At 70.0% G+C, this 53,853-nt stretch carries 63 protein-coding genes and 1 riboswitch (1 of these 64 cut by a window edge); of the genes, 26 read left to right on the top strand and 37 right to left on the bottom strand.

Annotated features, from left to right (window positions below; genetic code table 11):
• Nucleotides 1-58: 58 nt before the first annotated feature.
• On the bottom strand, nt 59-748 hold the full coding sequence (locus tag BR31_RS0108210; RefSeq protein ID WP_027500534.1) for a ZIP family metal transporter: 690 nt from the start codon (nt 746-748) through the stop codon (nt 59-61).
• Between the two features lie 46 nt (nt 749-794).
• Here BR31_RS0108210 and BR31_RS0108205 point away from each other — a divergent pair, with 46 nt between their 5' ends.
• The gene (locus tag BR31_RS0108205; RefSeq protein ID WP_027500533.1) at nt 795-1,676 is read left to right on the top strand and encodes a 5-oxoprolinase subunit C family protein; all 882 of its coding nucleotides are present in this window, start codon (nt 795-797) and stop codon (nt 1,674-1,676) included.
• On the opposite strand, the gene BR31_RS0108200 is transcribed toward BR31_RS0108205, so the two are convergent.
• From BR31_RS0108200 to carD, 6 genes are all read right to left on the bottom strand, one after another.
• Nucleotides 1,664-2,854, bottom strand: a complete 1,191-nt coding sequence (locus BR31_RS0108200; RefSeq protein WP_027500532.1) for an amidase — start codon at nt 2,852-2,854, stop codon at nt 1,664-1,666. The genes BR31_RS0108205 and BR31_RS0108200 overlap by 13 nt on opposite strands.
• Before the next feature lie 69 nt (nt 2,855-2,923).
• Nucleotides 2,924-3,913 (bottom strand): 23S rRNA (guanosine(2251)-2'-O)-methyltransferase RlmB, encoded by a 990-nt coding sequence (rlmB, locus tag BR31_RS0108195; RefSeq protein ID WP_027500531.1) that lies wholly within the window; start codon nt 3,911-3,913, stop codon nt 2,924-2,926.
• Nucleotides 3,913-5,322 (bottom strand): cysteine--tRNA ligase, encoded by a 1,410-nt coding sequence (cysS, locus tag BR31_RS0108190; RefSeq protein WP_027500530.1) that lies wholly within the window; start codon nt 5,320-5,322, stop codon nt 3,913-3,915. The genes rlmB and cysS overlap by 1 nt, the downstream gene beginning before the upstream one ends.
• 11 nt (nt 5,323-5,333) lie before the next feature.
• The gene (gene ispF / locus BR31_RS0108185) at nt 5,334-5,810 is read right to left on the bottom strand and encodes a 2-C-methyl-D-erythritol 2,4-cyclodiphosphate synthase (protein WP_027500529.1); all 477 of its coding nucleotides are present in this window, start codon (nt 5,808-5,810) and stop codon (nt 5,334-5,336) included.
• Nucleotides 5,811-5,824: 14 nt separating this feature from the next.
• Entirely contained in the window at nt 5,825-6,535 is a 711-nt protein-coding gene (gene ispD, locus BR31_RS0108180; RefSeq protein WP_051637070.1) for a 2-C-methyl-D-erythritol 4-phosphate cytidylyltransferase, read from the bottom strand.
• A gap of 3 nt (nt 6,536-6,538) precedes the next feature.
• Nucleotides 6,539-7,027: an RNA polymerase-binding transcription factor CarD gene (carD, locus tag BR31_RS0108175; protein ID WP_007528440.1), complete on the bottom strand. Its 489-nt coding sequence runs from the start codon at nt 7,025-7,027 to the stop codon at nt 6,539-6,541.
• Between the two features lie 274 nt (nt 7,028-7,301).
• Here carD and BR31_RS0108170 point away from each other — a divergent pair, with 274 nt between their 5' ends.
• Together BR31_RS0108170 and radA are read left to right on the top strand one after the other, a co-directional pair.
• Nucleotides 7,302-7,913, top strand: coding sequence for a copper chaperone PCu(A)C domain-containing protein (locus BR31_RS0108170; protein WP_027500527.1), 612 nt, complete (start codon nt 7,302-7,304; stop codon nt 7,911-7,913).
• A 141-nt stretch (nt 7,914-8,054) separates the two neighbouring features.
• Nucleotides 8,055-9,437 carry a DNA repair protein RadA gene (gene radA / locus BR31_RS0108165; RefSeq protein WP_027500526.1) on the top strand — a complete coding sequence of 461 codons (1,383 nt, stop codon included), beginning with the start codon at nt 8,055-8,057 and terminating at the stop codon, nt 9,435-9,437.
• A gap of 6 nt (nt 9,438-9,443) precedes the next feature.
• Here the strand turns inward: radA and BR31_RS0108160 are convergent, their stop codons facing one another.
• Complete coding sequence (locus BR31_RS0108160) at nt 9,444-10,004, bottom strand: PaaI family thioesterase (protein ID WP_027500525.1); 561 nt, start codon at nt 10,002-10,004, stop codon at nt 9,444-9,446.
• Between the two features lie 187 nt (nt 10,005-10,191).
• Here BR31_RS0108160 and disA point away from each other — a divergent pair, with 187 nt between their 5' ends.
• Nucleotides 10,192-11,277, top strand: a complete 1,086-nt coding sequence (gene disA, locus BR31_RS0108155; protein WP_027500524.1) for a DNA integrity scanning diadenylate cyclase DisA — start codon at nt 10,192-10,194, stop codon at nt 11,275-11,277.
• Between the two features lie 65 nt (nt 11,278-11,342).
• Here the strand turns inward: disA and BR31_RS0108150 are convergent, their stop codons facing one another.
• A complete protein-coding gene (locus BR31_RS0108150; protein ID WP_027500523.1) occupies nt 11,343-12,083 on the bottom strand; it encodes a hypothetical protein in 741 nt (246 codons plus the stop codon).
• Nucleotides 12,084-12,140: 57 nt separating this feature from the next.
• A complete protein-coding gene (locus tag BR31_RS0108145) occupies nt 12,141-12,767 on the bottom strand; it encodes a carbonic anhydrase (protein WP_027500522.1) in 627 nt (208 codons plus the stop codon).
• An 80-nt stretch (nt 12,768-12,847) separates the two neighbouring features.
• On the opposite strand from BR31_RS0108145, the gene BR31_RS0108140 reads away from it, so the two are divergent.
• Nucleotides 12,848-13,729: an HhH-GPD family protein gene (locus BR31_RS0108140; protein WP_027500521.1), complete on the top strand. Its 882-nt coding sequence runs from the start codon at nt 12,848-12,850 to the stop codon at nt 13,727-13,729.
• A gap of 24 nt (nt 13,730-13,753) precedes the next feature.
• Here the strand turns inward: BR31_RS0108140 and BR31_RS27910 are convergent, their stop codons facing one another.
• Genes BR31_RS27910 through BR31_RS0108125 form a run of 3 tightly spaced genes read right to left on the bottom strand, consistent with a single transcriptional unit; the run spans nt 13,754 to nt 16,454 of the window.
• Nucleotides 13,754-14,119: an Imm51 family immunity protein gene (locus BR31_RS27910; protein ID WP_037175895.1), complete on the bottom strand. Its 366-nt coding sequence runs from the start codon at nt 14,117-14,119 to the stop codon at nt 13,754-13,756.
• Nucleotides 14,120-14,166: 47 nt separating this feature from the next.
• Nucleotides 14,167-14,931, bottom strand: coding sequence for an alpha/beta fold hydrolase (locus BR31_RS0108130; RefSeq protein WP_027500520.1), 765 nt, complete (start codon nt 14,929-14,931; stop codon nt 14,167-14,169).
• A gap of 50 nt (nt 14,932-14,981) precedes the next feature.
• Nucleotides 14,982-16,454: an MFS transporter gene (locus BR31_RS0108125; RefSeq protein WP_027500519.1), complete on the bottom strand. Its 1,473-nt coding sequence runs from the start codon at nt 16,452-16,454 to the stop codon at nt 14,982-14,984.
• Nucleotides 16,455-16,555: 101 nt separating this feature from the next.
• Between BR31_RS0108125 and BR31_RS0108120 the strand changes: the two genes are divergently transcribed.
• Genes BR31_RS0108120 through BR31_RS27905 form a run of 3 tightly spaced genes read left to right on the top strand, consistent with a single transcriptional unit; the run spans nt 16,556 to nt 18,422 of the window.
• A complete protein-coding gene (locus BR31_RS0108120) occupies nt 16,556-16,948 on the top strand; it encodes a MarR family winged helix-turn-helix transcriptional regulator (RefSeq protein WP_027500518.1) in 393 nt (130 codons plus the stop codon).
• 25 nt (nt 16,949-16,973) lie between these two features.
• Nucleotides 16,974-17,291, top strand: a complete 318-nt coding sequence (gene mhuD / locus BR31_RS0108115) for a mycobilin-forming heme oxygenase MhuD (protein ID WP_027500517.1) — start codon at nt 16,974-16,976, stop codon at nt 17,289-17,291.
• Nucleotides 17,292-17,339: 48 nt separating this feature from the next.
• Nucleotides 17,340-18,422 (top strand): alpha/beta hydrolase, encoded by a 1,083-nt coding sequence (locus BR31_RS27905; RefSeq protein WP_051637069.1) that lies wholly within the window; start codon nt 17,340-17,342, stop codon nt 18,420-18,422.
• On the opposite strand, the gene BR31_RS0108105 is transcribed toward BR31_RS27905, so the two are convergent.
• Nucleotides 18,384-19,490, bottom strand: a complete 1,107-nt coding sequence (locus tag BR31_RS0108105) for a glycosyltransferase (protein ID WP_027500516.1) — start codon at nt 19,488-19,490, stop codon at nt 18,384-18,386. The two genes, BR31_RS27905 and BR31_RS0108105, sit on opposite strands and share 39 nt — an antisense overlap.
• Before the next feature lie 109 nt (nt 19,491-19,599).
• Nucleotides 19,600-19,736: riboswitch (cobalamin riboswitch) on the top strand.
• A 26-nt stretch (nt 19,737-19,762) separates the two neighbouring features.
• Here BR31_RS0108105 and BR31_RS0108100 point away from each other — a divergent pair.
• The 3 genes from BR31_RS0108100 to BR31_RS0108090 all read left to right on the top strand — a co-directional run bounded on the left by BR31_RS0108100 (nt 19,763) and on the right by BR31_RS0108090 (nt 21,378).
• Entirely contained in the window at nt 19,763-19,957 is a 195-nt protein-coding gene (locus BR31_RS0108100) for a CbtB domain-containing protein (protein WP_027500515.1), read from the top strand.
• A complete protein-coding gene (locus BR31_RS0108095) occupies nt 19,948-20,766 on the top strand; it encodes a CbtA family protein (RefSeq protein WP_027500514.1) in 819 nt (272 codons plus the stop codon). Before BR31_RS0108100 ends, BR31_RS0108095 begins: the two co-directional genes overlap by 10 nt.
• Nucleotides 20,767-20,925: 159 nt before the next feature.
• On the top strand, nt 20,926-21,378 hold the full coding sequence (locus BR31_RS0108090) for a hypothetical protein (RefSeq protein ID WP_027500513.1): 453 nt from the start codon (nt 20,926-20,928) through the stop codon (nt 21,376-21,378).
• On the opposite strand, the gene BR31_RS0108085 is transcribed toward BR31_RS0108090, so the two are convergent.
• From BR31_RS0108085 to BR31_RS0108075, 3 genes are all read right to left on the bottom strand, one after another.
• Nucleotides 21,375-22,058: a DsbA family oxidoreductase gene (locus tag BR31_RS0108085; protein WP_081830376.1), complete on the bottom strand. Its 684-nt coding sequence runs from the start codon at nt 22,056-22,058 to the stop codon at nt 21,375-21,377. The two genes, BR31_RS0108090 and BR31_RS0108085, sit on opposite strands and share 4 nt — an antisense overlap.
• A 96-nt stretch (nt 22,059-22,154) precedes the next feature.
• Nucleotides 22,155-22,592 (bottom strand): OsmC family peroxiredoxin, encoded by a 438-nt coding sequence (locus BR31_RS0108080; protein ID WP_027500511.1) that lies wholly within the window; start codon nt 22,590-22,592, stop codon nt 22,155-22,157.
• A gap of 95 nt (nt 22,593-22,687) precedes the next feature.
• On the bottom strand, nt 22,688-24,280 hold the full coding sequence (locus BR31_RS0108075; RefSeq protein ID WP_027500510.1) for an MFS transporter: 1,593 nt from the start codon (nt 24,278-24,280) through the stop codon (nt 22,688-22,690).
• Between the two features lie 207 nt (nt 24,281-24,487).
• On the opposite strand from BR31_RS0108075, the gene BR31_RS0108070 reads away from it, so the two are divergent.
• The 7 genes from BR31_RS0108070 to BR31_RS0108040 all read left to right on the top strand — a co-directional run bounded on the left by BR31_RS0108070 (nt 24,488) and on the right by BR31_RS0108040 (nt 28,116).
• Nucleotides 24,488-24,682 carry a CbtB domain-containing protein gene (locus BR31_RS0108070; protein ID WP_027500509.1) on the top strand — a complete coding sequence of 65 codons (195 nt, stop codon included), beginning with the start codon at nt 24,488-24,490 and terminating at the stop codon, nt 24,680-24,682.
• Nucleotides 24,683-24,772: 90 nt separating this feature from the next.
• The gene (locus BR31_RS32390) at nt 24,773-25,198 is read left to right on the top strand and encodes an SH3-like domain-containing protein (RefSeq protein WP_027500508.1); all 426 of its coding nucleotides are present in this window, start codon (nt 24,773-24,775) and stop codon (nt 25,196-25,198) included.
• Nucleotides 25,195-25,491 carry an SH3-like domain-containing protein gene (locus tag BR31_RS32385; RefSeq protein WP_027500507.1) on the top strand — a complete coding sequence of 99 codons (297 nt, stop codon included), beginning with the start codon at nt 25,195-25,197 and terminating at the stop codon, nt 25,489-25,491. Before BR31_RS32390 ends, BR31_RS32385 begins: the two co-directional genes overlap by 4 nt.
• Nucleotides 25,488-26,171 (top strand): thiocyanate hydrolase subunit gamma, encoded by a 684-nt coding sequence (gene scnC, locus BR31_RS0108055; protein WP_027500506.1) that lies wholly within the window; start codon nt 25,488-25,490, stop codon nt 26,169-26,171. Before BR31_RS32385 ends, scnC begins: the two co-directional genes overlap by 4 nt.
• A complete protein-coding gene (locus BR31_RS0108050) occupies nt 26,171-26,497 on the top strand; it encodes a hypothetical protein (RefSeq protein WP_027500505.1) in 327 nt (108 codons plus the stop codon). The genes scnC and BR31_RS0108050 overlap by 1 nt, the downstream gene beginning before the upstream one ends.
• A gap of 67 nt (nt 26,498-26,564) precedes the next feature.
• Entirely contained in the window at nt 26,565-27,188 is a 624-nt protein-coding gene (locus BR31_RS27900) for an RNA polymerase sigma factor (RefSeq protein WP_156042402.1), read from the top strand.
• Nucleotides 27,189-27,378: 190 nt separating this feature from the next.
• Nucleotides 27,379-28,116, top strand: a complete 738-nt coding sequence (locus BR31_RS0108040) for a hypothetical protein (RefSeq protein ID WP_156042401.1) — start codon at nt 27,379-27,381, stop codon at nt 28,114-28,116.
• Nucleotides 28,117-28,205: 89 nt separating this feature from the next.
• Here the strand turns inward: BR31_RS0108040 and BR31_RS0108035 are convergent, their stop codons facing one another.
• Entirely contained in the window at nt 28,206-28,640 is a 435-nt protein-coding gene (locus BR31_RS0108035) for a PaaI family thioesterase (RefSeq protein WP_027500503.1), read from the bottom strand.
• A gap of 59 nt (nt 28,641-28,699) precedes the next feature.
• On the opposite strand from BR31_RS0108035, the gene BR31_RS0108030 reads away from it, so the two are divergent.
• From BR31_RS0108030 to BR31_RS30520, 4 genes are all read left to right on the top strand, one after another.
• Nucleotides 28,700-29,314, top strand: coding sequence for a TetR/AcrR family transcriptional regulator (locus BR31_RS0108030; RefSeq protein ID WP_027500502.1), 615 nt, complete (start codon nt 28,700-28,702; stop codon nt 29,312-29,314).
• The gene (locus tag BR31_RS0108025; RefSeq protein WP_027500501.1) at nt 29,301-30,020 is read left to right on the top strand and encodes an HD domain-containing protein; all 720 of its coding nucleotides are present in this window, start codon (nt 29,301-29,303) and stop codon (nt 30,018-30,020) included. The genes BR31_RS0108030 and BR31_RS0108025 overlap by 14 nt, the downstream gene beginning before the upstream one ends.
• A 27-nt stretch (nt 30,021-30,047) precedes the next feature.
• Nucleotides 30,048-30,677, top strand: coding sequence for a nucleoside/nucleotide kinase family protein (locus BR31_RS27895; RefSeq protein WP_156042400.1), 630 nt, complete (start codon nt 30,048-30,050; stop codon nt 30,675-30,677).
• Nucleotides 30,678-30,784: 107 nt separating this feature from the next.
• The gene (locus tag BR31_RS30520) at nt 30,785-31,609 is read left to right on the top strand and encodes a CPBP family intramembrane glutamic endopeptidase (protein WP_027500500.1); all 825 of its coding nucleotides are present in this window, start codon (nt 30,785-30,787) and stop codon (nt 31,607-31,609) included.
• Nucleotides 31,610-31,626: 17 nt separating this feature from the next.
• Here BR31_RS30520 and BR31_RS27885 read toward each other — a convergent pair whose 3' ends face one another.
• The gene (locus tag BR31_RS27885; RefSeq protein WP_037175891.1) at nt 31,627-33,060 is read right to left on the bottom strand and encodes an FAD-dependent oxidoreductase; all 1,434 of its coding nucleotides are present in this window, start codon (nt 33,058-33,060) and stop codon (nt 31,627-31,629) included.
• Nucleotides 33,061-33,170: 110 nt separating this feature from the next.
• On the opposite strand from BR31_RS27885, the gene BR31_RS0108005 reads away from it, so the two are divergent.
• Nucleotides 33,171-33,782 carry a TetR/AcrR family transcriptional regulator gene (locus BR31_RS0108005; protein WP_051637067.1) on the top strand — a complete coding sequence of 204 codons (612 nt, stop codon included), beginning with the start codon at nt 33,171-33,173 and terminating at the stop codon, nt 33,780-33,782.
• A gap of 31 nt (nt 33,783-33,813) precedes the next feature.
• A complete protein-coding gene (locus BR31_RS27880; protein WP_051637066.1) occupies nt 33,814-35,070 on the top strand; it encodes an esterase-like activity of phytase family protein in 1,257 nt (418 codons plus the stop codon).
• Nucleotides 35,071-35,125: 55 nt separating this feature from the next.
• On the opposite strand, the gene BR31_RS27875 is transcribed toward BR31_RS27880, so the two are convergent.
• Entirely contained in the window at nt 35,126-36,136 is a 1,011-nt protein-coding gene (locus BR31_RS27875; RefSeq protein ID WP_051637065.1) for a helix-turn-helix transcriptional regulator, read from the bottom strand.
• A 136-nt stretch (nt 36,137-36,272) separates the two neighbouring features.
• On the opposite strand from BR31_RS27875, the gene BR31_RS0107990 reads away from it, so the two are divergent.
• Nucleotides 36,273-36,668 (top strand): RidA family protein, encoded by a 396-nt coding sequence (locus tag BR31_RS0107990; RefSeq protein ID WP_027500498.1) that lies wholly within the window; start codon nt 36,273-36,275, stop codon nt 36,666-36,668.
• Nucleotides 36,669-36,763: 95 nt separating this feature from the next.
• On the opposite strand, the gene BR31_RS0107985 is transcribed toward BR31_RS0107990, so the two are convergent.
• From BR31_RS0107985 to BR31_RS27870, 11 genes are all read right to left on the bottom strand, one after another.
• The gene (locus tag BR31_RS0107985) at nt 36,764-39,316 is read right to left on the bottom strand and encodes an ATP-dependent Clp protease ATP-binding subunit (RefSeq protein WP_027500497.1); all 2,553 of its coding nucleotides are present in this window, start codon (nt 39,314-39,316) and stop codon (nt 36,764-36,766) included.
• Between the two features lie 305 nt (nt 39,317-39,621).
• Nucleotides 39,622-40,557, bottom strand: a complete 936-nt coding sequence (locus BR31_RS0107980; protein WP_027500496.1) for an esterase/lipase family protein — start codon at nt 40,555-40,557, stop codon at nt 39,622-39,624.
• Between the two features lie 102 nt (nt 40,558-40,659).
• Nucleotides 40,660-41,004 carry a histone-like nucleoid-structuring protein Lsr2 gene (locus tag BR31_RS0107975; RefSeq protein ID WP_027500495.1) on the bottom strand — a complete coding sequence of 115 codons (345 nt, stop codon included), beginning with the start codon at nt 41,002-41,004 and terminating at the stop codon, nt 40,660-40,662.
• A 119-nt stretch (nt 41,005-41,123) separates the two neighbouring features.
• On the bottom strand, nt 41,124-42,635 hold the full coding sequence (gene lysS, locus BR31_RS0107970) for a lysine--tRNA ligase (protein WP_027500494.1): 1,512 nt from the start codon (nt 42,633-42,635) through the stop codon (nt 41,124-41,126).
• Between the two features lie 22 nt (nt 42,636-42,657).
• Nucleotides 42,658-43,080 carry a rhodanese-like domain-containing protein gene (locus tag BR31_RS0107965; RefSeq protein ID WP_027500493.1) on the bottom strand — a complete coding sequence of 141 codons (423 nt, stop codon included), beginning with the start codon at nt 43,078-43,080 and terminating at the stop codon, nt 42,658-42,660.
• Nucleotides 43,077-43,643: a cysteine dioxygenase gene (locus BR31_RS0107960; protein ID WP_081830370.1), complete on the bottom strand. Its 567-nt coding sequence runs from the start codon at nt 43,641-43,643 to the stop codon at nt 43,077-43,079. Before BR31_RS0107960 ends, BR31_RS0107965 begins: the two co-directional genes overlap by 4 nt.
• A 163-nt stretch (nt 43,644-43,806) precedes the next feature.
• Nucleotides 43,807-44,622: a type III pantothenate kinase gene (locus BR31_RS0107955; RefSeq protein ID WP_027500491.1), complete on the bottom strand. Its 816-nt coding sequence runs from the start codon at nt 44,620-44,622 to the stop codon at nt 43,807-43,809.
• A gap of 2 nt (nt 44,623-44,624) precedes the next feature.
• On the bottom strand, nt 44,625-45,065 hold the full coding sequence (panD, locus tag BR31_RS0107950) for an aspartate 1-decarboxylase (RefSeq protein ID WP_027500490.1): 441 nt from the start codon (nt 45,063-45,065) through the stop codon (nt 44,625-44,627).
• Nucleotides 45,066-45,115: 50 nt separating this feature from the next.
• Nucleotides 45,116-46,030 (bottom strand): pantoate--beta-alanine ligase, encoded by a 915-nt coding sequence (gene panC / locus BR31_RS0107945; RefSeq protein ID WP_027500489.1) that lies wholly within the window; start codon nt 46,028-46,030, stop codon nt 45,116-45,118.
• Nucleotides 46,027-46,953, bottom strand: a complete 927-nt coding sequence (locus BR31_RS0107940; protein WP_027500488.1) for a Rossmann-like and DUF2520 domain-containing protein — start codon at nt 46,951-46,953, stop codon at nt 46,027-46,029. Before BR31_RS0107940 ends, panC begins: the two co-directional genes overlap by 4 nt.
• A 119-nt stretch (nt 46,954-47,072) precedes the next feature.
• Nucleotides 47,073-48,089 carry a DUF6779 domain-containing protein gene (locus BR31_RS27870; protein ID WP_051637064.1) on the bottom strand — a complete coding sequence of 339 codons (1,017 nt, stop codon included), beginning with the start codon at nt 48,087-48,089 and terminating at the stop codon, nt 47,073-47,075.
• A gap of 178 nt (nt 48,090-48,267) precedes the next feature.
• Here BR31_RS27870 and BR31_RS0107930 point away from each other — a divergent pair, with 178 nt between their 5' ends.
• Nucleotides 48,268-50,583, top strand: a complete 2,316-nt coding sequence (locus tag BR31_RS0107930) for an ATP-binding protein (RefSeq protein WP_037175888.1) — start codon at nt 48,268-48,270, stop codon at nt 50,581-50,583.
• A 7-nt stretch (nt 50,584-50,590) separates the two neighbouring features.
• On the opposite strand, the gene BR31_RS0107925 is transcribed toward BR31_RS0107930, so the two are convergent.
• The 6 genes from BR31_RS0107925 to ftsH form a co-directional block, all read right to left on the bottom strand.
• Nucleotides 50,591-51,061 (bottom strand): DUF3180 domain-containing protein, encoded by a 471-nt coding sequence (locus BR31_RS0107925; protein WP_027500486.1) that lies wholly within the window; start codon nt 51,059-51,061, stop codon nt 50,591-50,593.
• A 13-nt stretch (nt 51,062-51,074) separates the two neighbouring features.
• On the bottom strand, nt 51,075-51,581 hold the full coding sequence (gene folK / locus BR31_RS0107920) for a 2-amino-4-hydroxy-6-hydroxymethyldihydropteridine diphosphokinase (RefSeq protein ID WP_027500485.1): 507 nt from the start codon (nt 51,579-51,581) through the stop codon (nt 51,075-51,077).
• Entirely contained in the window at nt 51,578-51,952 is a 375-nt protein-coding gene (gene folB / locus BR31_RS0107915; RefSeq protein WP_027500484.1) for a dihydroneopterin aldolase, read from the bottom strand. Before folB ends, folK begins: the two co-directional genes overlap by 4 nt.
• Nucleotides 51,945-52,781 (bottom strand): dihydropteroate synthase, encoded by an 837-nt coding sequence (gene folP / locus BR31_RS0107910; RefSeq protein WP_037175992.1) that lies wholly within the window; start codon nt 52,779-52,781, stop codon nt 51,945-51,947. Before folP ends, folB begins: the two co-directional genes overlap by 8 nt.
• An 8-nt stretch (nt 52,782-52,789) precedes the next feature.
• Entirely contained in the window at nt 52,790-53,413 is a 624-nt protein-coding gene (gene folE, locus BR31_RS0107905) for a GTP cyclohydrolase I FolE (protein WP_051637085.1), read from the bottom strand.
• A gap of 152 nt (nt 53,414-53,565) precedes the next feature.
• Nucleotides 53,566-53,853, bottom strand: partial view of an ATP-dependent zinc metalloprotease FtsH gene (gene ftsH, locus BR31_RS0107900; protein ID WP_027500481.1) — the 3' portion only. 2,040 nt of this gene lie beyond the right edge of the window; the window shows 288 of its 2,328 coding nt (coding positions 2,041-2,328); its start codon lies beyond the right edge, outside the window; it ends in the stop codon at nt 53,566-53,568.

Below are 53,853 nucleotides of genomic sequence, written 5' to 3'. Positions count from 1 at the left end.
CGGGTAGCGGCGACGGCAGATGCACAGTCGGCGGACGGGGAGTGCGGGCCGCCGGGCGCTAGCCGCCGAGCGCGAACGCGACGAGGAAGCCGAGCGCCGTGGACAGCCCGACCCACCAACCGCCCTCCCGGTACGCCTCCGGCATCAGCGAATCCGCGAGCACCGCGATCGTCGCGCCGCCCGCGAACGCCTGGATCACCGCGATCTGCCGGTCCGGGATGGCGTCGGCGGCCGCATTCGCGGCGATCACCACCAGCACCAGCACGACGGCGGTCACCGTCCACAGCAGAATCGCCCTGCGGCGGTTGAAGTTCGGCTGCTTGCGCATCGACGCCGCGCCCGCAACCGCCTCGGGCACATTGCCGACCGCGACCGCCACGAGCAGCACGAGGCCACCGCCCGCGCTCAGCGAGACACCGAGCGCGGTGTTCTCCGGGATGCCGTCGAGCAGCGTGCCGAGCATCAACGCCCAGCCGAGGGCCGCGGCACCGAGCTTGTTCTCGATGAGGTGATCGGACACCACGTAGACGAGCGCGCCAGCCATCAAGGCCGTTCCGGCGATCAGCACGCCCTCGGCCTCGAACGCGGGCTGGAACAGCTCCGTCGACACCGCCGCGACCATGGTGCCCGCGCCGAACGCCATCAGCGCTGCCAACAGGGGGCGGGGCAGGTCGTAGCGAAGCCCGACAATTGCCCCGATCAGCAGGGGCACGGCGGTTCCCAGCCCGTACAGCGCGGCAGTGACCATCGGGCGATCGTACTGTCGCGGCCCGCGGATGCGCGACAATCGTCGGGTGGCTTGGCTCGAGGTGTTGCGCACCGGGGCGCTGACCACGGTCCAGGACCGTGGCAGGCCCGGATTCGGCGCGCTCGGCGTCGGCGCGTCGGGGGCGGCCGATCGCGGATCCCACGACAGCGCAAACCGGTTGGTGGGCAACGACCCCCGGGCCGCGACGCTGGAGGTCACGCTCGGCGGGCTCGCGGTCCGGGCGCACGGCGGCCTGACCGTCGCGGTTACGGGTGCCCGGGTCCCGCTGTCGGTCAACCACACCCCGACCGCGGACTACAGCACCGTGCACCTGGCCGACGGCGACGTGCTGGCCCTCGGCAACGCCACCGGCGGCCTGCGCTGCTACCTCGCCGTGCGCGGCGGAGTGGATTCCCCGCCGACGCTCGGCAGCCGCGCGACCGACATCCTCGCCAGGCTCGGCCCGGAGCCGGTGCGGGCGGGCGACCGGCTGGCCGTCGGCGAACTGAGTTCGGACTGGCCGGCCGACGAGATCATCCCGCCGCCCCCGGAGCCCCCCTCCCCCGCCCGGCTGCGGGTTCGGCTCGGGCCGCGCTCGGAGCTGTTCCAGGCGGCCGCCGTCGACACGCTGTTCGGCCAGCTTTGGACGGTGACGCCGGACAGCAACCGGGTGGGCGCGCGACTGCGGGGCGCCGAGCCGCTGCGGCGCCGGGACACCGCCGAGTTGGCGAGCGAGGGGATGGTGCCGGGTTCGTTGCAGGTGCCGAGCGGCGGGCAGCCGGTGCTGTTCCTGGCCGACCATCCGGTAACCGGCGGCTATCCGGTGATCGCGGTGGTCGTCGACGCCGACCTCGGCGCCGCCGCGCAGCTGAGGCCCGGCGCACAGGTGCGCTTCGTGCGCGCGAGCAGCTCGCCTCAGCCGGGCTGAAGGGCGCGCACCAGGGCGCGGGCCAGCCGCAGCAGATCCAGATCCCGCCCGCGCGGCCCGATGACGGACAACCCGACCGGGATCCCGTCGTCGGTGGGCAGCGGCACGCTCACCGCACACCGTCCGCTCAACCCGGCGATGCACGTCAGCTCGAATGTCGCGGCGCGGGCCGCCTCGATCACCGGCCCACCGATCGTCGCCTGCTCCCGGGTGGGCGGCGGCGAGGATGCCGACGGCAGCAACAACAGGTCGTCGCCCAGCAGATGGTCGATCGCGGCACCGATCCGCCGCACCTCGTCCGAGGCCCGGATCCACTGCGCCCGAGTGTGTTTCGAGGCCGCGTCGAACCGGGACCGCACGTCGGCGCCGAGACCGTCGCGGTGCCGGGCGATCCACGCGCCGTGCGCCCGCCAGGCCTCGGCGCCCTGCGCGATCCGGAACGCGTGCGCCCAGCCGCCGAGCCCACCGACGTCCAGTCGCAGTCGCTCGAGCGGGGGCAGACCCGGACCGGATTCCCACGCGGCCACGCCCGCGTCGACCGCCGCGCGCACGGGCGGCGACGCGATCGCGGTCAGGTCGTCGGACACGATCACCCGCCCGAACGGCCGCGCCTGCGCGGCGGGCAACAGCACCTGGCCCACTGCGAGCAGCGTGTCCGGGTCGCGGGCCAGCCATCCGACCGTGTCGAAGCTCGGGGCCAACGGGAGCACGCCGGCGGAATCGATCGCGCCGTGCGTCGGCCGGATCCCGTACAACCCGAGATAGGAGGCGGGGACCCGGATCGACCCGGCGGTGTCGGTGCCCAGCCCGACGGTGGCCGCACCGGTGGCGACGGCGCTGCCGGAACCGGAGCTGGAACCGCCCGGAATCCGATCGGGCGCAATCGGATTGGGCGGTGTCCCGTAATGCGGGTTGGTGCCGGCCAGACTGTAGGCGAACTCGTCGCAGCGGGCGATCCCAGCGATCGCCGCGCCCGCCTCGAGCAGGGCCGCTACGGCGGGCGCAGTCGCCGCCGCCGGTCGGGCTTCGGCGAGCCACTGCTCGTTGCCCGCGCCGACCGGATACCCGGCGACATCGAACAGGTCCTTGACCGCGACGGTCATCCCGTCCAGCGGTCCCCGCCCGGTCGGCTCGACCAGGGGCGTGCCGAATTCCCGCCAGAGCGTCGAGTCGACCACGGAAACCTCCTGGTCAGGCACTGTGAGTGAATTGCAACCCTATAGGGGTGCAACTCACTCACAGGCGCGTCAGCGCCTTCTCTGGCGGGCGATGTCGGAGAGCACGACGCCCGCGGCGACCGAGGCGTTGAGCGACTCGACCGGGCCCGCCATCGGGATGCTGAGGATGGTGTCGCAGGTCTCGCGGACCAGGCGGGACAGGCCCTTGCCCTCCGATCCGACGACCACGACCACCGGTCCGGTGCCGTCGTACTGGTCGAGGGTGGTGTCGCCCCCGGCGTCGAGACCGACGATCTGCACGCCCTTGGACGCCCAGTCCTTCAGCGTCCTGGTCAGGTTGGTGGCCTGCGCGATCGGCAGCCGGGCCGCCGCGCCCGCGCTGGTGCGCCACGCGACAGCGGTCACGCTGGCGCTGCGGCGCTGCGGGATCACGACGCCGTGACCGCCGAACGCCGCCACCGAACGCACCACCGCACCCAGGTTGCGCGGGTCGGTGATGTTGTCGAGCGCCACCAGCAGCGCAGGCTCCTGGTGCTTGCGGGCCTCGGCGATGAGGTCGTCGGGGTGCGCGTACCGGTACGGGGGAACCTGCAGGGCGACGCCCTGGTGCAGCCCGTTGGCGCTCATCCGGTCCAGGTCCGTGCGCGGCACCTCGAGGATCGAGATGCCCGCCTCGGCCGCCAGCTGCACGCTCTCGGTGAGCCGCTCGTCGCTCTCGGTGCCGACCGCGACGTACAGCGCGGTCGCGGGCACGCCCGCCCGCAGGCACTCCACGACCGGGTTGCGGCCCAACACGTTCTCGGGACCCTCGGCGCCCTTGCGCGGCGAACCGCCTCGACCGCGCGGGGCGCTGCCGCCGGGCCTGCCGCTGGTGCTCGCGGCCGCCTTGGCCGCCGCCCTTGCCCGCTTGGCGGCGGGGTGCTTGGTGCGCTCGACCGCCGGCGGGGTGGCCCCGCGGCCCTCGAGGCTGCGCCTTCCCTTGCCTCCGGAGCCCGCGACCTGGCCCTTCTTGGTGCCGCTCTTGCGGATCGCGCCGCGCCTGCTCGAATTGCCAGCCATCACAGTCCTGCTTCGTTGTGGTTCGTCTTGAGGGACCACTCGGGTCCGTTCGGGGTGTCGGTGACCTCGACGCCCGCCGCGGCGAGCCGGTCCCGGATCTCATCGGCGGCGGCCCAGTCCTTGTCCGTCTTCGCCTTCTGGCGCGCATCGAGATTCGCGCGGACCAGAACATCGAGCGCCGCGTGGGCAGCCGAGCCGTCCTCGGCATCGGCCGCCCAGTGCGGATCGAGCGGGTCGACCCCGAGGATGCCCATCATCGCCCGCACCTGGCCGGCGATCTCCAGCGCCGCGGTCAGGTCGCCTGCGTCGAGCGCCTTGTTCCCCTCGGTCTTGCTGCCGTGGATCTCGGCCAACGCCTTCGGCACCGCGAGGTCGTCGTCGAGCGCGGCCGCGAAGCCCTCGGTCCACTTGCCGACCGGGATCTCACCGGCCCGCTCGCGGGTCTTGAGGATGAAGGCCTCCAGGCCACGGTAGGACTCGGCCGCCACCTCGAGCGCGTGGTCGGAGTACTCGAGCATGGAGCGGTAGTGCGCCCCGCCCAGGTAGTACCGGAGCTCCTGCGGCCGAACCTTCTTCAGCACGTTCGGCACCGACAGCACGTTGCCGAGCGACTTCGACATCTTCTCGCCGCCCATGGTGACCCAGCCGTTGTGCAGCCAGTACCTGGCGAACCCGTCGCCAGCCGCCCGGCTCTGCGCCAGCTCGTTCTCGTGGTGCGGGAACACCAGGTCCAGCCCGCCGCAGTGGATGTCGAAATCCGGGCCCAGGTAGGCCTCCGCCATCGCCGAGCACTCCAGGTGCCAGCCAGGACGTCCGCGTCCCCACGGCGTCGGCCAGGAGGGCTCCCCCGGCTTCTCGGCCTTCCACAGCGTGAAGTCGCGCGGGTCGCGCTTGCCCTCGGCGGCGCTCTCGCCCTGGTGCACGTCGTCGAGCTTGTGCCCGGACAGCGCGCCGTACTGCTGGTAGCTGCGCACGTCGAAGTACACGTCGCCCGCGGCGGCATACGCGTGCCCGGCGTCGATCAGGCGCTGCATCATCTCGACCATCTGGGTGACGTGGCCGGTCGCGCGGGGCTCCGCGGAGGGCGGCAGCACGCCGAGCCGGTCGTAGGCCCAGTCGAAGGCGCGCTCGTAGGTCGCAGCCCACTCCCACCACGGCCGCCCGGCATCGGCGGCCTTGTTCAGGATCTTGTCATCGATGTCGGTGACGTTCCTGATGAACGCGACGTCGTAGTCGTGCGCGAGCAGCCAGCGCCGCAGCACGTCGAACGCGACGCCGCTGCGCACATGGCCGATGTGCGGCTCGCCCTGGACGGTCGCACCACACAGATAGATCGACGCGTGTCCGGGGGCCAGCGGAACGAAGTCACGCAGGGCCCGCGTCTCGGTGTCGAATAGGCGCAGGGTCACGACGTGCGATCTTACCGGCCCGAACCGGCGTCAAGTACCAGCGCGGTCGCGACGGCCGCGATGCCCTCGCCCCGGCCGGTGAGGCCGAGACCGTCGGTGGTCGTCGCGGAGACGGAGACGGGGGCCCCGAGCACCTCGGAGAGCACGTCCTGCGCCTCCACCCGTCGGGGACCGATCTTGGGACGATTCCCGATCACCTGGACCGCGGCGTTGCCGATCCGCAGGCCGTCGTTCTCGATCAGCCTGCGCACCTCGGTCAGCAGCACCGCGCCGCTCGCTCCGTCCCATTCCGGCCTGCCGGTGCCGAACACCGAGCCGAGGTCGCCGAGGCCCGCTGCGGACAGCAGCGCGTCGCACAGCGCGTGCGCGGCGACATCGCCGTCCGAGTGACCGGCACAGCCGTTCTCCTCCTCGAACAACAGCCCGGCGATCCAGCACGGCCTGCCGACCTCGATCGGATGTACGTCGGTGCCGATTCCCACTCGCACGGTTGCCCGGCTCCCTACTGCTCGATCGGTTCGTCGTTCGCCAGCGCCCTGGCCAGGGCCAGGTCCAGCGGTGTGGTGATCTTGAAGGCCAGCGGATCTCCCACGATGGTCCTGACCCGCCCGCCGATCCGTTCGACCAGGCCCGCGTCGTCGGTGGCCAGCGAGTCGGCGGCCGCATAGGCGCGCCGCAGCAGATCCGCGGTGAATCCCTGCGGCGTCTGCACGGCTCGCAGCTCCGAGCGCTCCGGGGTGCCGGTCACCGCGCCGAGCAGGTCAACCGTCTTGATGGTGTCGGCGACCGGCAGGGCGGGCACCACCGCGTCACGGCCGGCGCGCAGCTCCGCCACCACGCGGGCGATCAGGGGCGGCGGGGTCAGCGCCCTGGCCGCGTCGTGCACGAGCAGCAGGTCCGCGTCCTCGGCGGCCGCGAGCCCCGCGCGCACCGAGTCGGTCCGTTCGGCGCCGCCTGCGACGACGTCGACGCCATCGGGCAGCTCCGCGCGCACCGAGTCGATCCGGTCCGCGGGCACGATCACCACGACGCGGTCGACGACACCGGACTCGATCAGCCCGTCGACGGCGAGCCGGAGCATGGAGACACCGCGCAGCGTGACGAACGCCTTCGGGATGCCCTCGCCGAGACGCTCACCGCGCCCGGCCGCGGGCACCAAAGCAATGACCCGGCCTCCGCTGCGCACTTCGGCCGGGTCAGTCACGTTGCTCATGTGTCAGGACGCTGCTGCGAGAACCTCGTCGAGGATGATCTCGGCCTTGGCGTCGTCGGTGCCCTCGGCGAGCGCGAGCTCACCGACGAGGATCTGACGTGCCTTGGCGAGCATCCGCTTCTCGCCCGCGGAGAGCCCGCGGTCCTGCTCACGACGCCACAGGTCGCGGACGACCTCGGCAACCTTGTTCACGTCGCCGGAGGCGAGCTTCTCGAGGTTGGCCTTGTACCGGCGCGACCAGTTGGTCGGCTCCTCGGTGTGCGGCGCGCGCAGCACCTGGAAGACCTTGTCCAGGCCTTCCTGCCCAACAACATCACGGACGCCGACGTACTCGGCGTTATCCGCGGGGACCCGGACGGTCAGGTCGCCCTGAGCGACCTTGAGAACGAGATATTCCTTTTGTTCACCCTTGATGGTGCGAGTTTCGATTGCCTCGATCAGCGCCGCTCCGTGGTGGGGGTATACGACGGTGTCTCCGACCTTAAAAATCATCTGTCCCGTGCCCCTTTCGATCTTCACAGTTTAACACGGGGCCCGACGGCACAGTCTCCAACGGCCCTGGTCAGGGGCACAGTGGGGTGACCGGAGGGGTTGACAGCCAGACCCGAACGTGCATCCAACGGGGCCCAAACCGACCATCTGGCCTCAGGTTTCGGCACCGCGAACCCCGCCGCGAAGCCCCGAAGGGCGACCCCCGGACCCGGTCCGCAGACCTGACTACTACTCTGCCTAGTGGAGTACGACCCGACGCCGTGGAGGACAACCCGTGACAGCCCTGAATGCGCCGACTCGACGAGTCGCGACCGCCGTTGCCCTGGCCGCAGCCGCGGCGATCTCGCTGTCCGCCTGCAGCGCGGGCCAGATCACCCAGACCGCGACCCAGGTCGCGGCCGTGAACGGCAACTACGCCAACCAGGGTGATATCTCCCTGCGCAACGTGCACATCCTGTACCCCGACAGCGAGGAGTACAGCCTCGAGCCCGGCGGCAAGGCCGCACTCGCGTTCACCGCGGTGAACAACAGCGAGGAGAAGGCCGACCGCCTGACCAAGATCACCACCGATGCGGCCGACTCGGTCACCATCGCGGGCGAGGTCGGCGGCCGGATCATCGATCCGCAGACCTCCCTCGGAGCAGGCGTCCGCGCCGCGACCGTCCTCGACAACCCCGAGGAGCCCACCCAGCTGATCCTGGTGGTGCTCAACGACATCAACGACGGCGTCTACCCCGGACTCACGGTCCCGATCACCTTCAGCTTCGAGCGCGCGGGCGACATCGTCGTCTCGGTGCCGGTCGATGCAGGGCCGAAGACCGAGCGGCACGAGTCGGACAAGTCCGGCAATGCCGGTGCCGAGCCCCTCGGCAGCGGCGGACACTAGTCCCCACGGTTCACGAGAACGGCCCCGACGCTCAGCGTCGGGGCCGTTCTCGTCGTTGCGGCGCAGCACATTTCGGCCCGAACGACACACGCGGCCGCGTCGCTCGGGTTCGCTGTCGGACCCCACCCCTAGGCTGCGGTGGTGGCCAAACCCAAATCGAGCTTCCGCTGCTCGTCCTGTCAGCACTCGATGGCCAAATGGGTCGGCCGCTGCCCCGACTGCGGGTCATGGGGCTCGATCGAGGAGGTGGCGGTCCTCACCGCCGTCGCGAGCAGGCCGGGCGCCACCGCCGCCCGCGGCGCGTCCATGGTCCCGACGTCCCCCGCGACCCCCATCTCACAGATCAACGGCACCTCCACCAGGGCCAAGCCCACCGGCGTGCCCGAGCTCGACCGGGTACTCGGCGGCGGCCTGGTCCCCGGTTCGGTGGTGCTGCTCGCCGGCGAGCCGGGCGTCGGCAAGTCGACCCTGCTCCTCGAGGTCGTGCACCGCTGGGCCCAGCGCGACCCACAGGACCGCGCGCTGTACGTCACCGGCGAGGAGTCGGCCGGGCAGGTCCGGCTGCGGGCCGACCGGACCAACTCCGTGCACGAGCGGGTGTTCCTGGCCGCGGAGTCGGACCTGGCCACCGTGTTCGGGCACGTCGAACAGGTCCGCCCGACGCTCCTCATCGTGGACTCCGTGCAGACGATGCTCGCCGCGGATGTCGAGGGCGTGGTCGGCGGCGTCACCCAGGTCCGCGCCATCACCAGCGCGCTCACCTCGCTGGCGAAGTCCAGCGGGATCCCGGTGCTGCTGATCGGCCACGTCACCAAGGACGGAGCGGTGGCCGGGCCGCGCGCCCTCGAGCACCTGGTGGACGTGGTGCTGCACTTCGAGGGCGACAAGCACTCCACCCTGCGCATGGTGCGCGGCGTGAAGAACCGCTTCGGCGCGGCCGACGAGGTGGGCTGTTTCGAGCTGCGCGAGGACGGCATCGAATGCGTCAGCGACCCGTCCGGGCTCTTCCTGCACCACCGCGACGACACCGTTCCCGGTACCGCTGTCACGGTCACCATGGACGGCAAGCGCCCGCTGCTCGGCGAGGTGCAGGCGCTCGTCGCGACCTCACACAACCCCTCGCCCCGGCGCGCGGTCAGCGGCATGGACTCGGCTCGGGTGTCGATGGTGCTGGCCGTGTTGGAACGGCGCTGCGGGGTCAAGGTCTCCGACAAGGAGGTGTACGCGGCGACGGTCGGCGGAATGCGGCTGACCGAACCGTCCGCGGACCTGGCCCTTGCCGTCGCGGTGGCGTCCGCGTTCAAGGACGCCGCGCTGCCGCCTGGGGTGGTGGTGCTCGGCGAGGTCGGGCTCGCTGGCGAGGTACGCCGGGTCACCGGCGTCGATCGACGGCTCGCCGAGGCGAAGCGGCTCGGCTTCACCCACGCGGTTGTGCCCCGCGACTCCGGGACACCGCCTGCCGGGATGCGGGCCACCGAGGTCACCAACCTCGGCGAGGCCCTGCGGGTGCTACCCCGCGCCTGAGCGGGCCTACAGCGAGGAGGACGTGCCGAACGGTGAGGTCGCGTCGCCGTCCACGAAGTCCTGCATCGGCGCGAAGTGCTCGGGCTTGATGGTCAGGAACAGCCCACGGGAGGTGGCGACGATGTCGTCACCCGCGGTCGGTCCCTCGACGATCCGGGCCTCTGCGGTCGTGTAGACCTTGCGCCGGATCATGCCGTCGATCCGGGAGCGGAACTCGAGCACCGACCCCAGCGGGATCGGCTTCGCGAAGTCGATCTCCAGGTGACCGGTGACCACGGGCCCGCCGAGCACCATGCAGGCCATGCCCTGGACCTCGTCGAAGGCGACGGACAGGATGCCGCCGTGGATCACCCCTGGTCCGCCCTGGTATCGGTTCGCCACGGTCAGCCGGCCGGAGACCTCTAGGCCCTCGCCCGCGGTGAACGTCATCGCCATCCCGGCGGGCTGGTCGTCGCCGCATCCGAAGCACTTGGACCAGTGCTGCGGCAGGGCCCCGCCCGGCGCCGGGAAGAAGTCCGGGCGAGGCGGCAACACGAGATCATCGGGCAGGGTCCAGGTACTACTCACGGCTAACAAAGTATCGGTTCGCCGATCGCGGTCCCGATTCACCCCTGGCCGGGCCCGCACCGGCGCGTCCGGCCCCGGGGAGGCCGCCGCCTCTCCCCCGCTGGGTAACCTTGACGCGAAGCGACGGCGGATCGACCGACTCCGCCCGGCGATGAGGCGCCGCGCACCGCGAGCAAGGGGGACGGCAATGGACGACGCCACGCCGTCTGCCACCGTCCGCGAGACCATCGCTCGACTGGCGCCGGGGACCGAGCTCCGCGACGGCCTGGAACGGATCATGCGCGGCCGCACCGGCGCCCTGATCGTGCTCGGCTACGACGCCGAGATCGAGGAACTCTGCGACGGCGGCTTCGAGCTGGACGTCGAATTCGCGCCGACCCGGCTACGGGAGCTCTCCAAGATGGACGGGGCAGTGGTGTTGTCCACCGACGGCACCCGCATCGTGCGGGCCAACGTGCAGCTGGTCCCCGACTACAAGATCCCGACCGTGGAATCCGGCACCCGGCACCGCGCGGCGGAGCGGACCGCGATCCAGACCGGCTACCCGGTGGTCTCGGTGAGCCAGTCGATGAGCATCGTCAGCGTGTACGTCGGCGGCATCCGGCACGTGCTCGAGGGCTCGCCGACCATCCTGTCGAGGGCGAACCAGGCCGTCGCGACGCTCGAGCGGTACAAATCCAGGCTCAACCAGGTCACCAACCAGCTCTCCGTCGTGGAGATCGAGGACTTCGTGACCCTGCGTGACGCCCTCACCGTCGTGCAGCGGCTCGAGATGGTCCGCCGGGTGTCGGTGGAGATCGAGCGCGACGTTCTCGAGCTCGGCACCGACGGCAGGCAGCTCGCCCTGCAGCTGGAGGAACTGGTCGGCGACAACGACATCGCCCGCCAGCTCGTGGCGCGCGACTACCTGGCAGGCCAGGGGCAGGCTCCGACCGAGGCCGTCGAGCGAACCCTCGCGGCGCTCGACAAGCTCACCGACGCGGATCTGCTCGACCTGACCACCCTGGCCCGCGCCTACGGGTACCCGGCGACGATCGAGGCGCTCGAGGCGCCGATGAGCCCGCGCGGCTACCGGGTGCTGACGCGCGTGCCGCGGCTGCAGTTCCACCAGATCCACCGGCTGGTCGGGTCGTTCGGCACCCTGCAGGGCCTGCTCGCCGCGACCGCGGCCGATCTGCAGTCGGTGGAGGGCATCGGCGGGCTCTGGGCCCGGCACATCCGGGAGGGCCTGTCCCGCCTCGCCGAGACGTCGATCTCCGGCCCGTTCGACTGACCGCGAACCGTGCGCGATCCGTACCCCGACCGGGGTGCGGATCGCGCACGGGCCGCGGAGCGGCGTCAGCTGATGTTGAAGGGCTCCGGGGTGCTGCGCAGCGCGCCGAGCTGACCGACGACCGTGTAGGCGCCGGGACCGACCGGGTTACGCGGCGCGGTGCAGCCGGGCTCGGACGTGGCGCCCGACCACTTGACCGTGAACGCGGCCTGCTCGCCTGGCTTGAGAGAGCGGATGTCCGGCGCGGTGTTGGGGAAGCAGTCCGTGTTCGACCAGATCCGCTGCTGCCCGTCGAGGCTGTAGACCAGCACCTGCTGCATGCCCGCGCCGAGATCGCGCTCGCAGGTCGCGGAGCCGATGTTGGTGACCACGATGCCGAACTGCGGCTCCTGGCCGGCCGGATAGTTCGGCTGGTTCGAGCTGGCCTTGATGGCGAGCGACTGATCCGGGCACTGGCCCGCGGGGACCACGGCCGACGAGGACGCCGCCGCCTCACCCGAGACGGACCCGGACACCGAGGAGCCCCCGCCCGAACCGCCGGATCCCGAACCGGACGCGGACGCCTCACCGGATCCGGAACCGGACCCGCCGCCGTCGCCGGCGGAACTGGGCGCCGCCTGGCCCGAGGACGTGCTGCTCTGCGAGCTGCTGACGGCAGCCGCCTCGGCCGAGGGGTCGTCGTCTCCGCCGCCGAGCGACGTCACGATCCAGACAAAGAGGATGAGCGCGACCACGCCCGCCCCGATTGCGAGCGCGCGTCGTCGCCAGTAGATCTCGGGGGGCAGCGGCCCGGTTGGTTCCAACACAGAACCCACGTTAGGTGCCCGGACCCGAGCGGACGCCCACCAGGCCCGGCGTGTCGCTCAGTCGGCAACCTCTCCGATGTCGCCGACGGAGGCCTGCAGCTGCACGCGGCCGTCGGAGAGCTTGTATGTGACACCGACGATGGCACAGGATCCCCGCTCCACCCGGTCAGCGATGATCCGGGATCGCTGCATGAGCAGGTCGCCGGTCTCCACGACGTGGCGCGCCTCGAGCTCGTCCACCGTCGAGAGGCCCTCGTTACGGCCCATCAGGATCGACGGGGCCACCCGTTCGACGACGTCACGGATGAAGCCGTTCGGGATGGCGCCCTTGTCGAGGGCCTTGAGGGTGGCCGCGACGGCACCGCAGCTGTCGTGACCGAGCACGACGATCAGCGGCACGTTGAGGATCTCGACCGCGTACTCGATGGAACCGAGCACGGAGCTGTCGATGACGTGACCTGCCGTGCGCACCACGAACATGTCGCCGAGGCCCTGGTCGAAGATGATCTCTGCGGCGACGCGTGAGTCACCACAGCCGAACAGCACCGCGGTCGGGTGCTGTCCGTCGACGAGCTTTGCCCGGTCGGCGATGCCCTGGCTGGGGTGCAGCGAGGCGTCGTTCACGAAGCGGTCGTTACCCTGCTTCAGTGCCTTCCAGGCCGAGATGGGGTTCGAATTAGGCATGTCAGTCATTGTGCACCCGGCGCTTTCTGCGTTTCGTCGGCCACCTGGCAAAACCGTGGAACAGGAGGTGTGAAGTTCAAGTGAACACCTCCGCACTGATCGCGTGGTACGAGCGTCAGGCCCGCGACCTGCCATGGAGGCGCGAGGGCGTCACCGCGTGGCAGATCCTGATGAGCGAGATCATGCTGCAGCAGACGCCGGTGGTCCGCGTCGCCCCGATCTGGGAACAGTGGGTACAGCGCTGGCCGGTCCCCTCGCAGATGGCGGCGGCGAGCCAGGGCGAGGTGTTGCGCGCCTGGGGCAAGCTCGGCTACCCGCGCCGGGCCCTGCGGCTGCACGAGTGCGCGCGGGTGCTGGCCGCCGACCACGGCGACGAGGTCCCCGCCGACGTCGACGTCCTGCTCGGCCTGCCCGGGATCGGCGCGTACACCGCCCGCGCGGTGGCCTGTTTCGCCTACGGGCAGCGGGTCCCTGTGGTGGACACCAACGTCCGGCGCGTTGTCGCCAGGGCGGTGCACGGCGCCGCGGAGCCCGGCAACCCGTCCACCACCCGCGACCTCGCCGACGTCGACGCCCTGCTCCCGAGGACAAGGGCGAGGGCCGCGGTGTTCTCGGCCGCGCTGATGGAACTGGGCGCGACCGTCTGCACCGCGCGCAACGCCGACTGCGACCGCTGCCCGCTGACCGACTGCGCGTGGGTCGGCGCGGGTCGCCCCGCCCACACCGGACCCGCGCGCAAGGTGCAGAAGTTCGCAGGCACCGACCGTCAGGTCCGCGGCCGGCTGCTGGACGTGCTGCGGGAGACCCATGCACCGGTCGAACGGGCTCGGCTCGACCAGGTGTGGCCGACCGACCCCGCGCAGAGGGACAGGGCGCTGGACTCGCTGCTGGTGGACGGGCTGGTCGAGCAGACCGCGGACGGGTTGTTCGCGCTCGCGGGCGAGGGCGGCTCCGACCGCTGACGGATGCCGCTACGCCGATGCGGCCTAGTCGTCGAGGCCGAGTTCGACAGAGCGGGCGAGCGCTGCGTTGAGCGCGTCCGCGTCCAGTACCAAGGTGCGCAGGGTCCTCGCCGCGACGAGCAGTGCGTCGAGATCGTTGCCGTACACGCTCACCATGCCGCCCTCCGGATCAAAGCCGACCGCGCCGAGAGTGGCGGGGGCCTGGTCGGTGAGCACAGCTTGAAGAGCACCGCTGAAGTCGTATCCGGAGCCCTCGATGCCGTGCGCCTCCAACGCCGACCGGTGCTGGTGATACTCCGGTCCGCCCGGCGAGTAGATGATGCTGAAACCGCTGTCGCCGGTGACGAGAAGGACCGGACCGAGGTCGTCGAAATCGCTTGAGGTTGCCATGCCGCGACCGTACCCATGCGGTGTGACAGCTGCGCCGTGACCTCCGCTCACCCACCGGATGCGTGAGCGGGCAACTCCGCGAGGAACGCCTCCACCGCCGCGCGATACTCGACCGGTCGGTCGTCGTGCACCAGGTGACCGGCGCCCGCGACCAGTTCGTACCGCGTCGCCGATTCCCTTGCGGTGTCGGCCATTGCGCGCATCTGCCCGGCCGGGGTGATGGTGAACTCGCCCTCCAGCAGCAGGGCGGGCGCCCGGACCGCCGACCACTGCGCCCAGAAGTCGCGGGTCCCCCACTCCTCGGAGATGTCCCGCCACACCGGCACCTCGCCGTGCAGATGGAAGCCGTCGGACCGCTCCTCGAAGGAGTCCATGAAGTACTGCGCCGCAACGGGTCCGAAGAACGCGATCATGTGCTCGCGGTCGCGGAACGGCTGGGGCCATGACCCGATCATCTCGGCCCAGTCGCGCGCGGTGCGCCCCTGGAAGTCGGGCGCCATGTCCTCGACGACGAGCGCGCTGACGCGATCGGGGTACGCGGCGGCGAAGCACCAGGCGTGCAGCCCACCCATCGAGTGTCCGATCACCACCATCGGCTCCGTGATCGGCGTCAGTGCGGCGGCGAGGTCCTCGACGAACGCCTCGGTGGTCAGTTCGGCCGGCGCGGGCCTGCCGTGCCCGGCCGCGTCGAAGGTGTAGACGTGCCCGTACTCGCGGAGCCACGGCACGTGCCTGCGCCAGGTCCTGGCGCTGCCCATCAACCCGTGGAGCAACAGAATCGGCCGACCGGTCCCACCCTCGTCATGCAGCACGGCACCGAGGTTATCCCGGTGCCGTGCTGCCTCGCGGTCGGTGTGCCCGGTCAGGCCCGGCTCCCCTCCGGCACGACCGAGTATCGGCGACCGCGGATCAGCGGCCAGACGGTGATCGCCAGCCCGAGCAGCGCCACGCCCGTGACCAGGATCAGGCCGGGGCGGAACTGATCGAAGCTCGCGGTACCCGCTCCGGTGTGCGACCCCGCGGTGACCAGCGCGGTGGTCAGTGCGAGCACCAGCGCCGCGCCGACCTGCATCGAGGTCTGGACCAGCCCCGAGGCCAGGCCCTGCTCGGAGTCGTCGACGCCCGAGGTGGCCTGGGCCATGATCGAGGTGAAGCCGAACGTGAAACCGAAGCCGAGCAGGATCACGCTTGGCAGGATGGCCACCGCGTACGTCGGCTGGTCGCTGCCGACGAACAGGAACCACAGGTAGCCCAGGCTCAGCGAGCCGAGCGCGGCGATGATCATCCGCGGCGTGCCGAACCGGTCGACGAGACGCCCGACGAACGGCGAGCCGAAGGCGACGATCAGTCCGGCGGGGAGCAGCGCCATCGCCATCTTCAGCGGCGACCAGCCGAGCCCGGACTGCAGGAAGATCGTCACCATGAACTGGAAGCTCAGGTAGGAACCGAAGAGCGCGATGATGCTCAGGTTGGCCCGCACGATCGCGCCAACCCTCAGGATGCTCAGCCGGACAAGCGGATGCGCAATTCGCTTCTCCACCACGACGAACGAGGCCAGCAGGGCAGCCGCGAGCGCGAAGAGCCCGAGCGTGAGCGGGTCCGCCCAGCCGCGCGCAGGCGCGGAGACCACCGTGTAGACGGCGAGCATCATGCCTGCGACCAGGGTGACCGCACCGGCAATGTCGTGCCCGCCGGTGTCGGCCGGGCGGTCGCGCGGGATGAGGACGACGGCGGCGACGAGGGTCGCGACCGCGAACGGCACCGGCATCAGGAACGTCCACCGCCATCCGGCGCTGGTGAGCAGCCCGCCGAGGATCAGCCCCGACGAGTAGCCGCTGGCACCGAACACGGAGAAGATCGACAGCGCCCGGTTGCGGGCGGGCCCCTCCTTGAAGGTGGTGGTCAGGATCGACATCGCGGTCGGCGCAGTGAAGGCGGCGGCGAGGCCCTTCACGAAGCGGGTCACGATGAGCAGGGTGCCGTTGTCGACGAGCCCGCCGACCAGCGAGGCGACGGCGAAGACGGCCAGCGCCACCAGGAAGACGTTGCGCCTGCCGAGCAGGTCGGCGGTGCGCCCACCGAGCAACAGCAGGCCGCCGAAGCCGAGCACGTAGCCGTTGATGATCCACTGCAGCGAGGTGGTGTCGAGGCCGAGTTCGGTGCCGATCGAGGGCAGCGCGACGCCCACCATCGAGACGTCGAGCCCATCGAGGAACATCACGACGCACAGCACCGCGAGGATCCCCCAGAGGCGGGCCGTCCATGCCTGCCCTGCGGCAGGAGTGGTCGAACCCGGCGAGGCGGTGAGGTTCGGAGTGGTTTCGGTGATAGTCACGTCGAGGACTGTATGTGCACGTGCAATCAATGCGCAAGCACTAATTTCCTTAACATTTAATTCGCTTGCATCAATCGGTGGACTGGAACTAGGATGCGGCCATGACGTCAGAAGCGGAGCTCCGCGACACCTGGCGAGCGCTGCTCGACCGGTACAACGGGATCGCGTGCGACCTCGATCGACAGATGCAGAGCGCGCACGGCCTGAGCATGAGCGACTTCGAGACCCTCGACCGCCTGATGAGCGTCACCTGCAAGCACCCGCGGATGCAGGAGCTCGCCGCGGACATGTACCTGAGCCCGAGCGCTCTCTCCAGGAGCGTCGCGCGGCTGGAGAAGGCGGGGCTCGTCGCGCGGTCGCTGTGCGAGTCGGATCGTCGCGGCGTGTTCGTCGACGTCACCGACGCGGGCCGTGCGGTCCACGCCGACGCCGGCAAGATCCAATTGGCCGTCCTGACCGAGCATCTCGCCGAGCCCGACACCACCGGCACCTGATCCCGAGCGGAGTACGCTCGCCCGCATGGCAGTCGTCAAGATCAATGCAATCGAGGTTCCCGAGGGCGCGGGCCCCGAGCTGGAGAAGCGCTTCGCGAACCGCGCGCACGCGGTCGAGAACTCCCCCGGCTTCCTCGGCTTCCAGTTGCTGCGCCCCGTCAAGGGCGACGAGCGCTACTTCGTCGTGACGCAGTGGGAATCCGAGGAGGCCTTCAAGGCCTGGTCCGACGGCCCGGCCAGGGCCGCCCACTCGGGTGAGCGCGCCAAGCCGGTGGCGACCGGTGCCTCGCTGCTCGAGTTCGAGGTCGTGCTCGACGTGGCCGCCGCGGCGAAGGACGCCTGAGCCCCGGACCGCGCATGCGTCCAGGGTCGAGCGGATAGGTTCGCACGTATGGCCCTGGCGATCGACGCCGCGAAGCGGCACGCGTTGCAGACCCTGCTGTCGATGCCGGCGGGCCTCCTCCACCGGCTGGCCGGGAAGCCGGTGGCGATCGACGGCAACGTCCTCGACGCCGAGATGCAGCTCATGCTCGCGTTGGGGCGGCTCGAGGGCGCGGCCGCCGAGGAGCGTCCGATACCCGGCGGCAGGCGCGCGCTGCTGTCGAGTTCCAGGGCCGTCGGCGGCAATCTGCCGATCGGTGCGGTCACCGACCGCGACATCGACGGCCCGGCGGGCCCGCTCCGGCTGCGGTTCTACACCCCGCGCGGCCTGACCATCACGTCGCCCGCGCTGGTCTACCTGCACGGTGGGGGCTGGGTCTACGGCGACCTCGACAGCCACGACGCGGTGTGCCGCTTCCTCGCCGAGCGCGCCGGGATCCGGGTCGTCGCCGTCGACTACCGGCTGGCCCCCGAGGCGCCCTTCCCCGCCGCCGTGCGCGACGTCGAGGCGGCGTACTCGTTCGTGACCGCCAACGCGACCGGCCTTGGCATCGACCAGGACCGGATCGCCGTCGGCGGCGACAGCGCGGGCGGAAACCTCGCCGCCGTCCTCGCCCAGCGGGCCACGCACGGGGAACTCGGGGCGCCGCCCGTGTTCCAGTTGCTGATCTATCCCGCGACGGATGTCGCGGTGAAGCGGCCCAGCCGGCGGACCTTCGCAACCGGATTCTTCCTGACCGAACGGTTCATGGACCTCTGCGAGGCCAGCTACGTCCCCGCCGGCGCGGACCGGACCGATCCGCTGCTGTCCCCGATCTACGGCGACCTCACCGGCCTTCCTCCCGCCTACGTCGTCACGGCGGGGTTCGATCCGCTGCGCGACGAGGGCGATGCCTACGCCGAGAAGTTGCGCGAGGCGGGGGTCGAGGTACAGCACGTGCGCGAGCCCGGGCTGATCCACTCCTTCGCGAACATGGTCGGGGTCGGCCGCTCGGGTCCCGAGGCGATGGGACGGGCCGCGGCCGCGTTGGGCCTTGCGCTGTCCGCCCCGCCGTCAGTGCCCCGCCAGGACCGACAGCATCCCGTCGACTGAGGCCGACCAGCTGAACTGTTCGGCCCGCAGCCGGGCCGATTCCCGGCGCGCGCCCGCGGGGAGGGCCAAGACCCCGGTGACGGCGTCCGCCAGCGCGACGCCCCGTCCGTGCGCCAGCGCCCCGCAGGCCGGGGTGATGATCTCCGCGAGGGCGGACGATCGCGCCGCGACCACCGGTGTCCCCGCGGCCAGCGACTCCAGGGCCGACAGGCAGAACGTCTCGTGCGGGCCGGGCGCAAGGGTGACGTCGGCGGAGGCGAACAGCGTCGCCAGCCGTCCGGAGTCGCCGATGAAGCCCGCGAAGTGCACCGGCAGCTTTCGCGCCCTGTGCCGCAAGGCTTCTCGCTTCGGCCCATCACCGGCGATCACCAGCCGGATGTCCTGGCCCTGCCCGACGAGGGACCGGACCGCCTCGATGCTGCGATCGACCTGCTTCTCCACCGACAGCCGACCGCAGTGCAGCAACAGCCGTTGCGAGGGCAGGGCGTAGCGTTCGCGCACGCCCTCGTCCCGTCGATCCGGATGGAACAGCGCCAGGTCGACGCCCAGTGGAACGCGGAACAGGTTTCCCGCGCCGATCCGGGTGAACTCCTCGGATGCGAACGCGGTCGTGCAGACCACCGCATCGAAGTTGCGCGCCATCCTGGCGTTGGCGACATCCGCCCACGAACGCGCCGCGCGCGGCGGCAGCACCTGCCCGAGCAGTCGGTCGAGTCGCTCATGGGACACCACCACGCTCCGCACGTCCCGCCGACGCGCCCACTGCCCGAAGCCGCGCAGCGTCAGCCGGTCCGACACCTCGAGCGCGGCCGGGCGCAGCCCCCGCACGACGTCGGCCACCCGGCGCGGGTTGACGGCGCGGTAGCCGCCGGTGCCAGGGATCGGCACCGCGGCCAGGGTGATCCGCAGGACCCCGCTCACCATCACCTCCTCGGCGTCGCGCCGGCCGGGAACGACCAGGATCACCTCGTGACCGCGTCCGCTGTAGCCGGCGCCCCAGTTGTGCAGCGCGGTGCGCAGCCCGCCCGATCGGGGACCGTAGAAGTTGGCCAGCTGCACAATTCGCACCGACCCATCGATCCCGGTCGGCATGGCGAACCCGCCAACTGTCACCGACCGCCCGGTGAAGTACGCGCGAACGTCTGGCCGGCCGGCCGGACGGCTGCGATTGACACCACAGTCGGGTCAATGCGAGAGTGCGCTGGTAATAGCGATGGTTGACGGGAATCCGGTGAGAGTCCGGAGCGGTCGCGCCACTGTGATCGAGGCACACCCTCGACAGCCAGATACCGGGGCCATCGCATGGGCTTTTTAAGGGACGCGGAATCCCAGGAGGAACCATGGCACTCGTACACAATCCCAGCACGGCGACCGATTCTGTCGGCATCGCGATGATCATCGCGGGCGTTGTCCTGCTCGCGATGCTGACCCTCTACCTGGTCGGCTTCGACCAGGGTGCGGTCTCGCGTACCGGTATGTACATGCACGAACTGATGCATGACGGTCGGCACCTGCTGGGCCTGCCGTGCCACTGACAGGAACCTTCACGAACCTCCTCATCCGCGGCCTGCTGGCCGGCCTCGTCGCCGGACTGCTCGCCGGTGCCGTCGCATTCGTGATCGGCGAGCCGCACATCAACGCGGCCATCGCGATCGAGGAGGCGGCCTCCGCCCCGGCGGAGGAGCACACCCACGACGCCGCCACGACGGACGAGCACCCGCACGACTCTGGCGGCGCGGCAGAGGAAGGCCACTCGCACGGCGACGATGCCCTCGTCAGCCGCGACGGGCAGCGGGCCGGACTGTTCCTCGCGACCAGCCTCGCGGGTCTGGCCCTCGGCGCGATCTTCGCAGCTGTCGCCCACTACGCACGCCGGGTGACGGCACTGTCGGGTCCGGTGCTGGCCCTTGCGCTGGCCGGTCTGGGTTGGCTGGCGATCGAGGCGGTGCCGTTCTTCAAGTACCCGGCGAACCCGCCCGCGGTCGGCGACCCGGACACCATCAACCAGCGCACCTGGCTGTGGCTGGCGTCGGTGGTGCTCGGCCTGTTCGCGGTGGCGGTCGCCGCATACGTCGCGCGCCTCGTCGCCTCGACCGGGTACCTGTCGGTGCAGGTCGCGGCGCCGCTGCTGGCATTCCTGGCGATCGTCGCGATCGGCTACGTCGTGCTGCCCGGTATCAACGAGGTCGGCGATGATTTCCCCGCGACGCTGCTGTGGGAGTTCCGCATCTCGTCGCTGGCGATCCAGGCGACGCTGTGGCTGGCGCTCGGCCTCGGGTTCGCGTTCCTCACCGAGCGCGCCGCGAAGGCGAGCTCCCGGTCGGAGGCGCTGACCACCCGCTGACGGTCACCACTCGAGCGAAGCGGTGGAGCCCGGTGCATTGCATCGGAATCCACCGCTTCTCTCGTTGTGCCGCAGCGCCGACCGATACCGTGGGGTGAGCGAGGATTCACGCCACAGGGTGATGCCCTGCGCCGCACCAGGGCGGCACGCTCGGAAACCATGACCACCACCGAGATCCGCACCCGCCCGCCACGTCAGGTGGAGCTCTCCTTCACCCTGCTCTGCGTCGCACTGCTCGCCGGCATCGTCGAGGCGATCCTCCAGGCCGCTCGCGCACTGGAAGAGGGCGCCGCAAGTCCGTCCGCGGTAGCGGCCCAGGGCGCGGTCCGGCTGGCGATCTACGGCGCCGTGTACGCGCTCGCCATTGCGATGCAGCGCGGCTCGAACCCCGCCCGGCTGACCCTGCTGATCGGCCTCGGGACGGTGGGGATCGGGTCGCTGGTCGTCGAACCGGCGGCCTGGCTGTTGTCGGCGAACGGATTCGACCTCGCGGACCTCACGGTCGCGTCGACCCTCATCGCCCTGGCGCGGACAGTCCACGTGATCGCGGTGGTCGCCGGGCTGGGCCTGCTGCTGGGCGCGGACGCCCGGCGGTACTTCGCGCGCGGCTAGACCGCGCAGGAGTCGTCGGCGCAGCTGCCTGCATCGTCGCCGAGCGTGACGATCGCCCCTGACTGCGCGTAGGCCTGCTCGAGCAGCTGGGTGAACACCTCGACGGGCTGCGCACCCGAGACGCCGATCGCCCGGTTGGCCGCGAAGAACGGCACGCCGGTGACTCCGAGCAGGCGTGCCTCCTCGAGGTCCTCGCGCACCTGATCGGCCGCGGCGTCGGTCTCGAGCGCGGCGCGGATAGCGGTCGCATCGAGCCCGGTCTCGGCGGCGATCGCGACCAGTTCGTCGCGGTCGTCCACCACCCGGCCGTCGGTGAAGTGGGCGCGGAACAGCGCCTCCATCACGTCCTGGCCCCGGTCCCCCGCGAGGTGGACCAGCCGGTGGGCGTCGAAGGTGTTCGCGGCGATCACGGTGTCGAAGTCCATCGTCAGTCCGTCGGCCGCCGCGGTGGACGCGACGTGGGCGAACATCTGCCTGATCTGATCGGCAGGCAGGCCCTTGTGCCGGGCCAGCGCCTCGAGCTCGCTGACCCTGGCACCGACCGGCGTCTCGGGGGCCAGCTGGTAGGAACGCCACACCACCCGCACCCGGTCACGGTGCTCGAACTTCTCCAGCGCGGCCGCGAAGCGGCTCTTACCGATGTAGCACCACGGGCAGGCGATGTCCGACCAGACCTCCATCACCACGGCGGGCTCGGCGGCGGATTCGGGCTGGCTGTTCGTTTCGAGGCTCACGGATGGTTGAAACGTCCACCATCGCGTTTCTGTTCCTGGCTCCTAGGTGACCAGCGCCGCATCGAGGGTGATCGGGACCCCGGTCAGTGCCTTGCTCACCGGGCAGGTCTGCTTGGCTGCCTGCGCCGCCGCGGCGAACCCGTCCGCGTCGAGCCCGTCGACCTCGCCGCGGACGGTGAGCGCGATCCCGGTCAGCTTGAATCCCGGGTCGTCGGGGCCGAGCGTCACGTCAGCGGTGATCTCCAGGCTCTGCGGGGTTCCGCCCGCCTCCGCGATCAACGCGGAGAGCTGCATGGCGTAGCAGGACGAGTGCGCCGCGGCGATCAACTCCTCCGGGCTCGTGGTCCCGCCCGCGTCCTCGGCGGCACGCTTGGGGAACGAGACCTCGAAGGTGCCCGCGCCGGAACTGCTGAGTTCGACCTGACCGGACCCGTCCTGCAGGGTGCCGTTCCAGGCGGTGCGGGAGGTGCGTGTCGGCATGGGTTTTCCTTCCATCGAGCGTGAGTGCGGTCAGGACCAGTGTTCCCGTGTTCGCGCCCCGGGGACACCCGAATCCGGCACACCGGCCGCAGGCGTCACCGCACGTCGCAGGACTGCTCCGCGGCGTTGTCCGTCTCGTGGTACTGCGCCAACAGCGTTCGTTCCTCGTCGCGCTTCGGGAAAGCGAAAAATACGAGGGCGGCGCCGACCAGCACGATGAGGATCGCCGCCGCGTAGGCCTTGGTGTCGCCGTCGAGGAAGGCCGTGCGCGCCGCGTTCATGATCGGCTCCGCGTACTGCGGATACCGCTCGGCGATGTCCGCGGCACCCGCGAAGGACTTCTCCAGGGCGGACTCCACCTCCGAGCTGACCTGATCCGACTCGGGCGACGAGGCGATGGCCGCGGCGAAGGAGGCCGTGTACCCGGCGGTGAGCAGTGCGCCGAGCACGGACTGGACGATGGCGCCGCCGAGGTCACGCTGCAGATCCGCCGTGCCAGAGGCCATTCCGGCCCTTGACACCGGCACCGAGCCGGTCAGCGACCGGGACGCAGGCGTGCCGGCAAGACCGACACCGATGCCGAGGAAGATGTAGCCGAGCGCGATCTTCCAGTACTGCGCGTCCTCCTTCCACAGCAGCAGCGCCACCAGCAGTCCCGCCACGATCGCCACGTACCCGAGCAACAGGGTGAACCTGGCGCCGTGGGACTCGACCAGCTTTGCCGACTGCGGCGCCACCAGGATCATCACCGCGGCGGCGGGCAGGCCCGCCGACCCCGCCGCGAGCGTGGAATACCCCAGCACGTTCTGCATGAACTGCTGGCCGATGTACATCGTGCCCATCAGCGTCCCGAACACCACGATGCCCGCGACCGCCGCCACCCAGAAGATCCGGCGACGCGCCACACGGAGATCGAAAAGCGGTGCGGGAGCCCTCAGTTGACGCCAGAAGAACACGACCCCGGCGGCGAGTGCGATCGACAGCAGACCCAGCGCGGTGGCACCCATCCCGTCCACGGGCGCGAAGTTGATGCCGAGCACGAGGGCGGCGACGAGCACAACGGAGACCATTCCACCGAGGTGGTCGACCGGATCCGTCGACTCGTTCACGTGGCTGGGCACGAAGACGACCGAGAGCCCGAGTGCGATCAGCGCGAGGGGCAGCGTGATGAAGAAGACCGAGCCCCACTCGAACCATTGCAACAACGCACCTGAGGCGAGCGGCCCGAGCGCCGAGATGCCACCACCGATCGCCGACCACAGCGCGATCGCCTTGGTACGCGCCGCCCCGGACCACAGCGCTGTGATCAGCGCCAGCGTGGTCGGGAACGCCAGCCCCGCGCTGATGCCGCCGAACAGCCGGGCCGCGAACAGCACCTCGAAGTTGGGTGCGAACGCGGCGATCAGGCTGGCGGGCACCGAGAGCGCCATGCCGAGGACCAGCATCGTCTTGCGCCCGTACCGGTCGCCGAGTGCGCCCAGGTACAGCACGGATGCGGCCAGCCCGACCGAGTAGCCGACCGCGATCAGGTTGAGCTGGGTCTGGCTGGCGTCGAAGGCTTTCCCGATGTCCGGCAGCGCGACGTTGGCCACCGCCAGGTTCAGGTTCGCGACGGCGGCGACGATGATCAGCGACAGCAGGACGAGCCGCGGCCGTGCGGGCTGGTCTCCGAGAGTTGTGGTTGCCACGCGCCCAGTTCACACCATCGAGAGCCCGCCGGTGCGATTTGCGGGCCGTGGCGCGGTCGTCATTCCGGAAGAAAACGGGAGATCGGCCTTGCCCGTCGGTGTAATCTCAGAAGGCCGCGACACTGCGATCGAGGTTCAGCTCCCCGACCGCGAGAACACGCCGACCTTCGTATGGAACCACGGGACGTCCCGTTACCAGGAGGAACCATGGCAGTAGTCCATTCACCAAGCGGGACAGCGGAATCACTGGGTGCGATCGTCCTCACCGTCGGCGTGATCCTGCTCGCGTTGCTCACCCTCTACCTGGTCGGATTCGACCAGGGGGTGATCTCCCGCTCCGGCATGTACATGCACGAACTGATGCACGACGGCAGGCACCTGCTCGGCCTGCCCTGCCACTAGCCGGACCGGAGAGCGCGACCCACCGGTTCGGACACCCCGGCCCTCGCCCCTGACGATCGGCCGAAGGCTCGACGAACGACGGAGATCTCGATGAGTTCACCGAACAGTTTCGACGCGCTGCAGACCCGCGTCGCAGATATCGCACCGGTCTATCGCAATCCGCTCGACTCGCCCTACGAGATCTCCAACGAGATGTTCGCGGCGTTGCGGCATGTCCTCCACGACGTCGGCGGCCAACCCGACCTGCCGATCGAGTACAAGGAGAAGGACGAAGAGCCATGGGAGATGCGCACCTACGTCACCTGTGAATGTCTGGGCTGGCGCGGCGTGTGGAATTCCGAGGAGCGACGCCGGGCCGAGAACGACCTCGGCGCGACGCTCTACTTCGGACTCCCCTACTACGCCCGATGGGCCACCGTCGCCGCGAAGACACTGATCAATAAGGGCCTGGTCACCCCGGACGAACTGTCGGCCAAGCTGGACGAGGTGCGGGCACGGATGGGGGCGGCGTCATGACGAAGTTCCAGATCGGGGACCGCGTGACCGTCCGGGACGCGACCTCGATGTTCCACACCAGGACCCAGGCGTACACCCGCGGCCGGACCGGCGTCGTGGTCGAACACCGCCCGGAGTGGGTGATCCCCGAGGACGAGGCGTGGGGACGCGAGGACGGTCGCAAGGAACCCTTCTACGTCGTGCGGTTCCTACAGCGCGACCTCTGGCCGAAGTACACCGGATTCGACGCCGACACCCTCGAGACCGAGTGCTCGGAGCGGTGGCTGGAACCCGCCGAGGAGGAGCCGAAGTGAGCCAGACACACGACGATCACCACGCACCGATCCAGGAATCGGGTGAGATCAGCGAGTTCGAGATCCTCGAGACCGCAGTCCGGGAACTGGCCATCGAGAAGGGCTTGTTCTCGGCGGAGGATCACCGCCGCTTCTCGGAGTGGGCCGAGTCCGTCGGCCCCGCAGGCGGATCGCGGCTGGTGGCCAAGGCGTGGACGGACCCCGAGTTCAAGGCGCGACTGCTCGCCGACGGTACCGAGACCTGCAAGGAGGTCGGTATCGACTGGCGGGATCCGACCGGGTCGGGAACCCCGAGCGACTACACGTACTTCTACGTCCTCGAGAACACCCCGACGGTGCACAACGTGATCGTCTGCACCCTGTGTTCCTGCTACCCGCGGCCGGTGCTCGGCATGTCGCCGGACTGGTACCGCACCCCCAACTACCGCAGGCGCCTGGTCCGCTGGCCACGAGAGGTGCTCGCGGAGTTCGGGTTACACATGCCGCCCGAGGTCGAGGTGCGGGTGCACGACTCCAACCAGAAGTCGCGGTTCATGGTGATGCCGATGCGGCCCGAGGGCACCGAGGGGTGGACCGAGGAACAGCTCGCCGCCATCGTCACCCGCGACACCATGATCGGGGTCGCGCTGCCCCAGGTCGACTGGACCGCCTCCGAGGCCCCGTCGAAGGTGGGTGCGTGATGAGCGAGGGATACCGGGTGCTCTTCGACACGCTCGCGCCCGGATCGCGGCGCGAGTCGATCCTGCCCGAGCTGGACGGGAAGCCGGCGCCGTGGGAGTCGAGCATGCAGGCCACCTGCGAGTGCCTGTCCTGGCGGGGTGCGCTGGACAACCTGGAGCGCCGCGAGGCCGAGGACGAACTCGGCGAGACCATCTACCTCGACTTCCCGGTCCGTGCCCGCTCGGCCGTGGTGACCGCGCACGCGCTGATCGACCTGGGTGTCATCGACGAGGAGGAACTTCGGGCGAAGATGAAGTCGGTGCGGGAGCGCTTCGAGCGCGAGTGACGGTACGCCGCGGGGCGATCCGTCGCCCGGCCGTGAACCGGAAGCGGCGCCCGTGACAAATGGGCATGTGGACACTGATGCACTCCGCGATGAACCTGTTCCGCGGGACAACGAGCTGATCGCCCGGTCGCTTACGGATCCGGACGCCTTCGCGGGGATCTTCGATCGTCACTTCGGGACGATTCACCGCTACCTGGCCCGTCGGGCCGGGCCGGATGCGGCGGACGACCTCGCCTCGGACGTGTTCGTGGTCGCGTTCGGTCGTCGGGCAGATTTCGACCCGTCCTACGAGCATTCGCTGCCCTGGCTGTACGGCATCGCGGGCAACCTGCTGAGTTCGAATCGTCGTCGCCTCCACCGGGACGTCGCCCTGCTCGCCCGTCACCCGGCGCCCGATAGCCCGTTGCCCTTCGAGGACCGGGTGAACGCCTCGCTCGATGCCAGGCGCGAGGTGCGGGCACTCGAGCGGCGGCTGCGGCGGCTGTCGCAGGCAGATCTCGACACCTTGTTGCTCTACTCATGGGAAGACCTCAGCTATCCCGAGATCGCAGTGGCACTGCAGATCCCGGTCGGAACCGTGCGTTCCCGCCTGAACCGGCTCCGCCGCAAGCTGCGCGAACCGGAAGCCGACGAACTCACAAGAACGAGACGACAGCAGGCCGAACCGGGGCAAGGAGATGGACATGGGTGACTTCGCGGAGATCCGTGGCCGGCGACCCGAGTCGCAGCCGCCCCGAGATGAGGTCGTCCTCCGAGCGAGACGGAACCTGATGCGCACCATAGAAAGCAGTACGTCCACGCAGCCGCCTGCCTCTGATACCACCGGCGCACCCAACACCACTGTCGTCGCCCTCGACACGCGCCGCCGACGGACACGGCGCGTGTTGGCTGGTGTGGGTGCCGCCTGTGTCGCCGCCGCGGCGATAGCCTTCGGCGTAGGACACGACGGACTGGTCGGCCACGAACAGACTCAGGTCGTCGCCGCGGGCCCGCAGTTCACGTTGCGGCACACGGCGACCCTGATCGCGGCGACGTCCACGCCGGTCGGACCCGGGTCGATCCGGCACCTGCGGTTCACCAATCTCACCGACGAGGGGCAGCCGACCTACGACACCTTCGTGCGCCCGGACGGCACCGCGCTCGTCGGCCCGGCGGGTGGGGTCCTCGAAGAAACGTCCGGGTACCGGACGCGCGCCCAGCTGGACGGCCTTCCCGCCGACCCTGATCAGCTGCGGACACGGATGCTGAGCCTGGCGCACGAGCTGGGGCTGGGGTATGCCGACGAGGCCCCGGACAGGGCGCTGTACAGGTTGGCGACCGATCTGCTTCCTGACCCCGCAGTCACCTCCGAGGTCAAGGCCGGGATCTACCGGGTCCTGGCCGATCTCGACCTCGAGGCGATCAGGGCACGCGATCTCGGTGTCGGCATGGATCGAACCGGGCGGCCCGGCTACGTCCTCGAGTTCACCTTCGAGGAGGGTTACGTCGACCGGATGGTGATCGACAGTGGAACCGGAGCGCTGATGAGCGTCGAGACCCTCGACCGAGACGGGAAGCTCTTCGGCGGCCAGGTCTACGTCTTTGCCGAAATGCTCGAAAAGATGCCACAGACAGCATGACCCCACGCCACTCGGCGCTCGGACGCCGTCGCTTCCTCGCGCACCGGTCAGCCCGCTACGGGAGGGGGGAATGCGACGTGCGCCTCCGGTCAGCCGACCTGGTACGTGCCCATGCCCTTGGCCACCAGCGTGCCTCCGCCGGTGGTCACGATGTCCACGGTGCAGTTGCTCAGGCGGCGGCCCTGCCGTACGCGCGTTCCGATGATGTCGACGTCCTCCGCGAACGCAGGCTCGAGGAACTCGACGGACATGGAAACCGTGACGCCCCGCAGCTTTTCGGGGACCCTCGGCCCTGCCCACGCCGCGGCCATGATGCCGATGTCGATGCACGCGGCGAGCGCGCCGCCGTGGACCATCTCGCCGACGGTGACCAGGTTGTCGCGGAAGGGCATGCGCAGGCGTGCGTGATCGTCGCCGATGTCGACGAGCTCGATACCGAGGTGTTGCACGAAGGGCGAGTGCGGGAGGAACAGCCGCATCGCCTCGGACCCCGTGGTGGGTGCCTGGATTGTTTCCTCGGACATGACCTCACCTCTCAATCAGAGTTTGACTACGTTTTCGGAACTGTACTACGGTTTCTGACATGAGCCTAGACCCGCCGGCGGACCGCAGGCGCCGCCGCACACACACGGCGGTCCTCGACGCCGCCGAGCTGCTGTTCACCCGGGACGGCTACCGCGCGACGAGCGTCGATGCCCTGGCGAACCAGGCCGATGTCGCACTCAGCTCCATCTACGCGAACTTCCCCGGCGGCAAGGCCGACGTGTACGCCGCGCTCGCCTGCCGCACGGCGGCCGAACACGCGCAGGGCATGCGAGAGGCGCTGACCGGCACCACCGCGGAGGACCGTCTCCTGGTGGCTTTCGATGCGTACGTGTCGTTCCATCGCTCCCGACCGCTGGCCTTCCGGATCCTCGGCCTGACGGACGTCGACGACCGGGATTCCGAGGTCGTGGCACAGGCCCGAGCGCGCATCGACGCGACGCTGATCGGGATCACCCGCGAACTGGTGGAGGCGATCGGCCCCGCCGTCCCCGACACCGAGGAGATCGTGCTGCTGGCGTGGGCGACCGTCAACGGCGTGCTCAGCCTCGAGCATCGCCGCACGATCTCCCGAGACAGCGCGGATTCGCTCATCGAGATGGCACGGGCGGACGGCGCCCGCAGATTGAAGGAGTCAGCACATGCTCAGGGGTGAACTGGGCCGGGCCGATCGGCTCCGGGTCGTGTTGCAGGCGGCCGCCATCCAGACCCGTGCGCTGCCAAGCCAATTGGCGGGAGTGGCGAAGTCCGGCCCGGCGGCACCGCCGCTGGTCGACCCGCCCGATTCCGACCTGGCCAGGGAGGCCCTCGAGCACGCCAGCGAGGTGCTCAGCCCGGCGATCCTCGCGCACAGCCTGCGGTGCTGGCAGTGGGCCATGCGATTTCGCGCGGTGGACGGACTCGAACCCGACCCCGAGGCGCTGTTCGTCGCGTGCGTCCTGCACGACACGGCGCTCGGCGCCCCCGCCGATGCGCACGTCGGCTGCTTCGCACTTCTGGGGGCCGAGGAGGCCAGGCGGTTCGTGGCCGCCCGCGGCGCCCCCGCCTCGGCGGAGACGGTGGCCACCGCGATCGCACGCCACATGGACCCGCGCACGCCGACCGGGCACGGCCCCGAGGCCGCCCTGCTGCACGACGCCGCCCACCTCGACGTCGCCGGGTATCGGGTTCGGGACCTGCCGCCGGAGGTTCTGCGCACCGTCGTCGCGGCACTCCCCCGCGACGGGCTCGGCGCGGAGTTCGGCGCGCTCGCCCGGCACGAGAGCCGGGTCAGGCCCCGATCGACGATGGCGGTGCTGTGGCGCGGCGGGATGCGGATCCCGCTGCGCCTCAACCCCCTCGACCGGCTCGGAGATCACTGACCGCACCGACGGCATAGCGTGCTGTCCATGTCCACCGATGACGATCCGACCATCCCGCCGCCGGTCGGCGGTGTCGCCCGGATCGCGATGCTGGCGCGCGCCGCCCATCGCAGGCGGCGTCGGCGGCGCGGGCCGACCCTGGTCGGCATCGACGGTCCCGCGGGCGGCGGGAAGTCCACCTTGGCCGGGCGGGTCGCCGCGGCACTGGACGAGGCGCCGGTCGTCCGGATGGACGACCTGTACCCCGGCTGGGACGGACTCGCCGGGGCCGTTCCCCGGCTCGTCCGGTGGGTCCTCTCCCCCGCCGAGCACGGCCGGGTCCCGCGCTATCGGCGCTACGACTGGCATCGAGGCGGATACGAGGAGTGGCGCGCGGTCCGCCGCCACCGATACCTGATCGTCGAGGGCGCGGGCGCGACCAGCGGGCGGGCCCGGGGGTACTACGCCGTGCGGGTGTGGGTCGACGCCGACCCGGGCGAACGGATGCGGCGCGCCCTGCTGCGCGACGGCGACATGTTCCGGCCGCACTGGGCCCGCTGGGCCCGACAGGAGGCGGCGCTGTTCGGGGCGGACCGGACGCGGCGGGCCGCCCACATCGTCGTCATCACGAGTTCGATTCTCCCGGACGATGATCGACCGTGCCAGGGCGTGCCCTAGGCCCACGGTAGGAGACCGGACGGACCGAGATCAGTTCCTGGGTGGATGCTGCCGGCCGAGCGCCTGCGCGAGGCTGGGCCGGTCGGTCTCCCGAAAGAAGGTCCCGCGTGTTCCCACGCCTGCCCGATCGCACCGCGTCGTTCGTCTACATCGCCCTCGTCCTGGCGGTCGCACTCGGCACCGCGAACATCGCCGAGGGTTTGCTGCTCGCGGTCTCGCCGCTGCTGACGGTGCTGGTCATGATGCTGGTCGTCACCCGCGAGGGCTACCGCCGCGCCGGGTGGCACCCGCTGGGCATGACCCGCCTCGGACTGCGGTACTGGCCCTACGCGCTCCTGGCGACCGCGGGGGTGTCGGCACTCGCGATCGTCGGCGTCGTGCTGGCGGGCGCCGGGAGCCTCACCGCCCCTTCGGGAGACTGGCTGCAGTCCTCGCTCGTCCTCTGCGTCACCGGGCCGATCCTCGCGTTCGCCGAGGAGATCGGCTGGCGGGGATACCTGCAGCCGCGCCTGGAGTTCCTCGGCGAGCGGTGGGCCATGTTCGTGGTCGGCGTCGTGTGGATCTGCTGGCACCTCCCGTACATCCTGCTGACGCCCTACTACCACGCCAAGGGACAGCGCGCCCTGGTGCTGATCCTGTTCGGCGGCACCGTGGTCGCGTTCTCGTTCCTGTTCGGGTACCTGCGCATTCGCTCCGGCAGCGTGTGGCCGGCCGTCCTCGCGCACTTCGCGCACAACGCCTCGTTCGCCGTTCTCGCCACCTACGCGATCACCACCGACAGTCCCGTCGTCGTCAACGAGTACCTCGCCGGGGACACCGGCCTGTTCGTGCTGGTCGGCACCGCGGCCTTCGCCATCGCGCTCGCGCGACGCGGGGCCACCGTTGGCGGTGATCCGGTGGAGCTCTCGCCCCAGACGCCCGAGCGTGGATGACCACTCCGGGCATTCGCCTACGCCGCTGCACCCGTCCACGAACGCAGCGCCGTTCGCCACCCGTCGTCGCCCGCCGCGGTCCCGGCCCAGGCGATGTATCCGTCGGGGCGCACCAGCAGTTCGGGGCCGGCATCGGCCCGTTCGACCTGGAGAACGTCGGTGTCGCGGCGGGCCGCGCCGCGCCGACGGACGAGCACGAATCCCGGGGAGCGTTGCACCTCGGTCAGTCGCCCCCGCCGTAGCGGCACCTCGGCGGCGCGGGTGCCGACGAGGGAGTGCTGCCCGCGACCGTGGCGATAGCGCAGGGTGACGCCGGAGAAGGCGCCAGCGATCAGGTTCGAGATCGGCCGGATCCCGAGCATCCTCGGGACAAAGAAGTCGCGGGCCCACCGCGCCGGGGCCGGCTTCAGCGTCACCGCCCGCATCAACGCGCCGCTCTGGAACAGCACGCGGCGGCCGATCGGGTGTCGCTCGGATTGGTAGGTGTCGAGGATCGCGTCGTCGGCGCCGCCGAGAGCGAGGTCGAGCTTCCAGGCGAGGTTGGCGCCGTCCTGGATGCCGGTGTTCATGCCCTGGCCGCCCATCGGCGAATGGACGTGGGCGGCGTCGCCTGCGAGGAACACGCGTCCGTGTCGATAGTTCTCGACCTGCCGCTCGTCACAGTGGAACCGAGACCGCCAGCTGATCTCGCCTAGCCCGACCGCACGGCCGAGAGTCCGGTCGAGGACCCCCTCGACCTCGCCGGGCTCCACCGCGGCGCTGTCCGGGAGCCGATGGTCGCGGTCCCAGGTCACGGACCGATACCAGCCGTCGTCGCCGTACGGCACGAGGAATGCGAACTCATCGGCGGTGCTGCCGAGAAGGGGCCCGCGGCCCCCTGGGCCGTTCGCGAGACGGACATCCGCGAGGACGACGGACTCCAGGACCGTCTTGCCGGGGAACGGGACACCGAGCAACTCGCGGACGGTGCTGTGCGCGCCGTCGGCGCCGACGACGTAGCGGGCCCGCCAGGCTCGGGTGGCGCCGCCGCCCTTGGGTTTTGCGGTGACGGTGACACCATCGGATTCCTGCTCCAGGCCGACGACTTCGGTACCCCGGTGGATGGTGGCACCCTGCGCACTGGCGTACCGCAGCAGCGCCCCGTCCACGTTGGTCTGCGGAGTGATCAGGGCGTACCGGTATCGCGACGGCAGTCGCGTCAGGTCGAGCGTCGCGCCGCCGAACAGGTGCACCTCGGCAATCGTGGTGCCCATGGCGAGCAGACCGTCCGCCAGATCGCGGCTGTCGAGTACCTCGAGCGTGCGGGCCATCGTCGCGAAAGCCCGGCTGGACGGATTGATCTGCGGCCAGCGCTCCAGGACGGCGACCTCGCGGCCGGCGCGGGACAGATCGCCCGCGATGGTCAGACCGGTCGGGCCACCGCCGACCACGACCACATCGACGTTTTCCATGACCTCACACTCCCGCTATGTCACCGAGTGTTGACATAAACGCTACGCCGCCCCTGCCGGTAAGTCCACGGTCGGTGACATAGCGGATCGTGCGGGATAGGTTCGGGGGCATGAGCGGCACGCGCATCGGCGACACCGGACCGGCCCGGACCAGAAACGCCGAACAGACCCGCGCGGACATCCTCGCCGCGGCCAGGGCACGCTTCGCCGCGGACGGATTCGAGCGCACCACCCTGCGGGCCGTCGCGGCCGACGTGGGAATCGATCCCGCGCTGGTGATCCGCTACTTCGGCAGCAAGAAGGACCTGTTCGCGGCCGCGGCCCATGTCACGCTCGATTTCCCGGACCTGCGCGGCGTCCGACCCGACGGGCTGGCCGAGGTCCTGCTGCCCCGCTTCTTCGCCGTATGGGAGGGGCAGAGCACCTTCCTCGCTCTGCTGCGCTCGGCGATGACCAGCGAGAGCGCCGCGGCCACGATGAGAGCGGTCTTCGTCACCCAGGTGGCACCGGCGCTGTCGGTTGTCACCCCCGACGAACCCGCCCGTCGGATCGGCATGGTCGGGTCGTTCATCATCGGCCTGGCAACCGCCCGCTACGTGCTCGCCACCCCCGGCATCGCCGAGGCCAGCCACGCCGAGATCACGCGGTGGGCGGGCCCCGTCATCCAGCACCTCCTGACCGGTCCGGCACCGCACCCCGATGTTCGCCCCGACGACGGCTGATGGTCACCCGGCGCCCCTAGGTTCAGCCCTCATGCGCACTCACACAACCATGTTGACCGCGGCGGCCGCCGCGGTCCTCGCCGCCGCCGCGGCCGCTCCCGCCTCGGCCGCGCCGCCCGCGGCCCCGATCGTGAAGTCGTCCGCAACGCTGCCGGCCACCCCGCTCTCCGACGTGGAGCGGCAGATCACCGACGACCGGGGCGTAAACCTCGGCGGCATCGGCAGCGGCATCTTCCCGATCGGGGGCAACGAGTACTGGACCGTCACCGATCGCGGGCCCAACGGCGAGGTGAAGGTGGACGGCGCGGACCGACGTACCTTCGTCGTCCCTGAGTTCACCCCCGCGCTGGTCAGGATCCGGGTCCAGGGCGACCGGATCGCGGTGCTCGAGACGCTGCCGCTGACCACCCCGGCAGGCGCGCCCGTCACCGGCCTCTCGAACCTCCCCCGCGACGAGAAGCCGTACGCCGCCGATGCCGCGACGCTGCTTCCGTTGAACCCCAACGGACTCGACACCGAAGGCGTGGTCCGCACCCCGGACGGCCACTTCTGGCTGGTCGACGAGTACGGCCCCTCGATCGTCGAGGCCGACGCCATGGGCCGCGTCGTCGCCCGGCACGTGCCCGCGGGCCTCGAGGACGACTACACCACGGCCGGGGTCGCGTACCCGGTGACCGGCAGCCTCCCCGCCGGCCTGGCCGACAGGAAGGCCAACCGCGGCTTCGAGGACATCGCCCTGCTGCCGGACGGCCACACCGTCGCCGTCGCGCTGCAGAGTTCGGTCGTGGTCAGCGGCGACAAGGACCGCACCGTCACGGAGCTGCTCACCTTCGACACCGCGACCCGCACCACCGTGCACGAATTCGGGTACCAATTCGACGACCCGTCCACCTTCGCCGCAGGGACCAGGGGGCGCGACCTGAAGATCTCGGCGCTGATCCCGCTGTCGCAGACCCGGGTCCTCGTCGAGGAGCGCACCGACACCGAGGCCCGCTTCCACGCCGTCGACCTCGACCCGGGCCGCGCGCTGATCACCAGCGCCGACAAGACGCTGTTCGCAAACCTCGCGGGCGTGGCGGGCGTGCCCGGCAAGATCGAGGGCGCCGCACTGCGCGGAAACCGACTGATCCTGATCTCCGACAACGACTTCGGCTTCGACGGCACCCGCGCCTACGCCGCGGGCCAGGACGTCGCAGGCAGCGGCCTCGAGACCGTACTGGTCGAGGTCAAGGTCGACGACGGCGCCGGGTCCTCGGATCTGCCGTTCCCGATCACCCCGCTCTCCTGAGCCCGGTTCGGGGCGGGCACTCGAGACGGGTGTCCGCCCCGAACGGCACTCGCGGTCAACCGGATTCCGGCGCCGGACGGGCATCGATCATGTCGGGGTCGGTGCCGTAGCGGGTGACGGTCGCGGCGGCGCGATTGCGCAGTGAGGTGCGCAACCACTGCGGCGCAAGGGCTTCCGCATGCGTGGCGAGTTGCCACAGCGCCCATTCGGCGTGTCTCGAGTCTTGGAAGGTCACCTCCATGCGCAGCCAGCCGTCTGCGTCGGATTCCTCGGCGAGGACGGCCAACGCGGTGCCCACCAGGTCCTTCCGCCGAGTCGGGTCCACCCGTGCCAGCACGGCGACCTGTTCGCCGCCGGTCCGGAACTGCACGGCGCGTTCCTGCCAGGCCCGGTCCAGATCGACCCGGTCCGGTCGCTGTGCGGGCTCGGGGAGCTCCACGGCTGCCAGGACCCGGGACAGCCGGTAGGTGCGGTCCGCACCCGATCTCGTGGCCAGCAGGTAGCCCTGATCGCGTGCGGTCACCAGGCCGATCGGATCCACCGTTCGCCACTGTGGTGTCTGGCCGGCGGCCGCGTAGTGGATGCGCAGCTTGTGTCCGGCGAGCACCGCGCGGCGGACCTCGGCCACGATGCCGTCCGGCACCTCCTCGGCGACCAGCCGGCGGGAGAGGAGGTCGGCCCCTGGGTCGATGAGCAATCGCTGGGCCGCGCCGGTGGCGGTGTCCCGATAGTTCTCCGGTAGCGCGTCGACCACCTTGAGCATGGCCGAAGCGAGCGCCGAGCCTAGGCCGAATGCCTGTGCGCCGCGCCGTGATCCGGCGACCAGCAGGGCGAGCGCTTCGTCGTGGTTCAGTCCGGTGAGCTCGCTCTGGAAACCGGGCAACATCGCGAAGCCGCCGTGCCTGCCGCGCTCGGCGTAGACCGGGACGCCTGCCGCGGACAGCGCCTCGATGTCGCGCAGCACCGTCCGTGTCGACACCTCCAGCTCGCGGGCCAGCGTGGCCGCGGACAGCCGACCGTGCTGGCGCAGCAGCAGCACCAGCGAGACCAACCGGTCAGCTCGCATGCCGAAAATTATGGCAGCAATACATGACACAAGGTGTCGTGTATTGGCTGCGAAGCTGGCCGGCATGACAAAGAAGATGGCCACCGAGCCGATGGACGTACGCACTCTCGATGACTCGACCGGAGCCGATGGGGCAATGAAACGGGCAACGGTCAACCCGTGGACGTGGTCGGCGGAGCTGGGCTATAACCAAGGCGAGATCGTCTCCGGACACACCAGGACCCTGTACTGCTCCGGACAGACCGCGATGAGCGGCGAGGGCAGGCCCCAGCATGCCGGCGACATGGCCGCGCAGTTGGCGCTGAGCATCGACAACCTGGAGGCCGTCCTCGGCGAGGCGGGCATGTCCCTCGCGAACCTCGTCCGGCTCAACGTCTACACCACCGACGTCGATCTGCTCTTTCAGCACTACGGGCTGCTGGCGTCGCGGTTGGGCGCCGCCGGGGTGGCACCGACCACGACGATGCTCGGGGTGACGCGGCTGGCGATCCCCGACCTGATGGTCGAGCTCGAGGGGACCGCCGTCGCGTGATGTGACCTCGCCGCCTCCGACGGGCAGTGCTTTCCGCTCGAGACACGAAAACGCCCCGCGAGCTCTCGCTCGCGGGGCGTTTGTCGCAGGTGAACCTAGTCGGCGGAACCGCCCTCGACGGGGGCCTCGCCTGCACCCGCCAGCGCCTCCGCCGGCGAATCGGGCACCTTGACCGGCTTCGGGCTGCCGGTGAACGTGAACTTCGCGTCCTCGCCGGAGCTCTCGCCGTCCCAGCCCTCGACGTCGACCAGCACGATCTGGCCGGCACCGAGCTCGTTGAAGAGGATCTTCTCCGACAGCTGGTCCTCGATCTCGCGCTGGATGGTGCGACGCAGCGGCCGCGCACCCAGGACCGGATCGAACCCGCGCTTGGCGAGCAGCGACTTCGCCTGCTCGGTCAGCTCGATGTCCATGTCCTTGTTCTTCAGCTGCTTCTCGACGCGGCTGATCATCAGGTCCACCATCTGGATGATCTGATCCTTGGTCAGCTGGTGGAAGACGATGATGTCGTCGATGCGGTTGAGGAACTCGGGCCGGAAGTGCTTCTTGAGCTCGTCGTTGACCTTGAGCTTCATCCGCTCGTAGTTCGACTCGCTGCCCGTTCCGGACGAGAAGCCCAGCCCGACGGCCTTGGAGATGTCCGAGGTGCCCAGGTTCGAGGTGAAGATCAGCACGGTGTTCTTGAAGTCGACCGTGCGGCCCTGACCGTCGGTGAGACGGCCGTCCTCGAGCACCTGCAGGAGGGTGTTGTAGATCTCCTGGTGCGCCTTCTCGATCTCGTCGAACAGCACCACCGAGAACGGCTTGCGCCGGACCTTCTCGGTGAGCTGGCCGCCCTCCTCGTAGCCGACGTACCCGGGAGGGGCACCGAACAGCCGCGAGGCGGTGAAGCGGTCGTGGAACTCGCCCATGTCGATCTGGATGAGCGCGTCGTCGTCGCCGAACAGGAAGTTCGCGAGCGCCTTGGACAGCTCGGTCTTACCGACACCGGAGGGGCCGGCGAAGATGAACGATCCGGACGGACGCTTCGGGTCCTTCAGGCCGGCACGGGTGCGGCGGATCGCCTTGGAGACCGCCTTGACGGCGTCCTCCTGGCCGATGATCCGCTTGTGCAGCTCGTCCTCCATGCGGAGCAGACGGGTGGTCTCCTCCTCGGTGAGCTTGAACACCGGGATGCCGGTCCAGTTGCCCAGGACCTCGGCGATCTGCTCGTCGTCGACCTCGGCGATGACGTCCAGGTCGCCGGAACGCCACTGCTTCTCCCGCTCGGAGCGCTGGGCGACCAGCTGCTTCTCCTTGTCGCGGAGGTTCGCGGCCTTCTCGAAGTCCTGCGCGTCGATCGCGGACTCCTTCTCCCGCCGCGCGTCGGCGATCTTGTCGTCGAACTCGCGCAGGTCCGGCGGCGCGGTCATCCGGCGGATGCGCATCCGGGCGCCCGCCTCGTCGATGAGGTCGATCGCCTTGTCCGGCAGGAAGCGGTCGTTGATGTACCGGTCGGCCAGGGTGGCCGCGGCCACCAGTGCGCCGTCGGTGATCGAGACGCGGTGATGCGCCTCGTAGCGGTCCCGCAGACCCTTGAGGATCTCGATGGTGTGCTCGACCGTCGGCTCGCCGACCTGGACCGGCTGGAACCGGCGCTCGAGGGCGGCGTCCTTCTCGATGTACTTGCGGTACTCGTCGAGGGTGGTCGCACCGATGGTCTGCAGCTCACCGCGGGCCAGCTTGGGCTTCAGGATCGAGGCCGCGTCGATGGCACCCTCGGCCGCGCCCGCACCGACCAGCGTGTGCAGCTCGTCGATGAACAGGATGATGTCGCCGCGGGTGTTGATCTCCTTGAGCACCTTCTTCAGGCGCTCCTCGAAGTCACCGCGGTAGCGGCTGCCCGCGACCAGGGAACCCAGGTCGAGGGTGTACAGCTGCTTGTCCTTGAGCGTCTCCGGGACCTCGCCGTTGACGATGGCCTGCGCCAGGCCCTCGACGACGGCGGTCTTGCCGACGCCGGGCTCGCCGATCAGGACCGGGTTGTTCTTGGTCCGGCGGCTGAGCACCTGCATGACCCGCTCGATCTCCTTCGAGCGGCCGATGACCGGGTCGAGCTTGCCCTCGAGGGCGGCCTGGGTCAGGTTCCTGCCGAACTGGTCGAGGACCAGCGACGTCGACGGGGTGCCCGCCTCGCCGCGGGTGCCGCCCGATTCGGAGGGCTCCTTGCCCTGGTAGCCGGACAGCAGCTGGATGACCTGCTGACGGACCCTGTTCAGGTCCGCGCCCAGCTTGACCAGCACCTGGGCGGCCACGCCCTCGCCCTCACGGATGAGGCCGAGCAGGATGTGCTCGGTGCCGATGTAGTTGTGGCCGAGCTGCAGCGCCTCGCGCAGGCTCAGCTCCAGCACCTTCTTGGCGCGCGGGGTGAAGGGGATGTGACCGGACGGGGCCTGCTGACCCTGGCCGATGATCTCTTCCACCTGGCTGCGCACGCCTTCAAGGGAGATACCCAACGACTCCAGCGACTTCGCCGCCACGCCCTCACCCTCGTGGATGAGGCCGAGCAGGATGTGCTCTGTGCCGATGTAGTTGTGGTTGAGCATCCGGGCCTCTTCTTGGGCCAGGACAACAACGCGCCGCGCGCGGTCGGTGAACCTCTCGAACATCGCTCTCCCTCACGTTCTTCTTGGGGTAGATCCCTACACGGAATCCACGAGCCGCACCTCTACTCTAGTGGCCAGTGGTACGACCTGCGCCGCCTCCATCCCATTCACTGCGGGACAGTGTGCCTGCTTACTGGTCCTAACGCAGCAGCCAGGGGTTTCGTTTCCGCTCTGCTCTACGCCAGCAGCGAACAGCGGCAGATGTCGACGTCACGGTCGCACACCTTTTCCCGAGATCGCACGGCGATTGGGCGCCCAACGCGTGTGCGACCGCGCCAAAAGGGGTGCGTCGCAGCTCGAACTCGAGCTCAGCCGGCGACGGGAGGCACGAACACGCACGGAACCTCGCGCTGATGCGCGGGGTCGAGCGCGTTGAGCACCATCGTCCGCGCGCGCCGTGCGCCCGCGATCGACAGGTGATCGGAGTAGTCCTGTTCGCAGCCGTCCTGCAGCACGATGTTGGTCGTCTGCGGGCCCGGCTCGATTCCGGAGGTGTACGGAACCACGATCTCGTCGTAGCGCGTGACGATGTTGGTGTACTCGATCCCGGGCACGTACAGGCCGCCGGACCGCATGTGGTCCACGAATCCCGAGCCGTGCATCATCTCGGGACAGGCCTTGCACGCGGGGAATCCCAGCTGGAACTCGTCGTCGACCCCCAACCCGCGCAGCGCGGCACCGAGGCTGAAGCCGTCGACTCCGTAGGTCCCGTCCCACGGCGGCGCCAACGACACGATCCGGCCGACCTTGGCCGCCCCGCCCCCGAACCTCGCGTAGTTGTTGGCCACCACGGTGCCCTGAGAGTGGCCGACCAGATCCACCTTGTCGGCCCCGGTCGTGGCGAGCACCCGGTCCACGAACGCCGCGAGCTGGTCGGTGCTCTGGTCGATGGGGAGCATGCCGCCGATCGCGCTCAGCGGCCACGGCAGATCGGCGAAGTTGCCGTAGGTGAGGGCAAAAACGCAGAAACCCTCGTTCGCCAGCATCGGCGCGTATGCGGCCCAGTTGTCCTGCCGATTGCCTGCGGTGCCGTGCACCAGAACGACGGGCGAGGGATGCTCCGCGGTCGGCCGGCACGACCAGTCGTTGCTGCCGGGTGCCGATCCGCCCGGATTGGTCAATTCCGGCAGAACGCCCGAAAGAAAGGTATCGGGTTCGGGGAGGGGCGCCGCGCCCGCGGCGACTGTGCCCCAGAACAAGGTGGCCGCCGAAATCAATGAACCGATCACAATTCGCCAGCGCATGGCACTCCCCTCGAGTTGCTCCCTCGTCCGCCCGCCCGATCGCGAGGCTAACAGCCCGTATGCGATGGGGCGGGCGAAACGAGAGCACAAACTCCAGGAAGATCAGTTGGCTTTGTTGTACGCCTCGGTGATTTCCGCCGAGATACGACCGCGGGCCGAAACCTTGTGGCCATTGCGCCGCGCCCACTCGCGAATCGCCGCACTCTGTTCGCGGTCGATCGCCACCCGACTCTTGCCGCCTGCCACCGCGGCCTTGGCACGCCGACGCCCGGTCGACCGTCGTGCGTGGGAAACCCAAACCTCAAGCTGCTCCCGCAGTTTTGCGGCATTCGCTGACGACAGGTCGATCTCGTAGGTGACGCCGTCGAGACCGAACTCGACCGTTTCGTCGGCGGCAGCCTCCTGGTCCACATCATCGATCAGGGTGACGGTGACCTTTTTCGCCATGGATCGAGTTTCCTTTCAATGAACTGCAATTTTGCGCTTCCCCGCGCCGGCTGCGACGAGTCTACGCCCATTCCGACGGACGCAATACCGGAGAAAAGCAATTCAGCAATTGAAAGAGGTCAGCGAGCCGAGGGCCGCACAATTGGGAAGAGGATAGTTTCGCGGATTCCCAATCCGGTCAACGCCATCAACAGACGGTCGATCCCCATGCCGGTGCCCGTCGTGGGCGGCATTCCCTGCTCCATCGCGGCGAGGAACTCCTCGTCAAGGGCCATCGCCTCGTCGTCGCCAGCCGACGCCAGCCGCGCCTGGTCGACGAACCGCTCACGCTGGATCACCGGGTCGACGAGTTCCGAGTAGCCGGTGGCCAGCTCGAACCCGCGCACGTAGAGGTCCCACTTCTCCGTCACGCCCGGCTCGCTGCGGTGCTGACGGGTCAGCGGCGAGGTCTCCACCGGGAAGTTCCGCACGAAGGTGGGCGCGAAGAGCTGGTCGCCACACTGGTGCTCCCACAGCTCCTCGACGAGCTTGCCGTGGCCGTACCCCTTGTCCTTGGGCACCTCGAGTCCGACCTTCTCCGCGAGGGCGAGCAGTTCGTCGACGGTCGTCTCGGGGGTGACCGACACCCCGATCCCCTCGGACAACGACGGGTACATCTCGAGCGTCTTCCACTCGCCGCCGAGGTCGTACTCGGTGCCGTCCGCGAGCGTCACCAGCTGGGTCCCGAAGGCGGCCTGAGCCACCTCCTGGATCAATTCGCGGGTCATCGTCGCGGAATCGTCGTAGGTGCCGTATGCCTCGTACGTCTCGAGCATCGCGAACTCCGGCGAGTGCGTCGAATCGATGCCCTCATTGCGGAAGTTCCTGTTGATCTCGAAAACCTTCTCGATACCGCCGACGACGCATCGCTTGAGGAACAGTTCCGGGGCGATCCGCAGATACAGATCGATGTCGAGGGCATTCGAATGGGTGATGAACGGGCGCGCCGCGGCGCCGCCGGCCAGCGTCTGCAGCATCGGGGTCTCCACCTCGAGGAACCCACGCCGCTCGAGCGCGTTGCGCAGCTCACGGACCACCGCGACGCGCTTGCGGGCCATCTCCCGCGCCTCGGGCCGCACGATCAGGTCGGCGTACCGCTGACGGACCCGCGACTCCTCGTTCATCTCCTTGTGCGCGACCGGCAGCGGACGCAGCGACTTCGAGGCGATCTGCCAGGCGTCGGCCATCACGCTGAGCTCGCCGCGGCGGGAGCTGATCACCTCGCCGTGCACGAAGACGAAGTCGCCCAGGTCGACGTCCGACTTCCACGCGGCCAGCGCGTCCTCGCCGACGGAGGCCAGGCTGATCATGGCCTGCAGCTGGGTGCCGTCGCCCTCCTGCAACGTCGCGAAGCAGAGCTTGCCGGTGTTGCGGACGAAGATGACCCGGCCGACGACGCCGACCTCGGTGCCCGTGGCCGTGTCCGGCTCCAGGTCAGGGTGCTGCGCGCGCACCTGTGCGAGCGTGTGGGTGCGCGGCACCGAGACCGGGTAGGCCTCCTGACCCTGCGCCAGGATCCGGTCCCGCTTCTCTCGGCGGATCCGGAGCTGCTCGGGGGTGTCATCGGCCTGCTGAATTGCTGCATCACTCACGGGTGACCAGCATAATGCGCCCTCAGTGAGCGGCGACGGCCGCGGCCTCCCGAACGTAGTGCCGGGCCCGCGTCGCGACGCCGAGCAGACCGGCGGAACGGAGCGCCTGGTACCCGCCGACGAGATCGGTCGCCCGGTGCAGACCCAGTTCCTGCAGGGCCGCGGCCGCCAGGCTGGACGTATAGCCCTCCGAGCAGACCACGATCCACTCGACATCGTGATCGACGGCCAGCGCGATGCGTGCGCTGCTCGTCGGGTCGAGGCGCCACTCGAGCACGTTCCGCTCGATCGCCAGCGCGCCGGGCAGCGCCCCCTCGGCGGCGCGCTGGGCCTGCGGCCGGATGTCGACGATGATCGCGCCGCGGGCGACGGCCTCGGCGACCTCGAACACGTACATGCGGCGGTAGCTCGCGCGGGCCTTCTCGAGCATCTGGTCGATGGTCATGCCGACTGTCCTTCCGGGAGATCGGTCAGCTCGGTGCGAGTACGTCGCAGGGTGCCCTGATCGGTCACCTCGTAGTAGGACATCGCCGAGAGCGGCGGCGAGTAGGCGTGCACGCTCAGCGTCGGAGCGGCCGGATCCACCGGGTCGCCTTGGGCCTGCATGACGTCGTGCACCCAGCCGAGCGGGAACGAGGCCTGATCGCCCGCGCCGAGCGTGCGGTACTTCAGTTCACCACCGCTCCAACGGTATTCGGCCAGCACACCGCTCAGCACGGTGAGCGCGCCGAGCGATCCGGCATGGTCGTGCAGTTCGGTCGCGAGGCCTGGCGCCCAGCTGATCAGCCAGACGTCGACGTCATCGTCGGCGTGCAGGCGGGTGGACCAACGCTCGTCCGTGGGCCACGAGCCGGCCCCCGGCAGCAGATCGGCGAAGCGGCCGTCGAGCACGTCTTGCGCGCCCTGATCGGTGATGCGCAGCAGGTCGGCAGGCCGCAGGCGGCTCGGCGAGGACAGTGCGGTGACCGGTGACGGCACCGAAGAAGAGACCACAGATGTGGAAAGCATGGGAGAAACTCCAGGAGGGTGAATTGGTCAAGGCCGTGAGACGTGCCTCAACGAGTCGAGGCGGCGTTCAGCCTCGACAACACTCCTGAGCAACCATGCGGCGATTCACGCCAACCAGTGTGGCACAGAACCCCGAATTGGCAAACCCTCCGTCCATCGGCGGTCAGGCCACCGGTGGGTGCTTCGCGGCCCGTCGGGCCTGGTTGCGCTCGTAGACGATCCGCAGGCCCTCGAGCGCGAGGTCCCGCTCGATGTGCGCGATCGTCTCCGACTCCGGCATCACCAGTGGGGCGCTCTCCCCCGTGGCGATCACGTTCACGTCGTCGCCAGCGAACGCGGGCACCTCGGCGCGCACCCGCCGCACGAGACCGTCCACCAAGCCTGCGAACCCGAAGATCGCCCCGGACTGCATGCACTCGACACTGTTCTTGCCGACCACCGCCCTCGGGCGCACCAGCTCGAACTTCCGCAGCGCAGCCGAGTGCGAGGCGAGCGCGTCCGTCGAGGTCTCCAGGCCGGGCGCGATCGCTCCGCCGAGGAACTCACCCTTCGCCGAGACCACATCGACACAGGTCGCCACCCCGAAGTCCACGACGATGCACGGCCCGCCGTAAAGGTGATGCGCGGCAAGACTGTTGACGATCCGGTCGGCCCCGACCTCCTTCGGGTTGTCGACCAGCAGCGGCACCCCGGTTCGCACACCGGGCTCGACCACCACGTGCGGGACGTGCTCCCAGTACCTGGTCAGCATCACCCGCAGTTCCCGCAGCACCGACGGGACGGTCGACAGCGCCGACACCCCGACGATCTGGTCCACTCGCTCCCCGAGCAGGCCCCGCAGCATCCAGGCCAACTCGTCCGCCGTCATCCGCGGATCCGTGCGCATCCGCCAGTCCCGCACCAACTTCGAATGATCACCCGTGCCGGTGAACAACCCGAGTGAGATGTTGGTGTTGCGGACGTCGACGGTGAGCAGCACGGCTACACCAGCGCCGAGGCGTCTTCGAGGGTGGAGAGCATCCGCGGGGTGATCAGGCCCGACCCCTCGGGGGCGTGCGCCGGGTCGGCACCGAGCTCGATGGCCTTGTTGTCGGCGTCGACGAAGACCACGCGCGGCTGGTAGTCGCGGACCTCCTGCTCGTTCATCACGCCGTAGGCGATGAGGATGACCAGGTCGCCGGGGTGCACCAGATGCGCTGCCGCACCGTTGATCCCGATCACCCCGGAGCCGCGCTCGCCCGCGATGACGTACGTCTCCAGACGGGCGCCGTTGTTGATGTCCACGATGCACACCTGCTCACCCTCGAGCAGGTCGGCGGCGTCCATCAGGTCCTGGTCCACGGTGACCGAACCGACGTAGTGCAGATCGGCGTGGGTGACGGTGGCGCGGTGGATCTTCGACTTCATCATGGTGCGAAACATGTTGTGTCCTTCGGGTCTGGCTGGAAATTCAGGTCGGTGGAGGGGCGCTCTTACCCGGCCGCTGTCGTCTGAGAGGTACGGGAATCCTCATCCCGTTCGAGGAATCCGGTGCCGACGGCGACGCCGACGTTGTCGATCAATCGGGTGCCACCGACCTTGGCCGCGACGAGCAGTCGCCCGTCCCCGCGCTCGGGCGCGGGTCCCAGGTCGACGCCCCGGACCTCGAGGTAGTCGACTTCCACCTCGGGGGTCGTCGCCAGCACCTCACGGGCGGTGGCGAGGATCGCCTCGGCTCCCCCTGCCGCCGCGTGCGCGCCGGCCACCAGTGCGGCGGAGATGGTCGCGGCCGCGGTGCGCTGGGCCTCGTCGAGGTATCGGTTCCGCGAGGACAGCGCGAGGCCGTCCTGCTCGCGCACGGTCGGGACGCCGTAGACCTCGACGTCCAGATTCAGGTCGCGGACCATCTGCCGGATCAGCGTGAGCTGCTGGTAGTCCTTCTCGCCGAAGTACGCGAGGTTGGGTCCGACGATCTGGAACAGCTTGTTCACGACGGTCAGCATCCCGGCGAAATGCGTCGGGCGGCTTGCCCCTTCGAGTTCGCTGCCGAGGGGACCCGCGTGGATCATGGTGCGCCGGCCTGCCGGGTACATCGCGGCAACCGACGGCGCGAACACCAACTCCACCCCGGCCTCGCGCAGCAGCTCGAGGTCCCGGTCCAGGGTGCGCGGGTACGCGTCGAGATCCTCGCCCGCGCCGAACTGCAACGGGTTGACGAAGATGGACACCACGACCACGCCGCCACGGAGCTTGGCCTGACGGACGATTTCCAGGTGCCCCGCGTGCAGCGCACCCATGGTCGGGACCAATGCCACCTGGCGTCCGACGCCGCGCAGCGCCTTGGTGACCTTGGTCAGCTCGGCGGGTTCGTGGTGCACGGTCAGTTCACCGCGTGCGTAGCCGTTCACGAGCGGCCCTCCAGGATCTCGATGAGTTCGGGCTTGGACCCGGCCCGCTGAGCGGACCGAAGCGAGAGGGCGCGGTAGCCGGCCGCGATCCGGGGGTCGACGTCCTGCAGGACCCGGAGGTGGGTCGCGACCGCCGCGGCGTCACCGCGGGCCACCGGCCCGGTCAGCGCCGCAGGACCGCGCCTGAGCGCGTTGTCGAGGGCGGCGGACAGCAACGGGCCCAGCACCCGCTCGGCCACCCCGTTTGGCTGGTCGTCGATGAGCTGCTGGCCGAGGAGTTCCTCGCCCGCAAGCGCGACGCGGAGTGCGGCGACGGCGTCCACGACGAGGGTGACCAGGTGATTGCTGCCGTGCGCGAGCGCCGCGTGGTACAGCGGACGGGCCTCTTCGCGGACCCGGACGGGCTCCCCGCCGATCTCGAGGACCAGGGACTGCGCGATCGCGTAGCCGATCTCGTCCGCCGCGGTGATGCCGAAACACGCGGAGGACAACCGAGCGGTGTCCTCGTCGTGCCCGGTGAAGGTCATTGCGGGATGGATCGCCATCGGCAGCGCGCCGAGGGCGGTCAGCGGCGCGAGCACACCGATGCCGTTGGCGCCCGAGGTGTGCACGACGAGGGTGCCCGGCTTGACCGAACCGGTTGCGGCCAGGCCGCCGACCAGGCCAGCGAGCTCATCGTCCGGGACGGCGAGCAGCAACAACTCGCAACGCGACGCCACCTCGGCTGCAGGCAGGATCTCGGTCTCGGGAAGCCTGGTCTCGGCCCTGCGAATCGACGCGTCGGATACCGCGGAACAGGCGACGACGATGTGGCCGACGCGCTCGAGCGCGGCACCGATCGCCGTTCCCACGCGTCCCGCCGAGACGATTCCGATGGTCAATCGTGCGGGCGCGGGGTCTTGAGTGATCTCGGAGGAGGTCACCGTTGTCCTCTCGTTCGTTCCAGTCCCGCAGGGCGGGTACCAGACGTTCACAGCGAGGATAGCCGCAGCGCCGGGACGGCCGCCATGGCGGAACAGAGTGATCTAAAGCACGCCCCGGCTCAGTCGCGACGGCGGCGACCGGACCTCGGCTCGTCCGCCTCGGCCTCCGCGCTCTTCATGTTCGCCATGATCTCGGCCACCGAGAGCCCCGTCGAGTGCGCGCCAACCGGAACGGCAGGCTCACCATCTCCCTCGGCCGCGGGCTCCGGCTCGGCGGCACGCCGCCGAGCCCTGCGGGACGAGACCTCGTCCGTAGGCGTGGACTGGGGTGTCGGCCCCGGCTCGGGCACCGGGACGGGCTCGGGTTCGGGCAGTGGTGCGGGGTCCGGGGTCGGCGGCACCGGCTCGGGAACCGGGATCGGCGGCACCGGCTCGGGCGGCGGCTGCGTGGCTGCGGGCTGCCGGGCGGGGCGCGGCGGGGGCACCTGCCTCGGTACGGGGAACGCCGCTGCCGGAGCGGCGGGCTCCGGTTCGGGTTCGGTCTCCCCGACAACCATGACCTCGGCGGTGACCGGGTCGTCGTCCGGAGTGGCGAACGTCGGCCGCGCGCCCGGGGCAGCCGAGTAGGCGGGGTCGGGGGTGAACGTCTTCGGCCGCGCCGCGCTCGCCAGCTCCGGGATCCGGGTGGCGTCGGCCTGCAGCGCGACCCGGTCGACGGGCAGCCTGCCCTCGAACAACACCTCGAGGCTGCCGCGCAGCGCCGCCAGCTCCGCCCGCAGGGCCGCGATCTCGGAGACATCGAGATTCGCCTCGCTGCGGACCTTGGCCTCGACGCCCATCTCGTACTCACGCCTTGCGGTGATCTCGCGCTCGAGCTGCAACTCGTACACGGTCTGCAGATCGCGCACCTTCGCCTTGTCTGCGGCGGATTCGCGGCGGTACTTCGTCATCGCGATGGCCGCGATGACCGCCGCCCACAGGGCGACGACCAGGCCGACACGCAGCAACTGGACGCTGTTGCTGAAGATCATGAACAGGCTCGCGATCACCGCCAGTGCCACCAGCGCGGCGACGAACATCTGGCTCGTGCTGCGCTTGTACCGCCGAAGCGAGGCCGCGCGACCAGAAACCGTCATGCAGCCGAGGATAGCCGTCCGTACCAACTACCCGCCGTCACAACGGGCCCAGCCCGTGTCCGGCCGGAGCGGAGCCGGCGTGATCCGGGAGGCATGTCCGCAGCGGAGACCGCCCGGAGATGCACGGCCGACCGGTACCGTTGCCAGAGAGGATTCACGAGACGAGAGGGACGGTGTGATGCCGCCCGGCACGCGGGCCAGAGCCATCGGGAACCTACCCATCGAACCGACGAGCTTCGTCGGGCGTCGGTCCGAACTCAGCGAGGCAAAGCGGCTGCTCTCCGTGGCCCGCTTGGTGACGCTGACCGGGATCGGCGGCGTGGGGAAGACCCGACTCGCATTGCGGGTGGCGGAGGACTCGCGGCGCGCGTTCGAGGACGGGGTGTGGCTCGTCGAGTTCGGGGAGCTCCAGGACGAGGCGCTGGTGCCCGACACCGTCGCCACCGCGTTGGGCCTGCGAGAACATCCGGCGCACCCGCCGCTGGTCCTGCTCACCGAGTACCTGACCACCCGGACCCTGCTGCTGGTGCTGGACAACTGCGAGCACCTGATCGACGCGGTCGCGAAGCTGACGGATTCGCTGCTCCGGTCCTGCCCGGACCTGCGGATCCTCGCGACGAGCCGCGAGCCGCTGGTCATCGGTGGCGAGGCGGTGCTGCGGGTGCCCGCACTGACGGTCCCCGACACCACCCCGAGCCTGCAGGCCATGGCCGGCTCCGAGGCGGTGACCCTTTTCGTCGAACGCGCCACCGCGGCACTGCCGGAATTCGAACTCTCCGAGGAGAACCTGGAGACCGTCGCGCAGATCTGTCGCCAACTGGACGGGTTGCCGCTGCCGATCGAACTGGCGGCCGTGCGGCTGCGCGGCATGTCCGCGGAGCAGATCCTGGACCGGCTGACCGACCGGTACCGGTTGCTGACCACGGGCAGTCGCGGTGCGCCGACACGACTCCAGTCGTTGCGGATGAGCATCGACTGGAGTCACGAGCTGTGCACGGAGTCCGAGCAGGTGCTGTGGCGCCGGCTCGCCGTGTTCGCGGGCAGCTTCGGGCTCGATGCGGCCGAGGGCGTCTGTGCGAGCGGCATCGTCGATCCGCGCGATCTGCTCGACGTACTGGCCTCGCTGGTGGACAAGTCGATCCTGATCCGCGAAGAGGCAGGCGCCGAGGTGCGGTACCGGATGCTCGAGACCCTGCGCGAGTACGGGCGCGAGAAGCTGCACGAGGCGGGCGAATTCGATGCAATGCTCCGGCGGAACCGGGACTGGTACGAGGGGCTGATGCTGGGAGCACGTTCCGAGTGGATCGGCCCCCGGCAGCCGGAACTGATGGTCCGGATCGCCAGGGAGCAACCGAATCTGCGCGAGGCCATGCAGTTCAGCGCGAAGGAACCCGGCGAGGAGGACCACGCGATGCGGATCGCCATCGCGCTGTTCCCGTTCTGGCTCTCCCGCGGCCTGCTCAGCGAGGGCCGATACTGGCTCGACCGCGCACTCGACCTGTCGGGAGAGGTCCCGACCACCCACCGGATCAAGGCGCTGTGCGCCAACTGCCTGCTCACCGGCAACCAGGGCGACATCGCGGCCGCGACGGCACAGGCGGAGGAGGCTCTCCGCCTCGCCGATGACCTCGGTGAGCCGGCGATCCGCGGGGTCGTGATGCATGCCGCCGGTTACCTGGCCGCCTTCGCGGGCGATCTCCCCCGCGCGGTGGCCGCTCTGGAGGAGGCCCTCGCGGTCTTCCGCACGCAAGGCAATCCCATCCGGCAGATCTCGGCCCTGCTCGGGCTCGCCGTGGCATACGGGCTGCTCGACGATCCCGCCCGGGCCATCGAGTACCAGGAACAGGCCCTCGCGATCAGCGGGGCCAGCGGCGAATTCGTCTACCGCGCCTACGCGGTCTGCGCCCTCGGGCTGGCGCTGTGGAAGACCGATCCGCAGCGGGCGGATGAGCTGCTCGAGAGGGGCCTGCAGCTCTCCCGGCAGACCGAGGACATGCTCGCGACCGCGATGTGTGTGGAGGCGAAGGCCTGGATCGCCATCGCCACGGACCGGGCCCGCCGCGCCGCGCTGCTGCTTGGCGCGGCGCGGACCATGTGGCAGCGGGTGGGCAGCCCGGGAGCCGTCGTGCCGAAACTGGAGTCGTACCACGAGGAGTGCGAGCGGCGGACCCGCCGAGCACTGAGTGAGTCGGCGTTCGAGTCGGCGTTTCGGGACGGCGCCAGTTGGACCGCGCAGGAGACGATCGCCTTCGCCCTCGGGGAGGACCTCGGAGAGGAGAATCCGGAACCGGCCGGTGCCGCGACGACCCTGACGCCACGCGAACTACAGGTCGCCGAACTGGTCGCGCAGGGCCTGACCAACAAGGCCATCGCCGCCAAGCTGGTGATCGCGCAGCGGACCGCGCAGGGCCACGTCGAGCACGTGTTGGCGAAGCTGGGATTCAACTCCCGTGCGCAGATCGCCGCGTGGGTCGTCGAGCGCCAATCCCGCTGAGCCGCCGCTAGAGCGCGGGCTCGTCCGGCGGTTCCTCCGGGGCCTTGCAGCAGTGCTCGAGCCAGAGCGCCGCGGCGACCAATGCCACGCCCGCAATGAGACCGACAACGGTGCCCGTGGTGTCGTCGGAGGCCGCCTGCACCGTCGAGCGCTGCGGCAGCAGATACAGGAGCAATCCGAGCCAGACTCCCGAGCTGGCGGCCCCCACCAGCGCCGATGCCTTGGCCAGCGCCACCGCGCGTGCCGCGGTGATCGGGTGGAGCTGGCGCGGGCCCTGCCCGAGCTGATGCCCCCTGACCCGCGACCGGATCATGAAGGCGACGCCCACCTCGATGGCGGCGACGGGGTAGAGCGAGGCCCCCGCGAACAGCGGGATCGGCGGAAGCGATCCGTAGAAGGCGCGAACCAGGAGCCAGGTCGCGATGGCCGCGAAGGCCGCGAGCCCGAGCAGGTCCCTGATCCGGGTCGTCGACATCATCGACACACCGCCATCACGGCCGCACCAACAGGAGATCGGTCCGCCGCACGCCGTCACGCTCGGTGGCGTCCAGGCAGCCGAGCAGCTCTCGTGCGGGCATCCTCGCTCCCTTCACGGTCAGCGTGGCATCTGGGTCGATCTCCAGCCACGGGACGAGCACGAACGCCCGCTCGTGGGCTCGCGGATGCGGCAACGTCAATTCCGGGTCGGCACTGACGAGGCCGTCGCAGTCGACCACATCGACGTCCAGGCTGCGCGGACCCCATCGCTGTTCGCGCACCCGGTCCGCGGCGGCCTCCAACTCCTGCCCGAGCCGCAGCCAGCCGTGGCAGTCCAGCTCGGGATCGTCGACGATCAGCGTCGCGTTGAGGAAATCCTGCTGTTCGACACCGCCCCACGGCGCCGTGGCGTACACCCCGGACACCGCGACCAGGCGATCACCGAGCGCGTCGACGACGGACCGCAGATTCTCGAGCGGGTCACCGAGATTCGACCCGATGGAGAGCACCGCGCGACTCATCCGCGCAGGCCCTTGCGGGAACGGCGCGCCACGACGGCGACGTCGACGAAGGTCAGCGGGATCGGTGCCGACGGCTTGTGGACCGTCACCTCCACCGCGTTCACCCGATCGTCGGTCAGCACCGCGTCGGCGATCTCCCCGGCCACCGTCTCGATGAGATCGCGCGACGGGCCTGCCACGATCGCCGCGGCCGTCTCGGCCAGCTCCCCGTAGTGCATGGTGTCGGCGAGATCGTCCGAGGCCGCGGCTGGCGCCAGGTCCATCCACACCGTGATGTCGACGACGAAGTCCTGGCCGTCCCGCTTCTCGTGCTCGAAGACACCGTGATTGCCGCGAACCCGCAGCCCTCGCAACTCGATTCGATCAGCCATCGTGCTTCTCCTCAGCCGCGGTCCACGCGTTCACCACGGCGATCGCGTCGAGGGATCCCCGCGCGTCGTGCACCCGCACGCCCCATGCTCCGCCCCGCGCGGCGAGCGCCGAGACGACAGCAGTCGCGACCTCGCGGCCGTCGGGTGCGCGGTCACCGTGCTCATCCGCGAGCAGGCTGCCGAGGAAACGCTTGCGGGAGGCCCCGATCAACACCGGGAAGCCGAGCGCGTTGAGCCTCGGCAACGCGCCGAGCAGCGCCCAGTTGTGTTCGGCGGTCTTCGCGAACCCCAGACCCGGGTCGAGGATCAGCCGGCTCGGATCGACGCCGGCCCGAACCGCGAGGTCGACCTGGGTGAGCAGTTCCTCGCTGACCTCCGCCACCACGTCGCCGTAGTGCTCAACCCCGCCTGCGTGCACGTACTCGCCGGCCGAGCGCCAGTGCATCAGGATCCAGGGCAGGCCCGCGTCCGCCATCACAGCGGCCATCGCCGGATCGGCACGGCCACCGGAGACGTCGTTGACGATCGTGGCCCCCGCCTCGATCGCGGCCGCGGCCACCGAGGCGCGCATGGTGTCGACGCTGACCGTGATGTTCTCGGCCGCGAGGGCCGCGATCACCGGACGGATCCGCTCGGCCTCGACCTCCGGATCCACCCGGGCAGCGCCGGGCCGGGTCGATTCGCCGCCCACGTCCACGACGTCCACGCCCAGCCGGCTCAGCGCGAGGCCGTGCTCGATCGCCGCGTCCCGGTCCAGGTAGCGGCCGCCGTCCGAGAACGAGTCGCTGGTGACGTTGAGAACACCCATCACCACGCAGCGGCCCGGCATCGGCACCGTCACTTGCGCAGGATCAGGTCCAGAGCCTCGGCACGCGAGGCGGCACTGGACTGCAGCAGACCGCGCACGGCCGAGGTGGTGGTGCTGGCACCCGGCTTCCTGATGCCGCGCATCGCCATGCACAGGTGCTCGGCCTCCACCACGACGATCACCCCGCGGGGATCGAGCTTGCGCACCATCGCGTCGGCGATCTGGCTGGTCAACCGCTCCTGCACCTGGGGACGCTTCGCGTACAGGTCGACCAGTCGCGCGAGCTTCGACAGCCCGGTGACCCGGCCGGTGGAGCCCGGGATGTAGCCGACGTGCGCGACACCGTGGAACGACACCAGGTGATGCTCGCAGGTGGAGTACATGGGGATGTCGCGGACCAGCACCAGCTCCTGGTGTCCCTCGTCGAAGGTGGTGTTGAGCACGGAATCCGGATCGGTGTAGAGGCCTGCGAAGACCTCCCGGTACGCCCGCGCCACCCGGGCCGGGGTGTCGAGCAGACCCGGCCGATCCGGGTTCTCGCCGACCGCGATCAGCAGCTCACGGATCGCGGCCTCGGCGCGCGGCTGGTCGAAGACGCGCCCGGTCTCGATGCACTCGAGCGGCGCAGCAGCGCCACGCTCATGGGACTCCACCGCGTCGCGCTCCTGTGACGTCGATGCGTCACGGGAATTCGCACCACCGAGTTGATTGACCGACACCCGACCGAACCTCCATTCTCGCCGACCGTTACCCACCGATCACGCCGGTGCGACGCGATCAGTGGGTAAGCCTAGTAACCGCCGGACTACTGCTGACCGTTCGGCCCTTCCCAGCGCTCGGTTGCCGGCCCGCCCTCTTCGGACGTGGCCTGCGGCGGATTCGCCTGCGGCGGGTTCCACTGCGGATACCCGCCGTACGGGTTCTGCGGGTTCTGGGCGTGCTGCGGCTGCTGCGGGTGCTGCGGGTGCTGGCTCTCGCCCGCATCCCGCGGCGGCCAACCCGGCGCCGACCAACCGGCGGGCGCACCGTAGTCCGGCATCGTGCCCTGCTGCGGCTGCTGCCGCGGATCCGGGTACGGCTGGTAGCCGCCGTT

The organism is Rhodococcus sp. UNC363MFTsu5.1, from assembly GCF_000686785.1.
Lineage (GTDB): Bacteria > Actinomycetota > Actinomycetes > Mycobacteriales > Mycobacteriaceae > Rhodococcus_G > Rhodococcus_G maanshanensis.
The sequence above is the reverse complement of the archived record's forward strand: the minus strand, read 5'-3'. Positions and strand labels throughout refer to the sequence as shown.

Excerpts from the sequence above, each read along its gene's own strand:
- BR31_RS0108035 (WP_027500503.1), bottom strand. The coding sequence starts at position 28,640 with ATGTCCGAGGAAACAATCCAGGCACCCACCACGGGGTCCGAGGCGATG.
- BR31_RS27905 (WP_051637069.1), top strand. The coding sequence starts at position 17,340 with ATGGCCCTGGCGATCGACGCCGCGAAGCGGCACGCGTTGCAGACCCTG.
- BR31_RS0107960 (WP_081830370.1), bottom strand. The coding sequence starts at position 43,643 with ATGCTTTCCACATCTGTGGTCTCTTCTTCGGTGCCGTCACCGGTCACC.
- ispD (WP_051637070.1), bottom strand. The coding sequence starts at position 6,535 with ATGAGCAACGTGACTGACCCGGCCGAAGTGCGCAGCGGAGGCCGGGTC.
- BR31_RS0107980 (WP_027500496.1), bottom strand. The coding sequence starts at position 40,557 with ATGCGCTGGCGAATTGTGATCGGTTCATTGATTTCGGCGGCCACCTTG.
- BR31_RS0108210 (WP_027500534.1), bottom strand. The coding sequence starts at position 748 with ATGGTCACTGCCGCGCTGTACGGGCTGGGAACCGCCGTGCCCCTGCTG.
- BR31_RS0107975 (WP_027500495.1), bottom strand. The coding sequence starts at position 41,004 with ATGGCGAAAAAGGTCACCGTCACCCTGATCGATGATGTGGACCAGGAG.
- BR31_RS32385 (WP_027500507.1), top strand. The coding sequence starts at position 25,195 with ATGACGAAGTTCCAGATCGGGGACCGCGTGACCGTCCGGGACGCGACC.
- BR31_RS0107925 (WP_027500486.1), bottom strand. The coding sequence starts at position 51,061 with ATGATGTCGACGACCCGGATCAGGGACCTGCTCGGGCTCGCGGCCTTC.
- BR31_RS27870 (WP_051637064.1), bottom strand. The coding sequence starts at position 48,089 with ATGACGGTTTCTGGTCGCGCGGCCTCGCTTCGGCGGTACAAGCGCAGC.
- BR31_RS0107985 (WP_027500497.1), bottom strand. The coding sequence starts at position 39,316 with ATGTTCGAGAGGTTCACCGACCGCGCGCGGCGCGTTGTTGTCCTGGCC.
- BR31_RS0108085 (WP_081830376.1), bottom strand. The coding sequence starts at position 22,058 with ATGGAGGTCTGGTCGGACATCGCCTGCCCGTGGTGCTACATCGGTAAG.
- BR31_RS0108145 (WP_027500522.1), bottom strand. The coding sequence starts at position 12,767 with ATGCCTAATTCGAACCCCATCTCGGCCTGGAAGGCACTGAAGCAGGGT.
- BR31_RS0107930 (WP_037175888.1), top strand. The coding sequence starts at position 48,268 with ATGCCGCCCGGCACGCGGGCCAGAGCCATCGGGAACCTACCCATCGAA.
- folB (WP_027500484.1), bottom strand. The coding sequence starts at position 51,952 with ATGGCTGATCGAATCGAGTTGCGAGGGCTGCGGGTTCGCGGCAATCAC.
- BR31_RS0108120 (WP_027500518.1), top strand. The coding sequence starts at position 16,556 with ATGACGTCAGAAGCGGAGCTCCGCGACACCTGGCGAGCGCTGCTCGAC.
- BR31_RS0107965 (WP_027500493.1), bottom strand. The coding sequence starts at position 43,080 with ATGACCATCGACCAGATGCTCGAGAAGGCCCGCGCGAGCTACCGCCGC.
- BR31_RS0108100 (WP_027500515.1), top strand. The coding sequence starts at position 19,763 with ATGGCACTCGTACACAATCCCAGCACGGCGACCGATTCTGTCGGCATC.
- rlmB (WP_027500531.1), bottom strand. The coding sequence starts at position 3,913 with ATGGCTGGCAATTCGAGCAGGCGCGGCGCGATCCGCAAGAGCGGCACC.
- BR31_RS0108080 (WP_027500511.1), bottom strand. The coding sequence starts at position 22,592 with ATGCCGACACGCACCTCCCGCACCGCCTGGAACGGCACCCTGCAGGAC.
- folK (WP_027500485.1), bottom strand. The coding sequence starts at position 51,581 with ATGAGTCGCGCGGTGCTCTCCATCGGGTCGAATCTCGGTGACCCGCTC.
- BR31_RS0108030 (WP_027500502.1), top strand. The coding sequence starts at position 28,700 with ATGAGCCTAGACCCGCCGGCGGACCGCAGGCGCCGCCGCACACACACG.
- BR31_RS27895 (WP_156042400.1), top strand. The coding sequence starts at position 30,048 with ATGTCCACCGATGACGATCCGACCATCCCGCCGCCGGTCGGCGGTGTC.
- BR31_RS27910 (WP_037175895.1), bottom strand. The coding sequence starts at position 14,119 with ATGGCAACCTCAAGCGATTTCGACGACCTCGGTCCGGTCCTTCTCGTC.
- BR31_RS0107990 (WP_027500498.1), top strand. The coding sequence starts at position 36,273 with ATGAAACGGGCAACGGTCAACCCGTGGACGTGGTCGGCGGAGCTGGGC.
- BR31_RS27875 (WP_051637065.1), bottom strand. The coding sequence starts at position 36,136 with ATGCGAGCTGACCGGTTGGTCTCGCTGGTGCTGCTGCTGCGCCAGCAC.
- panD (WP_027500490.1), bottom strand. The coding sequence starts at position 45,065 with ATGTTTCGCACCATGATGAAGTCGAAGATCCACCGCGCCACCGTCACC.
- mhuD (WP_027500517.1), top strand. The coding sequence starts at position 16,974 with ATGGCAGTCGTCAAGATCAATGCAATCGAGGTTCCCGAGGGCGCGGGC.
- BR31_RS0108025 (WP_027500501.1), top strand. The coding sequence starts at position 29,301 with ATGCTCAGGGGTGAACTGGGCCGGGCCGATCGGCTCCGGGTCGTGTTG.
- BR31_RS32390 (WP_027500508.1), top strand. The coding sequence starts at position 24,773 with ATGAGTTCACCGAACAGTTTCGACGCGCTGCAGACCCGCGTCGCAGAT.
- BR31_RS0108050 (WP_027500505.1), top strand. The coding sequence starts at position 26,171 with ATGAGCGAGGGATACCGGGTGCTCTTCGACACGCTCGCGCCCGGATCG.
- carD (WP_007528440.1), bottom strand. The coding sequence starts at position 7,027 with ATGATTTTTAAGGTCGGAGACACCGTCGTATACCCCCACCACGGAGCG.
- disA (WP_027500524.1), top strand. The coding sequence starts at position 10,192 with ATGGACGACGCCACGCCGTCTGCCACCGTCCGCGAGACCATCGCTCGA.
- BR31_RS0108005 (WP_051637067.1), top strand. The coding sequence starts at position 33,171 with ATGAGCGGCACGCGCATCGGCGACACCGGACCGGCCCGGACCAGAAAC.
- BR31_RS27880 (WP_051637066.1), top strand. The coding sequence starts at position 33,814 with ATGCGCACTCACACAACCATGTTGACCGCGGCGGCCGCCGCGGTCCTC.
- BR31_RS27885 (WP_037175891.1), bottom strand. The coding sequence starts at position 33,060 with ATGGAAAACGTCGATGTGGTCGTGGTCGGCGGTGGCCCGACCGGTCTG.
- folP (WP_037175992.1), bottom strand. The coding sequence starts at position 52,781 with ATGCCGGGCCGCTGCGTGGTGATGGGTGTTCTCAACGTCACCAGCGAC.
- BR31_RS0108070 (WP_027500509.1), top strand. The coding sequence starts at position 24,488 with ATGGCAGTAGTCCATTCACCAAGCGGGACAGCGGAATCACTGGGTGCG.
- BR31_RS0108090 (WP_027500513.1), top strand. The coding sequence starts at position 20,926 with ATGACCACCACCGAGATCCGCACCCGCCCGCCACGTCAGGTGGAGCTC.